This window comes from Acetobacterium sp., from assembly GCF_036508315.1.
In the GTDB taxonomy this organism is placed as follows: domain Bacteria; phylum Bacillota; class Clostridia; order Eubacteriales; family Eubacteriaceae; genus Acetobacterium.
The window spans coordinates 1-57,671 of record NZ_DATCHP010000062.1 but is presented as its reverse complement, the minus strand read 5'-3'; the positions used below and the strand labels follow the sequence as shown (position 1 = coordinate 57,671).

Genomic DNA, 57,671 nt, shown 5'->3' with positions numbered 1-57,671 from the left:
AGCCAGTGACTTTATTGTGATGGCGGCCAGGCTTTTAGAGATAAAATCGAGAATGCTATTACCCATAAGTGAAGAGGAAACAGAAGATGAGGAAAGTCTTCAGGCAAGACTTGTAAAGCAGCTGGTTGAGTATAAAATATTTAAGGAGATCAGTACTTATTTTGGTACAAGAGAACAACGTGAGCTTTGTGCTATTTACAGAGATCCGGAATATATTTTTCAAAATGAGGATAACGACCCGATTGTTCTTGATCCAATGGCATTAATGCAAAGCTTCCGAGGTTTATTATTGCTAAAAGAAGAGGAAGCAGAAGCACTGATACCGCCCCATCGGATCGTCAGAGATCTTTTTAATGTTGAAGAGAAAATTCTTGAGATTACCAGAGCGCTCATAGATTGCGGAGAAGCAGGTTTGAGCTTTTCTGAATTGCTTCACCCTGAAATTTCCAGGGAAGAGGTGGTGGTTACTCTTCTCGCCTTGCTTGAAATGGTTAAAACCAGTGGGCTCCGACTTGAACAAAATCGGGTTTTCATTGATTTTCAAATTAAAAGGGAGGGTGACATCCATGAAGTGCAATGATCTTACAGGTATTCTGGAAGGAATTCTCTTTGGTGCCGGTGAAGCGGTTGGGTTAAACGACCTATGCCGATGTCTGGATAAAACCCCATTAGAGATTCGTGCTGCTATGACAATCCTATCACAGGATTACCAGTCCGAAAAAAGGGGGATTCGGTTGACTCAAATCAAAGAGTCCTACCAACTTTCAACAAAACCCGAGTATTACGATTATATTAAGGAAATTACAAAGCATAAACAAAAAACTGGTTTATCCCGGGCAGGATTAGAAACCCTTGCCATTGTCGCTTATCAGCAGCCGGTAACCCGGATTGCCATTGATGAAATTCGTGGCGTCAGCTCAAGCAGTTCGATCCAACGTTTGCTGGATCGTGGGCTTATCTGTGATGGCGGTCGCCTTGAAGCTCCGGGACGACCGATACTGTATAAAACGACTCAGGAATTTTTAAAGTCTGTGGGTTTTACAAATCTTAAGGAAATGCCTGAATATGAGGCTTTTTCCCAGGGAATACAGGAAATGTTTGATTTGAAAACCGATCAGGAAAGCAAAGAAAAACAAGAGGTCTCACCGGTCGTGATGTTTTCAGGCATACTGGAGCAGGCAATTGGTGAAGAAAAGAAACAGGAAGAGGAGAGTCATTGAGAATACAAAAATATATGGCACAATGCGGTGTTGCTTCCCGGAGAAAATCCGAGGAATTGGTTATTGCCGGATTAGTAATGGTTAACGGCGTGGTAGTGACCACCCCGGGCTTTGCCATTGATCCGGAAAAAGATACCATTTCGGTTAATGGGAGGATACTCTCAGAACCGCCAGCTAAGATATACATTATGATCAACAAACCCAAAGGCGTTTTATCTACCTCTCAGGATACCCATGGGCGAGAGCTTGTCATTAATTTGATCCCTGTAAATGAGCGCCTTTACACGGTTGGCCGATTGGATATGGAAACCGAAGGTCTGTTACTTCTGACAAATGATGGCGAGCTTACTTTTCGGTTAACTCACCCGAAACATGAATTTAATAAAACATATGTTGGATTGGTCAGGGGATGTCCTACTGAATCCAGTCTGGAATATTTCCGTCAGGGTATGGATGTTGAAGATTATCACACGGCGACCGCGGCAGTGAAAATACTCGAGAATTATGATGAGGCGACCTTGCTTGAAATGATTATCCATGAAGGTAAAAAACGTCAAATAAGAAAAATGTGTGGTGTGCTGGGACATCCGATACAGGAATTGACCCGGGTAGCCGTAGGTAAATTAACATTGGGAGATTTAGAGCCCGGTGACTGGCGTTATTTGAGAGAAGATGAAATCGAATATTTAAAAGGAGATGAAAAGTCATGGTAAAAATAGGATTCCCAAAAGATTTCGGAAAAATTAAAAATCTTTTTCCGGAAAAGGAAAAAGAACAGGATTTATATATTGCCGCCGAAAACACTGAAACATCAGAGCTTTTTGGAGCGGTTCGTTTTTCATATAAAAAAGAACAAGTCGATATTTTTGAAATGATCATGGTTTATCAGGGTGAGGATTCCATGGCGATTTTTGATGGCATTATCAGAACCCTGCTTTTTAAAATGGCTGATGAAGAATGCACAACCCTGGTTGTTCGTAATGCACAAGGTGAGTGCAAAAAATATTTTGAAGATCACGGGTTTAAAATAGAATCAGGCAACCTGGTCCATCATAGTTTCCCTGGTGAATTTTTCAAGCCATGTTCAGGATGCAGTGGTAAGTAATCCCATAAGGGTTACTTCACTGGCCGGGGAATTCATAAAATCAGTGATAAAACCTGGAGATATTGTGGTCGATGCCACCGCCGGAACCGGTCAGGACACCTTGCTTCTGGCGGAATGTACGGGAGCCAGCGGGTGCGTTTATGCCTTTGACATTCAGGAAGAAGCCCTTAAAATTATACAGGACAAGCTTGTAATTAAAGGGGTAGAGTCCTTTGTAACATTAATCCACCAGGGTCATGAAACCATGAAAGAAGTTTTGGAATCTAAAGGTGTTATGAACAACACCGTTAAGGCCATTGTTTTCAATCTGGGGTATTTACCCGGTGGAGATCACCGTGTTGCAACATCCGGTACTACGACACTGATGGCTTTGGATGGCGCTTTAAAACTATTGGCCCCCCAGGGAATCATAACGGTTTGTCTTTATCCCGGTCATTCAGAAGGGCTACGGGAATCTGAGAAAGTTCTGAACTGGTGTGAGAGCTTAGAAAAACCCTTTGTGGCGCATCATTTTCAGACTTTAAATCGAAAATTACCGCCAACATTAGTCATTATCCAGAGAATGAGGTAAATATGGAAGAAAAAGCCAATGGGAAAAATGAAAATAGGGATATCTTTTCAGCCATAAAACAGCACTATCCTAAATTAAGTAAAAGTCATAAACTGATTGCGAATTATGTACTTAGTCATTATGAACGGGTTTCTGAAATGTCAGCCATTAAGGTGGCGAAAAGCGTTAAAGTAAGTGAAGCAACGGTGGTTCGTTTTTCTGTGACGTTAGGCTATGAAGGGTACCCTGAATTTCGTCGGGCTCTGAAGAATGAAATGAACAGCAAGCTTACCACCATCGAACGCATTAATATGACCCTCAGAAATGAGGAAAAAGAAAAAGCACTTCAGGAAACGGTTCACAATGTATTAAAAAGCGATGCAGCAAATATTAATGCAACCTTTGAAAATTTTGATTATGAGATTTTCAAATCTTCCATTGATTTAATTTTAGAGGCCAGAAAAGTTGTCATTATCGGGTTTCGGACAACCACCCTGTTAACCGAACATTTAGGTTATTATTTAAACCTAATTTTAGATAATGTTCGGGTGGTAAACTATGGGGTTTCAGATATTTATGAGCATTTGATTAAGGTTAATGAAAAAGACGTGGTCATTGCCATCAGCTTTCCACGCTATGCCCAAAAAACATATGAAGCTGTGGAATTCCTGAAAAACAAAGGGGTTAAAATTATTACCATTACCGATAATGAAAATGCCCCGATTAATGCATTTACCGAGTATCGCCTGATTGCTAAAAGTAATGTCTATTCTTTTGTGGATTCTCTGGTAGCACCACTTTCCCTGATTAATGCATTGGTAATTTCTGTGGGGCTTCGCAATATCGGGCAAACCAAGGAAACCTTTAACGAACTTGAAGAAATCTGGCGGGAACATTTTATTTACACAGGCGACGATTTGGAAAATGAATTCATGAAAGAACATAGGGAAAAAAATGAGTAAAATAGCAATAATTGGCGGCGGCCCATCAGGAATGATGGCGGCTGTGGCAGCAGGAAACAATGGACACACCATTGATTTATACGAAAGCAACGAAAAGCTTGGCAAAAAGCTTTATATTACCGGCAAAGGCCGGTGTAATCTAACCAATGCCTGCGATATCGGAGACTATTTTGAGAACATTGTTCACAATCACAGTTTTTTATACAGCGCATTATATTCATTCACCAATGAAAGCCTCATGGCGTTAATGGAAGAAAATGGTGTTCCCCTTAAGGTAGAACGGGGAGAGCGGGTTTTTCCTGTTACGGACAAATCAAACGATGTTATTAAGGGATTTAAAAGTGCTATCAACCAAAAAAAATGTCATTTTCTTTTAAATGAAAAGATCGTCGATCTGGTTGTTGAGGAGAATAGTTTAAAAGGAATTGTTTTAGAAAATGGCGAGTCACGGCTTTACGATGCAGTGATTTTAGCAACCGGAGGAAAAAGCTATCCCTCAACAGGATCAGACGGGAACTTTTTTGAGGTGCTGGAAGGCGTCGGACATCGCATAACTTATCCGACACCAGCCCTGGTGCCCATGAACACCAAAGAAGATTGGCCGCGACAGCTTCAGGGATTGGCACTGAAAAATGTGACATTAACCCTGGTTAAAAAGAATCCAAAAGGTGGTGTAAAGGTGAAATCCCTGATGGGGGAAATGTTATTTACCCATTTTGGTGTTTCAGGACCTTTGGCTTTATCCCTTAGTTCATATATTTCAGCGAGCCCTAAAACCTATTCTCTAATCCTTGATCTGAAACCCGGACTTACCATGGAACAAATGGAAAACAGAATTCAACGGGATTTTGAAAAATACAATAATAAAGACTTTATTAATGCCCTGGGAGATTTACTGCCTTCAAAAATGATTCCCATTATGGTTGAACTATCCGGGATTGATCCAATTCTTAAGGTTAATCAGATCACAAAAATCCAGAGGAAAAAACTGATTGAGTGTTTTAAACACCTTGAAATTAATATTGCCGGTCTCCGTGATTTTACCGAAGCCATTATTACTTCAGGCGGCGTGGATGTCAAGGAAGTGGACCCGGGAACCATGGAATCCAAAAAAATAAATAATCTTTATTTTGCCGGAGAAATGCTGGATGTGGATGCCCTCACCGGAGGCTTCAACATCCAAATTGCAGCCTCCACTGGCTGGCTGGCCGGCAACGCCATAGAATAAGGAGAAAAAGATGCAAATAGCCATTGATGGGCCTGCAGGTGCAGGAAAAAGTACCATTGCAAAAAAAATCGCCGAAGCCTTTGGAATTATCTATCTGGATACCGGGGCAATGTATCGGTGTATTGCCCATAGTATTTTAATGCAGGGGGATAATTTTAATGACATTGAGAAAATTATTAAGCTGACAGAAGAGGCTGTCATAAAGTTTCAGGGAGACCATGTTTTCTGTAATGGAGCAGACGTAACAGAAGCCATTCGTATGCCTCTAGTATCCCTTCATACTTCGGATGTGGCCTGTATTAAAGAGGTCCGGAAGCTGTTGGTTGAACAACAGCAAAAAATTGCACTTGACCAGTCGGTGATCATGGATGGCCGGGATATTGGCTCAGTGGTGTTGCCCCGGGCCGACTATAAATTTTTTCTGGATGCTGATATCACCGAACGTGCTCTACGAAGAAAGAAAGAACTGGATGCCAGAGGCATTGAAAAAAGTTTGGAAAGCATTAAACAGGAAATTGAAAAACGGGATGACAATGATCGAAATCGATGTGAGGGACCTTTAGTTCAGGTGGAGGATGCCATTTTAGTTGATACCACCGGAAAAAGCATTGAAGAAGTTTGTGATGTGATAAAAAATCATATTAGCGGGGTTTAGGTATGATCTATAAAATTTGTCGTGTAATTGTATTTATAATTAACTGTATTATGTTTAAATTTACAATTATAGGGGGAGAAAATATACCAAAGAAGGGAAGTGCACTTATTTGTCCAAACCATGTGAGTAATTATGATCCCTTGGCGGTTGCTTCCATGATCCCGAGGGAAGTTCATTTTATGGCAAAAGCCGAGCTTTTCAATAATCCTTTATTGGGTTGGTTTCTGAAAAAAGTCCATGCTTTTCCAGTGAACCGGAACGAGGTTAGCATTGATACCATTAAGACATCGCTTAAGATACTTAAGAATCAGGAACTTCTGGGTATCTTTCCGGAAGGAAAACGGGTGAAATCTGATGAACGGATCCAACCGGCCAGCGGTTTTGTTGTTTTTGCCATAAAAACAAAATCACCGATTATCCCAATAAGGATTCAAGGGGAATATAAATTCAGATCAAAGATAGAGATTATTATCGGAGAACCTATTTATCTCACTGAACACTACGGAAAAAAAATATCCGAAAAAGAATCAGAAGCCCTGAGCAAGCAAATAATGGACACGATCTATGATTTGAAACAAACGGCTGTGGTTTAAATGGAAGTTATCATAGCAGAAAAAGCGGGTTATTGCTTTGGTATTGAAAATGCCATGAAATTGGTGGCAGACACCCTAAAGGCAAGTCATGAAAAGATATTTACCCTAGGACCCATTAGCCACAATACCCAGGTAACCGAATCTCTTGAGGCCCAGGGTCTCACAATCCTGGCAGATGAGGATGTGGCAGAACTTGAAGGTGGATGCATTATTTTACGCTCCCATGGGGTCGGTAAAAAAATCATCGAGACCATTCAGAAAAAAGGGATTCCAATTATTAATGCGACTTGCCCCTTTGTCCGGGCGGTACAGAAAAAAGTGGAAAGTCATTATGAAGCCGGTTATCAGATTGTAATTATTGGAAATAAAGATCATCCTGAAGTGATTGGAGCCAATGGCTGGTGCAATGATACAGCATTAATAATAAATGATATAAATCAGTTGGAAAATATTGAAATTTATGATAGAATATGTATCGTGGCTCAAACCACTATCATTGAATCTAAATTCAATGAAATTTGTGATGCAATTAAGTCACAAGTTAATGAAGTCGTTATATTTAATACTATTTGCAGTGCTACAACTGAAAGACAAGCAGCAGCAGCAAAAACTGCAAAAGTGGTAGAATATATGATCGTAATTGGTGGATATCACAGTTCTAATACTCAGAAACTGGCTGATATCTGTAAGTCCTATTGCGAAAACACTTGTCACATAGAAACCATCCGGGATTTAGATCTCACTGAAGTAATGAAATATCGAAAGATTGGCATTACCGCAGGGGCATCAACACCGGACTGGATCGTCAAGGAGGTATTGGAAGGTATGGAAGAGCAAAACAAAATTGCTGAGGAAAACGTGGTCGAAGAAGTGGCGACTGATGTACAACCGACTGTTGAAGTAGAAGCAGCCGTTGAAGGTGCACCAACTGTTAAGGTAGAAGAAGTGGTTGCGCCGGTAGAAAAAGCCGTTGCAGTCGAAGAAATAGACGAAGATGATGATGCGAATTTCGATTTTGCAAAATCAATGGAAGAATCTCTTAAGACAATTCGTCGCGGAACCGAAATTGAGGGTGAAGTCATTCACATCGATGAGGATGAAGTTATCCTGAATATCGGATATAAAGCAGACGGTATTATCAAGAAAAATGATTTTACATGGAAAAGCGATGAGGTGTTATCCGAACTTGTTCAGTTAGGTGATAAGATTTGGTGTATTGTTACTGATTTAAATGAAGGTTCAGGAAATGTTAAACTTTCAAAAATCAAATATGATAACCGATTGGTTCAAAAACAGTTAAGTGACGCCTATGATAATAAAACAATCTTAGAAGGTACCATCAAAGATATCTCTGGAAATGGTTTAATCGTCGATATTGGGTTCACTGATATTTACATGCCGGCTTCACAATATCATGTACGTTATGTTAAAGACTTAAATACGCTTCTTGGAGAAAAAGTTAAGGGCATCATCATTGATTATAATCCAAAGAGACGCCGTGCTATTCTTTCTCAAAAAATCCTTCTTGAAAAAGATATGAAGGAAAGAAGAGAACACGTTAAAGAAATGAAGGAAAAACGATTTGAAGAATTAAACATTGATGATGTGGTTAAAGGGGTTGTTAAGACGATCACTAATTTTGGTATTTTCGTAGATCTGGAAGGCATTGATGGTTTTGTCCATCGTTCCGACTTAACCTGGGAAAAAATCAATGAACCAAAAGACATCGTTGAAAAAGGTCAGGAAATTGAAGCAAAAGTTATTGCTAAAAACGAAGAAGACAAGAAAATAAAATTAAGCGTTAAAGCTTTGTTGGATCGTCCATGGGATGATTTTGTTGCAAAAAATAAAGTGGATGATCTTGTTGAAGTTACCATTACCAATATCTTGGATTTTGGTGCTTTTGCACAGGTAATTCCTGGCGTTGAAGGTTTGATTCATGTTTCTGAAATCAGCTATAGCCGAGTAGAATCCGTTGCGGCAGTATTAAAAACCGGGGATGTTTTAACCGTTAAAATCATTGGTATCAACAGTGAAAAGGAAAAAATAAGCCTCAGTAAAAAAGCAACCGAAGAAGCTCCTGCACGACCAGCTCCTACTCAAAGAAGCAGCAGTTCAAGCAACAGTTCAAACAGCAGTTCAAGCAGCAGCTCAAACACTGGAAGCAGAGATCGATCAAGCAGCTATGGCGGTGGCGGTGGAAACCGACGACCACAAGCCAGTAACAGCAACAATAATCGAAATAAAACCGTTTATGAAGAAACAGCCAATGTTACACTTGGTGATTCTTTCGGAGATTTATTCAGCGGTCTTTCCTTCGACGAAGAAGACGAAAAATAAAACCTTTTGTAAAAAGGTTAAAGGACCCACACCTGGAATTAAATTTCCAAGTGTGGTTTTTTTTTATTAATTTTTTAAAATACTATTGATAAATAATAATAAAGTGCTATAATTACATTAAATCCAAGTGGAATACTCGGAAATAATTCGGGGGAGGTTTAATACTTGAGACTTTCCACAAAAGGGCGATACGGTGTCCTTGCTATGGTTGAGTTAGCTCTTCATTATGGACAGGGACCGGTTTCAATTAAAGAAATTTCAGAAAAACAAAAATTTTCGGATTCGTACATGGAACAACTTTTTTCAACATTAAAGAATTCAGGACTGGTAAGGAGCTTAAGAGGTGCCCATGGGGGGTATGTATTAGCTAGAGATCCATCTGACATTACAGTCGGAGATATTATCAGAGCCCTGGAAGGACCCATTGAATTAGCCGAATGTATTAACGAAAACGACAACTATGATTGTGTAAAGTCCCTGGAGTGTCTTACGAAAGGGCTTTGGGAAGATATGAGAGATAGCATTAATGATGTCATTGATCATCGGTCTTTACAGGATTTATTAGATAAGTAAGTCAAAAGAAAGGGATAAATATGAAAAGAATATATTTAGATCACGCAGCAACAACACCCATCGATCCAGTTGTTTTGGAAGCGATGCTTCCCAGCTTAACAGGAAATTATGGAAATCCATCTTCAATCTACGCTGAAGGGCGAGCAGCAAAAAAAAGCATTGAAGCAGCACGCTTACAGATTGCCAAGGCTATCAATGCGGATTTGCGGGAAATTTATTTTACAGCCAGTGGATCAGAAGCCGATAACTGGGCAATTAAAGGCATTGCTATGAAAAACCAGGCCAAAGGCAAACACATTATCAGCACAACCATTGAACATCACGCAGTGTTGCATACCTGTCAATATTTAGAAAAACAGGGTTTTGAAGTTACCTATTTACCAGTGGATGAGTATGGGCTCATTTCACTTGACGATCTTAAAAAAGCGATTCGCAAGGATACCATTCTGGTATCGATTATGTTTGCAAACAATGAAATTGGAACCATTGAACCCATTAAAGCCATAGGAGAAATCGTAAAAGAAAAAGGGATTATTTTCCATACGGATGCCGTTCAGGCTCTGGGGAATATACCGGTTGATGTGAAGGATTTAAACGTTGATCTGCTGTCTCTTTCAGCACATAAAATTTATGGACCAAAGGGGATAGGGGTTCTTTATATAAGAAAAGGCGTTCCCATTGACAACCTTATTCATGGTGGCGCACAGGAACGTAAAAAACGTGCAGGAACAGAAAATACAGCTGAAATTGTTGCATTTGGAAAAGCAGCTGAGTTTGCTACCCAGCATCTTGAAGAAAATGCAGTCCACATGAAGACATTAAGGGAAGTCTTAATTAAAGGGATCATGGAAAAAATTCCTCAGGTTCGACTGAATGGACATCCGGAAATTCGACTTCCGGGAAATGCGAACTTCTGTTTTGATTATATCGAAGGTGAATCCATTTTATTAAGCCTTGATATTATTGGCGTTGCCGGTTCAAGCGGATCAGCTTGTACTTCAGGCTCACTGGAACCATCACATGTACTTCTCGCCATTGGATTACCCGCAGGCGTCGCACATGGTTCACTTCGATTATCCATTGGTAAAAGTACAACCCTGGAAGAGATTAATTATGTTGTAGACAATCTTGCTGAGATTATTGAACGATTAAGAAAAATGTCACCCATCACTGCTGAATGCCCTATTGATGACGCGGTTTTCGATAAACCAGAGCATCATCATCATTAAAAATTAAAGGAGAAACTAAAAAAATGGAATATACAGATATTGTAATGGAAAACTTTACTTGCCCTAAACATGTGGGTGAAATGGAAGATGCTAATGGCGTTGGTCAGGTAGGAAACCCTTCTTGTGGGGACATCATGAAAATTTTCTTAAAAATTGATGAGAACGATATTATTACAGATGCTTCTTTTAAAACCTTTGGTTGCGGTGCCGCCATCGCCAGCAGCAGCGTGGCAACTGATATGATTATTGGAAAAAGCATTGAAGAAGCAAATAATCTGAAAAACGAGGAAGTGGTGGATGCTTTGGGTGGTCTTCCCACTCAGAAGATTCATTGTTCGGTTTTAGCAGCTGAAGCCATTCAGGCAGCTATTCTGGATTACAAAAAAAACAAAAAAAAATAAGACGGATATAAAACGGTGCTTCTATGAAAGTAGAAACAACGTTTTATTTTTTTTACCAGTTTTTTACACGGTAAGGAAAGGCCATTGCCATTCGGGTTCTTTTAGTGTAATATGAAATACAGAATAGAAAAGAAATAAAAAAGGAGTAGTGAATGAAAGCTAACTATTTGCTGAACGTTGAGGTGATCTCAAAAGAAAGCGGGAGACGTTACGGACTTGTCAAAAGCCTGGTGGTAGTGGATCATGTATTGAAATACCTGGTAATCAACCCGGGTAGTTTATTTGCAAAGGCCCAATTCTTTGCGCCGGAGAGTATTGTTGACGTTGATTATAAACAGCTAATCATAATGGACAGCAGTAAAATAATTAAAATCAAGGCAAAAGAGGTTAAAAAATACCTCACAGAAGCGTTTTCATTAATGGATTATCCGGTTGTGGATATTAATGGAAATAAATTCGGACGGATTGTTAATGCAACCATCGATGATAAAACTTATGAAATCTCAGATTATGAAATATCAAGGAGCTTTTTTGATGACCTTGACTATGGATTTGGAGTTGCGGAATCTTCGGAACTTATTTATAAGGATCGGATTCTATCTTATCAAAAAGAAATGTTTGATCCGGATTTTAAATCCCAGGGCGCAGGTATTGCAGGAAAACTATTAGGGGTGAAATAAATGCAAGTATTGCCGGATAAAAAAAGGCATTTAATTATTAATGCTATTGTGATATTGATTATCGGAATTTTGTTTTTAACTATTTGGCCGACACTCATTGGAATGTTTATGCCATTCCTTATGGCCATTATTCTTGCTTATCTGCTTAATCCTCTGGTAGGTTTTTTTGAACGTCGGGGATTTAACCGCGGAATATCCGTACTCATTGTCTTTGTGATTGTGCTGGCGGTAGTGGTCAGTGTTTTTATGAGCTTTGTACCTAGTCTCATTAGCAGTATTTCAGGGATGATCAGCAGTATCCCGAATTTTGTCAGTCAGATGCAACAATACAGCACAGATATAACTAATTATGTGACGCAAATCAGTAATTCTCAGATTTCTAAGTATTTTAATATCGAACAGGCATTAGGCAGTGTTGTTCAGGGATTTGGAGTAGCCCTCCAGGGAATCAGCAATGCCATTATTCAAAATAGTGGCCAATTGATGAACATCATTATTATTCCATTGGTTACCATTTTTTTATTAGTAGACAAGGAATTTTTCATCAGCGGCATCATGTATCTGGTACCCTTGAGATTTAGAAATGATACCTTGAAAATGTGCTGCGATATTGATCTTGTTATTGGCGGTTTCATTAAGGGACAGGGCCTCACTTCTCTGATAGCAGGTATTGCAACTGGCATCGGGGCTTTTGCCCTGGGAATTCCCTACGGCAGTATTATTGGTGTGGTCGCCGGGATCACAACAATGATCCCGTATTTTGGCCCAGTAGTGGGGATGATTGTGATTATCTCTATCGTTTTGTTTACCATTCCTGGCATGATTATTCCAATGATTATTGTCATTACAGTGGTTCAGACGATCTGTGGTAATTTTATCGCTCCAAAACTCATGTCTGGAAATGTTGGGCTGCATCCGGTGTTTATTATCTTCTCAATTTTCTTTTTCGGCGCCTTATTTGGTGGATTAGGGATGATTATGGCGGTTCCTTTATTAGGTACCATTAAGGTTATTGGTGGAAATATTATTTCCGGGTTTGCTTCAAATGAAGTGACTGAATTAAAAAAAGATTGACAGTTTAATCAGAAATCAATATAATCAACCTTGTAGTTAAATATTAAAAAGCTTTGAGAACGATGGCTCTAAAAAAAATTATTCCAGAGAGAAAGACATTGATGGAAGTCTTTTATAATAAATTTAGGGTTGCTCCGTTTGAGCTGCTGTTAAGAAAACCTGGAATCTATTTTCAGAAAGTAATAACAGCCGGGAAACCGTTATTATTAAAGTGAGTAATGGGATTGCCATTGCTAATTTGGGTGGTACCGCGGATTATAACCGTCCCTTGCATTGATTGCAGGGGACTTTTTTTTATTAAAATCATATTTCGATCAATATGATTCTAAAGGATAATGAATGGTGCCGGCAACAGGATAAAATAGTTATCCTCAAAACCATGGTCGCTGCAGTATCTATGCAACCGCCAATTACCAGAGAATCTGGAAAACAATAGAAAGAGGAAAAAAATGAAATCATTAGGATTAAATGAAATAAGAGAAAAATATTTGGAATTTTTTGAATCAAAAGGCCATATGCGTTTAAACAGCTTTCCGCTGGTACCTATTAACGATAAAAGCTTGTTGCTTATCAATTCAGGAATGGCACCCTTAAAACCCTATTTTACCGGGGATGAAATTCCACCTCAAAAACGGGTCACTACCTGTCAAAAATGCATTCGAACCCCGGATATTGAGAATGTTGGAAAAACGGCACGTCATGGTACCTTTTTTGAAATGCTTGGAAATTTTTCGTTCGGGGATTATTTCAAAAAGCAAGCCATTCCCTGGGCATGGGAATTTTGTACTGAAGTCATGGAAATACCGGAAGATAAGATCTGGATCTCCATCTATTTAGATGATGATGAAGCCTTTGATATCTGGCATCAGGATGTTGGAATTCCAATTGAGCGGATTGTGCGTTTAGGGAAGGAGGATAATTTCTGGGAGCATGGCCTGGGACCCTGTGGTCCTTGTTCAGAATTGTATTTTGACCGTGGTGAAGAATATGCCTGTGACAGCCCAACCTGTAGTGTGGGATGTGATTGTGATCGCTATGTGGAATTTTGGAACCTGGTATTCACCCAGTTTAATAAAGATGAAGCAGGGAATTATAATCTGCTGCCAAAGCCCAACATTGATACCGGAATGGGCTTAGAACGTTTGGCTGTTGTCATGCAGGGTGTAGATACTATTTTTGAAATTGATACCGTAGCCCATGTCCTGAATTATATCTGCAAAAAAGCCGGGGTAACCTATGGGAAAGACCCTGAAAATGATGTCTCCATTCGTGTTATAACCGACCATATAAGAAGTGTGACTTTTATGATGGCTGACGGTGTTATGCCTGGGAATGAAGGTCGTGGCTATGTTTTAAGACGACTCCTTCGCCGGGCAGTACGTCATGGTAAATTATTGGGAATCAAAGACCTGTTTTTATTTGACGTCGCCAAGGAAGCCATTCGTGTTTCGGAAAGTGCTTATCCTGAGCTTAAAGAAAAACAGGACTTCATCCAAAAACTCATCCGTATAGAAGAAGAAAATTTCAAAGAAACCATTGATCTGGGCATGGTTATTTTAAATAAAGAAATTGAAAAAATATTGGCAATGAAAGAAAAAATTTTTCCCGGCAGTGTCGCATTTAAACTCTATGACACCTATGGATTCCCATTTGATCTCACCAAAGAGATTATTGAAGAACGGGGACTAACCATTGAAATAGCCGAGTTCGAAAAAGAAATGCAGGCTCAACGAAACCGTGCCCGTCAGGATCGTCGGGACAGTGATTTGGCAGTCTGGGTGGATGATCCTTTTAACCCATTGGGAGCAGACGCAGTCAATAACTTTGTCGGTTATGATAATTTAGCAGTAGAAGGGACCATTCTTGGGCTTTATGTTAATGATGAATTAATGGAAGTAGCAATGCCGGGGGATGAAGTTTTAGTACTTTTGGATCAAACCTCTTTTTATGCTGAAAGCGGTGGTCAAACCGGAGACCATGGTACTATCCTAAAAGAGAATGGCCGCATTGAAATTAATGATTGTAAAAAAGGAAGTCTCGGACGTCACATTCATTCCGGCATGGTAAAATCAGGAACTTTTACAGTCGGAGAAACGGTTGTTACAGAAGTGGATAAGAAGCGAAGAGAAGCAGTACAACGAAACCACACCTCAACGCATTTGCTTCACCGGGCTTTAAAACAGGTTTTAGGAGATCATGTTGAGCAGGCAGGTTCTTTTGTATCGCCAGATCGTTTGCGGTTTGATTTTAACCACTTTCAGGGAATGACCCGAACTGAAAAACGCCAGGTGGAAGAGATTGTCAATGCTGCTGTTTTGGAAGCTTATGACGTTTCAATTTTCGAAACTAACATTGATAATGCCAAAGCCCTGGGGGCAACCGCTCTTTTTGGGGAAAAATATGGTGAAATTGTTCGGATTGTAAAGGTTGGAGATTTCAGCACCGAGCTTTGCGGAGGTTGTCATATTACAAACTCTGCGAATGTGGGGTTATTTAAGATCCTCAGCGAAGGTGGTGTAGCTGCCGGGGTAAGGCGTATTGAAGCCGCTACGGGATTTAATGCTTTAAAGGTGGTTGAAAAAATGGATGACACCCTTATTGATGTATCCAACCTGATGAAGACAAACCCGGAACAGCTCCTGGAGAAGGTCAATGAATTGGCGGAAATCGGGAAACAAAAAGAACGGATCATCGCTGAATTAAAACAGAAATCCGCAGGAAATATGGTAGCGGATATTCAAAGTAAGATGATCATCGTCAATGAAGTGCAAGTGACCATTTCTGAGGTTGAAAACATGCAAATGGATGAACTAAGGAACATCAGTGACCTGCTCAAAGACCAAATGGGTTCAGGGGTGGTTCTATTGGGAAGTGTGCATGATGAGAAAGTTAATTTTATCGCAACTGCAACAAAGGATATTGTGAAACGTGGTTTCCATGCAGGGAAACTTGTTAAGGAAGTGGCGACAGTTGCTGGCGGTGGTGGTGGTGGACGGCCGGATATGGCGCAAGCTGGAGGAAAACACCCGGAAAAATTGGGAGAATCTCTTAAAAGGGGTGAAGCTTGTATTCGGGAACAGTTGCATTAAAAGTTTAAGAAAATTAAAAAATATTTCATTTGACTTGTCTTTTCGTTGGCTTTAGGTTAAAATGATAACAGTTGATTGTGAAGGAGGTCAGATGACAATGGGAGAAAATACGGTGATTGATCCAGGAACTATTATGTTTGAGGTCGACAATGAAAAGTCTCAAAAAATCGATGATGTAATGCGCAATGTTAATAAGGCTTTAGTTGAAAAGGGGTATAACTCTATCAATCAGATTGTAGGTTATGTCATGTCAGGAGATCCGACCTATATCACAAGTCACAGAGAAGCGCGTAATGCCATCCAGAAGATCGAACGAGATGAGCTTTTAGAAGAGCTTGTACGACGTTATTTGAACAGTATTTAGTAGACGTACATAGGACTGTCTCAAAAGAGGCAGTCCTATTTTAATTATAGAGATTAGGTGAAGACATGAGAATGAATGCTTTGGGGAATACCGGAATTGTGGTTTCTCGGATGTGTTTTGGGAGCTTGACCATCGGACCTCTCCAGAAAAATAAGACGCTGACAGAAAGTCGCGAAATCATAGCGGCAGCCCTTGACCAAGGTGTTGATTTTTTTGATACCGCAGATTTATACAATAACTATGATCATCTAAGAAATGCCATTGACATTAAAAGAGATGTGATTATCAGTACCAAGTCCTACGACTACACTGCCGATGGTGTTAAAAAAAGACTTCATCGGGCCTTAAAAGAACTGGGACGTGATTATGTTGATATCTATTTACTCCATGAACAGGAAAGCCGAAAAACCATTGAAGGCCATTGGGAAGCCATTGAAGCCCTCATCGGTCTCAAGGATGCCGGTAAGGTAAGAGCCATTGGCATTTCAACTCACCGGGTCGAAGGGGTTCGCGATGCGGCAACTTTTTCGGAGCTGGATGTCATACATCCTCTGATTAATCTAACGGGTATTGGCATCCAGGACGGCAGTGCAGAAGAAATGGAAGTCGCTATTCACGAAGCAAAGCTGGCGGGAAAAGGCCTTTATGGAATGAAACCCTTAGGCGGCGGAAACCTTTTATCTCAAAAGCAGGACTGCTTTGACTACATTCTGGGTCTTAATGATTTGGATGCCATTGCCATTGGGGTCCAATCTGTGGATGAAGTTTTATACAATGTGAAAAAATTTAACGGAGAAACGATTCCAGAAGCCTTGGAATCAGCGGTTTCAGGTGCTTCAAAGTCGCTGCAGATCAGCGATTGGTGTGTCGGCTGCGGAGAATGTGTCAGGCATTGCAAACAAAAAGCCCTGTCCCTCAGGGAAGGTAAAGCGGTATTAAATAAGAAAAAATGTGTGCTTTGCTGTTATTGCGGAGCCTATTGTAAAGAATTCTGTATTAAGGTAATATAAAAGATTTTAAGGTAATATAAAAAATATTAAGATAGATAGGAAATAAATGGAAAGAATATTAGGAATCGATGTCGGGGACAAGCGCATCGGGATTGCAGTAACGGATCCTCTGCAAATCACGGCCCAGGGGGTCATGACTTACAGACGAAAGACTCGAGATGATGATTTGGAAGCCTTCCGTGAAATCATTGAAAAATATGAACTGAAAAAAATTGTGGCCGGTTTGCCTTTGAACATGGATGGCACCGAGTCGGCACAAACCCGAAAAACCCAAAATTTTTGTCAATTCATAAAGAAACGATTAAATGTGGAAATTATTTATATTGATGAACGATTAACGTCCTCATGGTCTGAAAAGATTCTTATTGAGGGAAATGTTTCACGTAAGAAAAGAAAAGAATATATTGATACACTGGCGGCACAAATGATCCTTCAATCCTATATGGATCGGGCTGATAAGTAGAAAGTTTCCAATAGTAGTGGATTTTTTAAGTATCACAGGGTATAATATAAAAATTATGAGCGAAAATATTTAACGAGAAGAGGAATCAAAATGGATGATAAGATTAATGTAATTGATGACAATGACGTTGAACAGGAATTTGAAGTCGAAGAAAACTTTGTCATTGGAGAAAAGATTATGATCGTTGCTGATGATGGCGTTGAAAAAGAATTTGAGGTTGTTGACTGCTTTCTCATTCAGGAAAAAACCTATGTACTATTATCAGAAAATGAAGAAAGTGATGATGTTTTCCCATTTGTTGTAACAGAAGATGAAGAAGGAGAATATAAAGTCCTTATGGCTGTTGAAGATGAAGCAGAGTTTGCGTTAATCGAAGCCGCCTATGATGAAGAATACGATGAAGAAGATGAAGAAGGTGAAACTGAGTAGATTCCCTTTAGTCAGTGGAGTTTTTCTCAGTCGACCGAACCGTTTTATTGCAAGAGTTATGATTGACCAGGAAGAGACAATCGCTCATGTGCCCAATACCGGACGCATGAGCGAACTTCTCATTCCCGGAGTTCGGGCAATACTTTCGTGGAATCCCAGCCCTCAGCGAAAAACAGACGATACCCTTATTCTTGTTGAAAAGGATGGACGATGGGTATGTGTACACGCAGTTTTGGCAAATCAAGTTGGCACCGAATATTTATTCGCACAATCGGATGTTTCAGAGCTTAAACAAGAGGTTACCGATGGCAACAGTCGCTTTGACCTTGCCTGTTATCGTGGCGGGAAATTCTTTTTTTACGAAGTAAAATGGGTTAACCTTTTGGTGGGAAACATTGCCCTGTTTCCAGACGCACCAACAGAGCGTGGGAGCAAGCATCTTGCTGAACTTATAAAAGCTCAAACAGAGGGTTATGGAGCAGGTGTTATTTTTGTGGTGCAACGTAATGATGCCACATCGTTTAAAGCGAACGCCGCCATGGACCCTGAATTTGCAGGTTTATTGGATCAATGTCATAGTCTGGGAATAGAGATCCGTGCTCTTTCCTGTGATATTGATGGAGTAAACATAGAAATTATCGGAGAATTGCCAGTGAACGTATTATCAGAAGAAATTTTGGGGAAGGTGCAGAAACCATGAACAACGAAACTCAAATTGTGGAAGCACTAAGGAAAAGAGGGAATAAAGTGACACCTCAACGCCTTGTTACCATAGAAGTTCTTTTGACCATGGGACAGCAGCATTTTAGTGTTGAAGATTTGTTCCAGGGCGTTAAACTACGCAACCCCGAAGTAGGAATGTCGACCATTTATCGAACGGTACAAATATTGGAAGAAATGAGACTCATTACCAAACGTAATTTTGATGATGGTTTTGCCAGGTACGAATTGTGCGAGTTGGATGAAAAACACTGGCATCATCATTTGATTTGTTTAAAATGCGGAAAGGTCATCGAAATGCAAGACGAATACCTCGAAGCGTTAGAAAAAGAAATAGAAGAAAAAAAAGGATTTATTATAATAAATCATGAACTTAAAGTATACGGATACTGTTCGGATTGTTATAAAATTATGGAAGGAGAAAAATTTGACTGAAAATAACAATTTAATAATTGGAACGCCTGGACGACTTGAAAGTCGTCAGAGAACCAAAAAAAAGCCGCAACCACAAAGAAACAAAGATAAGCTGAGGTTGATTCCATTGGGGGGCTTAGGAGAAATCGGAAAGAATATAAACGTTTTTGAATATAAAGACGACATTATTATTCTTGACTGTGGCCTGAAATTCCCGGATGACGAGATGTTTGGCATTGACATTGTATTACCGGATTTTAACTATATCTTAGAAAATAAAGATAAAGTAAAAGGGATTGTCATCACCCATGGTCACGAGGATCATATCGGAGGACTTGTTTATCTCTTGAAAAAGTTAAACGTTCCAGTTTACGCAACCAAATTCACCATGGGGCTTATTGATAGAAAGCTCAAGGAACATGGACTGTTAACTAAAACAGAAAGAATCATTGTAAAACCAAAAGAACGTGTTGACATTGGCGAATTTAATGTGGAGTTTATCCGTGTTAACCATAGTATCGCCGATGCAGTAGGTTTTTGTATTAAATGTGCGGCAGCAACCGTTGTCCACACAGGCGATTTTAAAATTGACTACAATCCTATTGGTGGTGAAATAATCGACTTGCAGCGATTCGCCAAAATAGGAACCCAGGGAGTAGACCTGCTCATGTCTGACAGTACAAACGTCGAGGGTCCAGGATTTACAGCATCAGAAAGCACTGTGGGACCATCTCTTTTTAATCTCTTCAGAGGGGCTAAAGGAAGAATCATTGTCACCACCTTTGCATCTAATGTTCACAGACTTCAGCAAGTGATTGATGCAGCAGTGGAATATAACCGTAAGGTTATTATTTGTGGCCGTAGTATGGAAAATGTCAGTGAAGTGGCAATGGATCTTGGATATATGAATGTTCCGGCCAATTTATTAGTAAAATTAAAAGATATTAAAAATTACAGAGATAAAGAATTAGTGATTATTACCACAGGCAGCCAGGGAGAACCCATGGCAGCCCTGGGACGAATGGCATTAGGCGAGCATCGTCATCTGACCATTAAAAAAGAAGACCTTGTCATTATTTCAGCATCAGCCGTTCCGGGAAATGAAAAAACGGTATCTGAAGTCATTAATAAGTTAGTGGCTCTTGGATCCGAAGTGGTTTATGGGCGCTATGCAGAAATTCATGTCTCAGGCCATGCCCGACAAGAGGAATTAAAACTGATGATTACCCTGGTCAGGCCTAAAAACTTCATGCCGATTCATGGTGAAAGCCGGATGCTCATGCAGCATGTGGAGCTCGCTCAATCCATAGGAATGGCCAAGGATAAAACCTTCATTGTTGAAAACGGCACGATCCTGGAAATTGATAAAAGAGGCATACAGATTACCGGAAAAACCCAGGCTGAACCTGTTTTAGTCGATGGACTGGGAGTCGGTGATATTGGCAATATTGTACTCAATGACCGTAAGCGGTTGTCAGAGGATGGTCTCTTTATCGTGGTTTGTACCATGCATAAGGGAAAAGCCATTTCAGGCCCGGATATTATTTCACGTGGATTTGTCTATGTAAGAGAATCCGAAGCCCTGATCAGTAACGCCAGAGATGTTGTGAAAAAAGCATTAATATCCTGTGAAGAAAAGGGCATTGTTGACTGGAACTCCATTAAAAACGTGATCAGAGAAAGTCTCTTTAAATATCTTTATGAACAAACGAAACGGAAGCCCATGATACTTCCAATTCTTATGGAAGTATAAATATAAATTTATAGGTAGTTGCTAAATTATCGTGAGCATCGCTGCCTGTTTACATGAAACAATTTTTCCACTATACGTCGGACAGTTCGTTGAACTGTTCGCCTATACGTTACAAAATTGTTTATGAAAACTGACATCAATGCAATTTACGGTTGTGTTTATGAATTACCTAATAAATATAAATTTAGAATAGGAGAATTACAATGAATGTATATGATGAAGCAAACAGTTTAGCAAAAGCACTTAAGGAATCCAATGAGTATAAGAACTTTTTAGCAGCCAAAGAAAAGCTGGAAAAGGATCCCGCTAAATTTGACATGGCCAAAGATTATATGAAAAAACAAATGGAAGCTCAATCCATGCAAATGATGGGTCAGGAACTCACTGAAGAACAAATTAATACCTATAATACTCTGGCAAATACCATCATGGGAATACCGGAAATTGCCGAATTTTTCCAGACCCAAATGTATTTCTCAGTCATATTCCAGGATATTACTGACATTATTGCAAAAGCAGTCGATCTTGATATGGGTCTTTTCGATCCAAAAGAAGAAGCCTGTGAAGATGATGAATGTTTAGAGTGTGGAGAATAAGCAGCCATCGTAAATAGAAGAATGTTAAAAAGAATATAGATGGCCACTTTCAACAGCGGTCCTATATTCTTTTTTTAAAATTCTCTAAAAATATAAAAAAGGAAGGCTGAACATGAGAAAGCCAAAGCAACCACGGCAAAAGAAAAAGAGTAAGTTAGTAAAAATTATTGCAATAATCGTTCTTTTAATTATTATTCTTGGAGCCACAGCCGTTTTCAGCTTTAAATATTTTATAAGTGATCGGTTATTACCTGTTGGCGAGGGAGATTCTATTGTTATTGAAATAGCAGATGGTTCGGTGATCAATGATATCGCAAATCAGTTGGTAAAAGAAAACTTGATCCAGGATGCTTTAGCCTTTGAATTTCTGGCAAAAAAACAAGGTAATGCAGAACTGATCCAAACCGGATATTATGAATTCAACCCCGGAGAATCAGCCCAGGAAATCTTAGACCGTCTGATAAAAGGTGACATTTATGATACTTCAGTTACTATTCCCGAGGGCCGAAGCATCAAAGAATTCGCAAAAATTTTAGAAGAGCATAAGGTTTGCAGCGCAGAAGATTTTATTGCGGAAACAAAAAAAGTTGCCGGTTATCAGAAAAGATATCCGATATTAAGCAGCATTCCTTTGGAAGCAAAAGACGGTGTTTCCCGAACCCTGGAAGGTTATCTGTTTCCTGATACCTATAAGTTTCAACCGCATACCGAACCATCTGTTGTGGTTACCGCTATGTTGGATCGCTTTGTTTCGGTATATAACCAGGAATACCTTAATCGGACAACTGAGATGGGAAAAACCGTGGATCAGATTGTGATTCTCGGATCTGTTATTGAATTGGAAACAAAATTTGACGAAGATAAGGCCAATACAGCCAGTGTATTCTATAATCGTCTGGCAGCAGATCAGCCGCTTCAATCTGATATTACAGTAGACTATGCCCGGGGCGAAAAGAAAGCTATTCTTACCACCGAGGAAACCCAGTTTCCCTCACCTTATAACACCTATATTAATAAGGGGCTGCCCTTTGGCCCTATTTGTTCCTTTGGTGAACCAGCCTTAAAAGCCGCCCTTTATCCGGCAGATACAAAATACCTGTATTTTGTGGCAGACATAAAGACCGGGAAAATTTATTTCAATGAAACCTATGAAGGACATTTAGCAGATGTGGAAAAATATCTCGGACCATCAAATTAAAAAATAAATTAAAAAAGAAATGCAGGTCCTGACGTGAACGAAATTGTACAAGATTATATTGAAGACTATATACGGGGTCTTATTCCGGACGGGGATCTCTCATTAGCAGCATTTAGAAAACGGGCAATTGCCGATGAGATTCCCATTATCCATGCTGAGGTTCAAAACTATATTGAAATTCTCATTAAATCCCGAAATATTCAGTCCATTTTGGAAGTCGGAACAGCAGTGGGTTATTCAGCCTCAGTCTTTGTTATGGCCATGGGTTCCCGGGGTCAGATCGATACCATTGAACGAAGCTTGAAAATGGTATCCCAGGCTGATGAAAATATTGGAGAATTGGGAATTAGCCACCAGGTTAACCTTATTTTGGGAGATGCTCTGGAAAAGGTGGAAACCTTAGATAAAACCTATGATATGATTTTTCTTGATGGCGGGAAAGCCCATTACATCCACCTTTTAGAGGCTTGCCTCCGGTGCTTGAAGCCCGGTGGGGTATTGGTTTCGGATAATGTGCTTTTTAAAGGAATGGTTGCTTCAAACGAATTGGTGATCAGACGTAAAATCACTATTGTGAAACGGATGCGAAAATATCTTGAGGTCATTTCGAATCATCCCCAGTTATTAACAACGGTTTTGCCCCTGGGGGATGGCCTGGCAGTAAGCTGGATGAAGGATTGATTACAGTAAAAGGGCTTGAGAAAAAGCCCTTTTAATATGCATAAAAATAGAACGGAGAATCACCATGAAAAAACCCGAACTCCTGGCACCAGCAGGAAATCTGGAAAAACTGAAATATGCCCTTCATTACGGCGCTGACGCGGTATATTGCGCAGGAAAAAAATTCGGCCTGCGGGCAAAGGCTGATAATTTTGATCGCCCAGCCCTTAAAGAAGCGGTTGAGTATGTTCATGCCCATGGAAAAAAAATCTATGTTGCTCTGAATATTTTCGCTCATAATAAGGATCTCGAGGGCTTATCAGAGTATGTACTGGAACTTGCAGCCTTGTCAGTTGACGGTGTTATTGTGGCTGACCCGGGCATATTTTCAGTGGTCCGGGAGGTTGCACCTGAAATGAAGATTTCAATCAGTACCCAGGCTAATAACACCAATTGGCGAAGTGTGGCTTTCTGGCATGCCCAGGGTGCAAAACGAATTGTTTTAGCCAGAGAATTAGGGCTGGAGGATATCAGAGAAATTCGGGAAAAAGTGGCCCGGGAAATGGAAATTGAAGTCTTTGTCCATGGTGCCATGTGTATTGCCTATTCCGGACGTTGTCTTTTAAGTCATTATATGACGGGACGTAATTCCAACCAGGGGGATTGTGCTCAGCCCTGCCGCTGGAAATATCATCTGGTTGAAGAAACACGGCCGGACGAAGCTTTTAGTATTGAAGATGACGCCACCGGTTCCTTTATTTTTAATTCAAAGGATTTATGTCTGGTGAATGAAATTCCCGCTCTCATGGCAGCCGGTGTTGACAGTTTTAAAATTGAAGGCCGAATGAAAAGTCTTTATTATGTGGCCACCGTGGTATCGGCCTATCGCAGCGCCATTGACTATGCCTACGATCATCCCGAAGCCACGGTTATGGATGACTATTACTATGAGGAACTCACCAAGGTAAGCCACCGTAACTATACCACTGGATTCTACCATGGAAAAACAAGTTCTGAGGACCAAAACTATGGCACCAGCAGTTACACACGGAATTATGACTTTGTCGGCATAGTGCTGGACTACGATGAAAAAACAGGGTTGGCTGTGATTGAACAGAGAAACAAGATTACCCTGGGAGATGAAATTGAAGTAATGATTCCGAAAAAAGGTTTTATTACTCAAAAAGTGACTTTCATGACCGATGCTCTGGGTTCGACTTTAGAATCAACGCCTCATCCGCAAATGATTTATCATATAAAGATGGATAACCCGGTAAAGCACATGGATATTTTAAGAAAACGAGAAGTTTAGGATAGTTATTATAAAAGCCGGGTCACCCTTAAAGGTCACCTGGCTTTTATGGTTCAAAACGAATTTTGGCAGTGATTTCACGACAGATTAGGCTCTGAACCGGTCAGCTACATTTTTAGAAAAACGAATGGCATCATCGATGTCTGTTTGATTGGGGTGACCCATACCAAAGAATAAGAAACTGCCCTGACAAATAAATTCTTTATCCAGTATTTCAATGTTTTTCTGTGAAAGTATTTTACGAATTTCTGTTTGCCCGGTTTTCTTTGATACACATGAAGTGATTAAAACCGCCTTTTTTACTTGTCTGTTATTTAAAGTATTAATAAAATCAATCATTCCCGGCAAACTTTTTCCGCCGTAAATTCCACCGACGATGAAAAGTAAATCAACTTCTTCAAGCTTGGGCTGATCACTGACGTTACTTGACTTGATACCCAGTTCCCCGGCAACAGCACTTGCGATTTTTTTTGAATGGCCGGTTTTGGTGGCATAGATTAATTGAATGTCCATAAAATGTTAGTCCTTTCTTAAGATAATAGTTAAGGTTACTTAGTTCTTTATAGGTTTTAATGTACTTGTTATTTTAAAGTTTGTCAAGTTGATATTGTTTTGGTTATAATTAAATATAAAATAAATAAAACCATAAGGAGGCGTTTTTATGCCGACTCCCCATAATGAAGCAAAAAACGGAGATATTGCAAAAACTGTTCTGATGCCAGGAGATCCTCTCCGGGCAAAATATATTGCAGAAACATTTTTTGAGAATCCGGTTCAGTTTAATACCGTGCGAAATATGCTTGGCTACACAGGTATTTATAAAGGTAAGAAGATAAGTGTCATGGGATCCGGTATGGGTATGCCATCCATGGGCATTTATTCCTATGAACTTTTCAGTTTTTATGAAGTGGACGCCATTATTCGCATTGGCAGTGCCGGCGCTTATATTAAGGATTTAAAAACTTACGATTTGGTGTTGGCTGAGAGTGCCTGGAGCGAGTCCAGCTATGCACTTGTCCAAAGCGGATGTCCGGAAGATGTTTTAACTTCTGATAAGCAGCTTAATGGATCCATAGAAGCTGTGGCAGAAAAGTTGGGTTATCCCATCGTAAAAGGCCGGGTTCATTGCTCGGACGTTTTTTATCGTGAGTCACAGGAGGATCGATGTGAAACCATCCGGAAAAACCATGGTTGTATCTGTGTTGAAATGGAAAGCTTCGCTTTGTTTCATAATGCCAATATTTTAAACAAAAAAGCAGCGTGTTTACTGACCATCAGTAATAATCTGGTGACAAAAGAGGAAACAAGTGCCAGAGACAGAGAGCAATCCTTCAGACGAATGATGGAGATTGGTTTAGCAGCAGCCATCCAGTCAATTTGAAAGGCTGGCCCGGGTTAGTGTTGTGATTCAACAACCAGCAGAGTATAATAATATAAAAAGTGAATTTAATAAAAAAAAAGGAGGATACAATGCGAATTTATATTGCAGCATCATGGAAGCATCAGCACGCGGTTGAAATGCTCACAGATCTTTTGGAACTACGGGGGCATACGATTTTATCCTGGATTCGAGAGGGCAGACCTGAGGAAGCCTTTTTATCCCAAAAGGAGCTCACCCATTTCATTCAATCCCCGGAAGGGGAACGGGTTTTTGATTTTTGTATTGATTCAGTCACCAGTGCCGATCTGATTATTTATATCGGACCCTCAGGATGCGATGCCTGGGCCGAAATCGGGGCAGCTTATGGGTCGAAAATCCCTATTTTAGGACTGCTTGCAAAAGCGGAACAAGTTGGTCTCATGCGTCATATGATCGAAAACTGGTACAGTTCAATTTCAGAGCTTCTTGTGGCTGTGGATGAGATAGAAAAGCAGGCATAAGAAGATTAAGCTCCGGCATTTGCCGGAGCTTTTTTCATCTATACAATGCGATCTGTCTGTGGGATAATGGAAAAAAACACATAAGCATTATGAAAGTACTGTGAGCTTGCTGTCTGTTTACATGAAACAATTTTTCCACTATACGTCGTACAGTCTAACGACTGTTCGCCTATACGTTATAAAATTGTTTATGAAAACTGACAGCAAAGCAATTTACGGCTGTATTTATGAATATACAATTATCAAACAAACAAGGTGAAGGAGAGCGAATTTCATGAAAATAATGCATACTGCTGACTGGCATCTCGGAAAAAATATTGAGGGCCACAGTCGGATGGATGAGCAGGAAACTTTTCTCAATGACTTCATTGAAATTGTGGAAAGAGAAAACATCGATCTTGTGATCATTGCCGGGGATGTTTACGATACTTATAATCCTCCGTCCCGGGCAGAGAAAATGTTTTATGATGCCCTTAAACGTTTGTCAAATAATGGGGAAAGACTCATTCTGGTCATTGCCGGAAATCATGATAACCCGCAACGGTTGGAAGCACCCGGCCCCCTTGCCAGAGACCATGGGATTCTGATGGCCGGGGTTCCGAAAACCATTATTGAACCAGGAACTTATGGAAAACATGAGGTCGTGAATTCCGGAGAAGGTTATGTTGAAATTGAAATCAATGGCGAGCGGGCCGTGGTTCTACTATTACCCTATCCCAGTGAAAAACGGCTGAATGAAGTGCTGTACAATGAAGTCACTGACGATGAAGGCAATCAGAAATCCTACAGTGATCGTATTTTTTCTTATTTCAATCAGCTGGAATCGCAATTCAGGGAAGATACCATTAATCTGGTCACCTCCCATATTTTTGCCATGGGCAGCGAAGAAGGCGGGTCGGAGCGCAGTATCCAACTGGGGGGAACTTATATTGTTGAAGGCAAATGTTTCCCGGATAAGGCCCATTATATTGCCTTGGGACATATCCATAAGCCCCAGATTATTCCGGGAACCAATGGTCGGGGACGTTATGCCGGGTCTCCCATTCACTTTAATCGCCGGGAAATTGCCTACGGGAAAAAATGCATGGTCATTGAAATTGTGGTTGAAAATGGAAAGACCATCAAAAACGACATCCGGGAAATTGATTTGAAAATATATAAACCGATTGAGGTCTGGCAATGTGAAAGTGTTGAAGCGGCAACCTTAAAATGTCAGGACAATGCCGAAAGATCCTGCTGGGTTTATCTGGAAATCGAAACCGATCACTATATCCGTGAGGATGAAATAAAAAAAATGAAGGAAGTCAAGGCTGATATTTTAGAGGTTATTCCAAAGCTGACCATATTAAAAACCGAAGAAAGTCTGGAACGATTAACCGAGCAATCCTTTGGAGATGTTTTTAAAGAATTTTATCGCAAAGAACGCGGAATCGAAGCCGATGACGAGGTTTTAGAGCTGCTGCTATCCCTGGTTCTTCAGGAGGAAAAATTATGAAACCGATGCTCCTTAAAATAAAAGGAATTAACAGCTTTATCGAAGAGCAAACCATTGATTTTGATGAGCTGACCCAGGGCGGCCTGTTTGGAATTTTCGGGCCTACCGGCAGCGGCAAGTCAACGATTCTCGATGGCATTACGCTGGCACTTTATGGGAAGCTTTCGCGAAACAGTACGAATTATATTAATCTGAATGAGCAAAAAGGCAGTGTTGTTTTTGAATTTATTATCTCCGGAGCCGAACATAAAAATTATCAGGTAAGTCGGGAATTTGTCCGCAATAAAAATGGCGGAATTAACCAGGGGAAATGTCAGCTATTGGATTGTTCCACAGGATTGCCCCATGTTTTAGCCGATCGATCCACCGAAGTGAGTCATTGCTGTGAGGATATTATTGGTCTCAGCTTAACAGACTTTACCCGAACCGTGGTGCTGCCCCAGGGAAAATTCAGCGACTTTCTCAAATTGGAAGGAAAACCGCGGAGAGAAATGCTGGAGAGACTCTTTAATTTATCCAAATACGGTGAGGATCTGACTAACCGGGTAAAATCTGAAAGAATAAAGATCACCGAAGGTCTTCATCGATTAGAAGGACGACTCAATGGTTATGAAGAAGTTTCGGATAAGGCTTTAGAAGCAAAGAAATCAGAGTATACAGCGATCCAAAAGAATTTAAGCGTTCAGCAAAAGGTGCTTAAAACCATTACCGAAGAATTATCGGAAGCCCAAAAACTTTGGGAAGTGCAACAGGAATTATGCAGAGCACTTGAAGAGGATCGGGATTTAAAAAATAAGGCACCGCAGATCAAAGCCAAAGAAAACCAACTGGATCAGGGGAAAAAAGCACAGAATGTTATGCCTGCCATTAATAACCGGGAAAGCTTAACCCGGGAAATCACTGATCTTGAAGAAAAATTGGAAATTGATAACGAAAGCCGGCAAAAGCTTTTAGTCGAAAAAGAAGGCTTGGAAAAAGACTGGGAACAGGCTGAAGATGAAAAAAATAATCATCACCCTAAAATAAGAGAACAGCTTTCTAAAATCATCGATGCCATTGGCATGAAAGAAGAAGAAATAACCCTGGAGAAAGAGATCAAAGACCTGATATCAGTTTACAATCAGTGTGATGAAAAGCATCAATTGTTTGAAAAACAAAAGCAAGCAGTCGCTTTGGAAGTTGACAGAAAGAAAGCCACGATCATTGAAGACGAGATGCAGGAAAAAAATCTTTGGGTAGCCGTTGATTACCGGGAGAAAGTAAATCAGGGGACCGGATTTGTCGAAAAAATGAAAGGGCTGGAAAGCGACATTAAACTCAATGTTGAGCGCCTTGATAAAAACAGTCTGGAAATCAGGAAACTTATTCAGGATACCAGTCTTCTGAATGAGAAAAAAGAAAGCTTCGAAGCAAACATCAAAGATTATTCAGAGAAGCTTTTTATCCATAGTAACAACCAGCTCGGCACCCGTGAAGAGATTCAAAAGCTGAAGGATGAAACCAATAGGGTTTCTAATCTTTGGGAAAAACAAAAATCTTTCAAAGAAAGAATCAACAAACAAAACCTGCGGATGGCTGAGTTGGAAGAGAAAATCGAACAAAAGAACAGAGTCAGGAATGACTTATTACAGGAATATGAAGACCTTGAAAAAAAGATTAATATCCTTCAAAATAAAAATCTGGGAGCAAAGCTCAGAGAACAGCTTATTGCCGGGGAGGCCTGTCCAGTCTGTGGCTCAAAAGATCATCCCATTGAAAAACAGCCCCGGGTATCAGAGCAAACCGAGGCATTAAAAGATCTGGAAAAAGACCTGCTGTTCAGGGAAAATAAGTTAACCAAGCTAATCGCAGAAATATCTGAATTAACCGGCAGTTTAAAAGCGGAAACCGATAATCAGCTGGCCCAGAAAACTGAACTGGAAAATCTCGGAGAAGACATAAAAGACGGAACCCCGGAATTCCTGGCAAACCAGCAAACATTACTGAGTCAAGCCATTGAAGACTGGGAAGAGCAAAAAAAAGAATGGGAGGAAAGTAAAAACAAAGGTGATCGTGACTTATTCAGTATGATCGGAGATATGAGAGAAAAAAATGCCGAATTGAAATTCCTGGAAAACCAGACAAGAGAAGTTGATGAACAAAATCATCATAAAAAAGAAGCATTAGAAATTGTGACCAATGCGGTAGAAAAACTTTCCAATGAAACGAAAATTAGGGATTTTGTCCATGAGAATATTAGAATTATTAAAATGGATACCCGTCGAAATGAACTGGGCTTGAGTCTTGAAAAATACCGAAAAGCTTTAGACGAGGATCAAAAGAAATGGAATGCAGTTAGCGAAAAAATCATCGAACTACAGGGTCAAATGGGAGAAGCAAAGACTTCCGGCAATGAAAAGAAAAAACAGCTAATCGAAAAGCAAAAGGCCATTGCGGCAAAGGTTGGTCAGGAAAACGATCTATCAGCGCTAAGGTCCCTCCAAAAAAAATGCGAAGAGAATCTTAACCGCATCAATGAAAATTGGATCAACTGCAAGCAAAAACGGGGTAACATCCATAATGCCTTTGAAAGAGTCCAGGAGCTGGTTATTAAACAAGAGGCCATTCTTAAAACCTTGAAGGGCCAGTATCAGAACGCTGAGGAAGCCCTGAGAAGCCAATTAAAAGCGCTGGGGTTTAATGATTGTCAGGAAGCAAAAACGGCCAGCTTAACCTTAGAAATAATGGAAGACCTGCAATTATTTATTAAACGATATTATGAAGCGCTGTCAAAGAACAAAGGAATTTTAGAGGACTTGAATAAAAAAGTAAATTTCCGTGAGTTAAGTGTTGAAAAATTCACAGAAATTAAGACCTTCTTTGAAGGTTATACCGAGAATGTTGACCGACTTAAAAAACAGGAAAATCAGCGGGATGCAGAGGTGCAAATCCTGGAAATCCGGTTAGCCGAACTGCGAGAATTCTTAATCGAAAAAGAAAAAGTTGATCATCATTTAGCCCTTATTACTGATCTTGAAAAACTTTTTTCCGGGAAGAAATTTGTCGAATTTGTAGCTGTGGAACGCCTGAAATATATTTCCATTGAAGCGTCTAAACGCCTTATGGAAATCAGTAACGGCAATTATGGTTTGGAAGCCGACGCCGACGGACGCTTTATCATCAGAGACTATAAAAATGGTGGGGCCTCAAGAGATCCCTCTACTCTATCAGGGGGAGAGACTTTTCTGGCATCTCTGTCCCTGGCCCTGGCTCTGTCCGCAGAAATACAATTAAAAGGTCGCGCCCCTTTAGAATTTTTCTTTCTGGATGAGGGCTTTGGATCTCTTCACGAAGATGCCCTGGAGGACGTTATGAACTCCATTGAAATGCTCCATCATGATAAGTTAAAAGTGGGGATTATCAGTCATGTGGAATCCATTAAAAATCGGATGCCGGTAAAGCTTCTTATTACTCCGGCAGAAGCCGGCGCAGGCGGCAGTCGGGTAAGAATTGAAAAATAAGGAAGCGGGTGAGATAGAAATGGAGAAGTCATTAGAACGAGTTTGGTATTATGATACGGAAATCGGTCGAGTGGGCATTGCGGAAAATGGCAATGCCATTACAGAAATCACCCTATTAAAAACGTGCCTGGGGCCGGGTATTACCCGCCTGTTAGACCCTGAAATAAAAGAGGAAACACCCTTATCACCCGTAGGGGCGGGTATTACCCGCCCGATAAAAGAGGAAACGCAACTATTAAAAACAGCAGCAGAACAATTAAAGGAGTATCTGGCTGGCAACCGGCAAACCTTTGATCTTCCCCTTGATCCCCGGGGTACGGAATTTCAAAAATCCGTATGGAATGCATTACTTGATATTCCCTTTGGTGAAATCCGCAGCTATAAACAAGTAGCTGAAGCCATTGGCAATCCTAAGGCCTGTCGCGCAGTGGGAATGGCTAATAATAAAAACCCCATTCTTATTGTGATTCCCTGCCATCGGGTCATTGGCTCTAATGGCAGCCTGGTGGGCTATGGTGGGGGAATTGATTTAAAAGAAAACCTTTTAAAGCTTGAAGGATTCGAAGTAAAAAAGAAGGATTAGTCAATGACAGAAAAATTTTCAATAAAATATGCTAAAAGAAAAACCCTGAGTTTAACCATTACAAAGAATGCTCTTATTGAGGTTCGAGCCCCTTTGGGAACATCAAAGAAAATCATCAACGATTTTGTTGAAAAAAATAAGTCCTGGATTGAAGAACATTATACGACGGTTAAAACTCAGGTTGATTGCCGAGATGGTTTTCAATTAAATTTCGGGGATCACCTTTTGTTTTTCGGAAAAACCTATCCCTTAGTTGCCATTGATGAGAAGAATACAGGATTTAATGGTGAATGTTTTTATGCCCATCGTTTTCTAAGTCCGGAAGGGCTTAAAAATGAAGTGGTAAAAACCTATCGTGACCTTGCCCAACAGGTTCTGGCCCAACAAGTTCAAAATATCAGCCAACATATGAAGTTAAAGCCTTTGGCTGTGAAAATTAACGGCGCAAAATCACGGTGGGGTTCCTGTTCCAGCAAGGGGAATCTTAACTTTTCATGGTATTTGGTGATGGCTGATGAAGATACGGTTAATTACGTGGTGGTTCATGAACTGGCTCATCTTTTAGAAATGAACCACTCCCCAAAATTTTGGAAGATTATTGAGCAAATCCTACCCAATTATAAACAGGAAAAGAATAAACTGAAAGTACTCCAGAAAACCCTAATGACACAAAACTGGGAGTAACTAAAACCACATGCATGAAGCATGTGGTTTTTTGTTGGAAAAAACTTGACTTTTCAATGATGTTAGTGCATAGTGTATATAAGTGATATATACACTATGCACTAACATCGGGAGGTGATCCATTGAACATCAGTATCAGCAATAGCAGTGGCAAGCCCATTTATGAACAGATTGCCATGCAAATAAAGAACATGATTATCCGGGGAGAATTATCTCCAGGGGATTTGCTGCCGAGCATGCGATTCCTGGCAAAGGAGTTGCGAATCAGTGTGATTACAACCAAACGCGCCTATTCCGAATTAGAACGGGATGGTTTTATAGAAACAGTCACCGGAAAAGGCAGTTTTGTAGCCAATAAAAATATGGCCTTTATTCGGGAAGAGCAATTAAGACTGGCTGAAGAATACCTTCAAAAAGCAGTGGACATTTCAAAGAGCAGTGACATAACCTGTGAAGAACTCACGGAAATAATAGCGGTTTTATATAAAGGAGAATAAAAAATGACCAATGCATTAGAAATTCAGAATTTAAACAAAAACTATGGGGATTTTCAATTAAAAAATGTAAGCTTTGCCGTCCCAAAGGGAAGTATCGTCGGATTTATCGGTGAGAACGGCGCAGGAAAAACTACGACCCTTAAAGCGATTCTTAATTTAGTTAGCCGAGACAGCGGCGCCATTGAAATGATGGGAATGGACACCATCAAAGAAGAAAAAAAGATCAAAGAAAACATAGGGGTTGTACTTGATGGGTGTAATTTTCACGATAACTTAAACACTGGAGATATCTCAAAAATGATGGGATGTATTTATAAAAATTGGAATCCTGTAATTTACAACAAATATCTTGGGAAATTCAAACTTCCTGAAAATAAAAAGTTTAAAGAATTTTCCCGGGGAATGAAAATGAAACTGCAAATTGGCGTTGCTCTTTCCCATGAACCGACATTCTTAATTTTAGATGAGGCTACCAGCGGATTAGACCCCATTGTCAGAGAGGAAATCCTGGATGTTTTTATGGATTTTATCCAGGATGAGGAGCATTCAATATTAATTTCTTCTCATATCACCAGTGACCTGGATAAAATTGCGGATTACATTGTTTTTATTCATCAGGGAGAAATACTTCTGAAGGAAGAAAAAGAAACACTGTTAGATGGTATGGGGGTATTGAAATGTGGAATCGAAGAGTTTAATAAGCTGGATAAGGATGAGTACATTCGCTATCGGAAAAATCAGTTTGGCTATGAAATTCTGGTAAAAGATAAGAGGGGAATAAAGAAGAAATATCCTGAGGCAATTGTGGATGGAGCCTCTATTGAAGAAATCATGTTGTTTTACATTAAGGGGGAAAAATAATGAAAGGGCTCATTTTAAAAGATCTGTTGAATTTAAAGGGGACATTTAAAACCCTGGGAGTCATGATGCTTCTGTTTACCGTTATTTTTATACCGGCAGGTAATGACTTTGTTTTTGGCATCATTATTATTATGTTAGCCATGATGGTGATTACCACCATTAGTTATGATGATCTGGCCAAATGGGATACCTATGCACTGACTATGCCGGTGACCCGAAAAGAAATGGTACTGAGTAAATATCTGGTTTTGGGAATTCTGACTATTTCAGGAGCGATACTATCCCTGATTGTTGGCATCATTGGAACAATGATCGTGGGAAGAAGTTTTTCCATGGAGATTTTAGCAATCATTGGAGTCGTTTTGCTTATCGCTCTTGTTTTCGGAAGCGTTATGCTCCCATTGATTTATAAATTCGGAGCTGAAAAAGCCCGGCTGATGTTAATGCTTTGTTTTTTGATACCCATGGGTATTATCTTTCTTTTGGAAAAAACGAATATCCCGATACCGATCGACGCCAATCCATGGATGTATCTTTCATTATTGATCGGTTTCACTCTGGTTGGTCTGATCCTCTCCTATGGGCTTTCACTGAAAATTTACGAGAAGAAGGAGTTTTAGAAAAAAAGGTTGGTTGATATTGAAAAAGGTCTGAACATTTACGATCAGACCTCAAACTGTAGACAAAGTAGAAATGTAAGTTCTGGGGATAATGGTAATATCAGTTGTCTGCATCATGGCGAACAGGCGTAGCCTGTACGATCATGCAGCAGACAACGATTTATCATTGTCCTCAGGACGATTTTGCAAAACAAACCCAGTACTCAGGCATTTAGTCTTCCAGACGTTCCAATAAAGTCTTTTCGAAGGCATTGATTCCTACACGATCAATGACTGCAGAAATACGCTCGCCATCAGTACCTAAGTCCATATAGGTTTCCAGAATTTTTTCAACAAGCTCAGGGATTCCCTCAACAGCATAAAGATCCGTCAGTCGGTCACCAAAACGGTAACTGCGACCCATACGGCCACCGACATAAACAGCAACTCCACGGGCTTCCTCGGTCATGGCTTCAAAATCACAAACCTGGGCACATTTCCCGCAATTAACACAGAGTTTTTCATTCCATACCAGTTTTTTATGAACCAGGGTAAGTGATTTAGCTCGGCAAACTTTGGTGCACTTGCCGCAATTTGTACAGTTATCTTCATCATATTGTACGTAGGATTGGCCTACGAAGCCGATATCGTTGGTATTGGCTTTAGCACAGTTGTTCGGGCATCCCACAAAGGTCAGTTTCGCTTTTCCATGAAGTTCCTGTCCGAAGAATTGATCATGACAAATGCCACCAAGTTTTTGAGTGTCGTAAAGCCCATGAAGGCAAACGGTTCCCTTACAGGTTACAATCGGTCGGACCTTTTTCCCGGTGCCGCCATAGTTAAGCCCAGCCGCTGTAATAGCAGATTTAACAGGTTCAATATCATCATATTTGATCCAGGGAATTTCAAGATTAAGTCGGGTGGTTTCACCTAAATAGCCTCGACCATATTTTTCAGCAATTTCTGCCAGGGTCTGGATTTCTTTTGATGTAAAGTTGCCGGTTCGGCTTAAAATACGAATGGAGAAATAACCCTCCTGTTTTTGGGCTAAAATTCCCTGAGATTTTAGTGTTGCAATTTCTTTTTGAGTGATCATGATATACCTGCTTTCTATTTTTGATGCTCTTTTATTTATTCGTCGCATAACAGTTTATCCCTTATATCTAAAAACTATATTAAATTTATTGGTTCTTAAGGAAGCTTATGTTAAAATAATAAGAATTTGTATTAAGGAAAGGGACACATGATGCTTAAACTCGAACAGGTCTCAAAGACCTATGGAAATAAGAAGGCCAAAGCGGTTGATAACGTTAGCCTTGAAGTCCATCCCGGGGAAATATTTGGGTTTGTAGGACCCAATGGTGCAGGCAAAACCACAACTATTAAAATGATGGTCAGTCTGTTAAAACCGGATACCGGAAGAATTTTCATAAATGGCATTGATAATCAGAAAAATATTCTTGAAGCAAAAAAACAATTCAGTTATGTGCCTGATAATCCCGAACTTTTTGAAAAAATCAAGGGCATTGAATACCTCAAATTTCTGGCGGATGTTTATGAGGTGCCCCTGACAGAGCGACAAAAGCAGATCGAAAAATATTTGGATCTCTTTGAGATCAAGGACGCCATCAATGATCCCATTGGCTCCTTTTCTCATGGAATGAAGCAAAAACTGGCTCTGGTAGGAGCCTTAATTCATAATCCTGAAGTATTTATTTTAGACGAGCCCATGGTGGGTTTGGACCCTAAGGCATCCTTTGAGCTGAAAAAAATCATGCGCGACCATTGCGATCAGGGGAAATCCGTCTTTTTTTCTACCCATGTACTGGATGTTGCAGAGAAATTATGTGATCGGATAGCCATTATTAAAAATGGAAAAATCATCGAAGTGGGAACCATGAATGAAATCCGGACAAAGACAGGCAGTCAGGAATCCCTGGAAAATATTTTCCTGGAGTTAACAGAATAATGAGAGAGATTATTAATCTTACAAAACTGTTTTTAAATGATTCTCTGGGATTTTCGTTGCTTTTCTATAATAAAACCCATAATAAAAAAGAATTTTCCAAGCAGCTTTTTACCATGATCATTGTGTCCGTTGCCTTGATTCCGGCCTTTTTTATGTATATCTCTTTTATGACCGCTTTATACACAGGGCTTCGACTGATCAATCAAGTGTCGGTTTTTTTAACCATTGGTTATATTTTCACCTCGGTAATAATTATTATTTTTGGCATTATGTACATTCTTTCGGAATTCTATTTCTCAAAGAATATGGAAGAACTCATACCCTTGCCCATTGCTCCCAGAAAAATCATTATTTCAAAATTTGCCAGTATTCTGGTACTTGAGTATGTTTTTGCAGCATTAATGTTTATACCGGTCCTCATGATATATGGCATTGGCCAGGGAATGGGGTTGGGATATGTGTTTTTGGCCTTTGTGGTCTTTCTCACCCTTCCTTTACTGCCGCTTTCATTGGAAACGGCCTTAATTATGACCGTTATGCGGTCATCTTCCATTAAAGGGCGCCAGGATGTTGTTCAAATCATCTTTATTATTATTGGTATTTCACTGATTATCGGCATTCAATTCTGGTTTGGAGCCCAAATGGGAAGTACTGGCGAGGTTGATTTACAAACCCTGATGAATAGTTTATTGAACAACAATGAAAAATTATTAAACATGATCGGATATTTTGCGCCTGCCAGTCTACTTGTTGCCTGGGGGCTTAATGAAACGAACCTGATGTCTGTATTTTGGGTGTTTTGTTTGACGTTAATCACTGCTTTTTCCTTTGGCCTTATGGTTTTTATTGGAGAACGGTTTTTTATTGCAAGTCTGATTACTGGGAAAACCTCAAGAAAAGGGAAAAAACTGACCAGGGCTGAGCGACAAAAATCCCTGGGCCCAAAAAGCCATGGAGCCATGGCAATTTTTGCCATGGATATGCGTTTGCTCCTGCGAACCCCTATCTTTCTTTTAAATAACGTAAGCGTGGTGATTATTGTCCCATTGTGCATACTCATCATTTTATCTTTTTCCCCCTTAACCCCACAAGATTTTGATGCGGTAAAGAGCTTTTATGACCAAATGCCCATGGTCGTAAATTTTATGCTCATGGGATTCTTTGTTTTTTTTGGAGCAACCTCGGCAACCACGGCAACCACTTTCTCCCGGGAAGGAAGAGCTTCCTGGCTGACCCGGATCGTTCCGGTATCCCCCAGAGACCAGATTATCGGACGGACAGCCTCAGCCCTGGTTGTGCAGAGTCTAGGTATTCTTTTTACTCTCATAGGGGTGTATTATTATCTGCCATTGACAGGGATGACTATTTTATTAACGGTTATTCTGGGAGTGTTGGGAACCGTACCGATTCTTTTATTTGGATTGTTAATTGATATGAATCGTCCATTATTGGAATGGGATAACCCCCAAAAGGCAGTAAAAAATAATATGAATGTCGTCATTACTCTTTTTGGAGGAATGGCCTATGTGGGATTACTCCTTCTTATTTCAGCAGCCCTGGGGTATTTTGTGAACCAATGGCTGGCCTATGGACTCTTTGCCATGATCAGCGGGATTTTAACCGCTGTATTTTATAAAATCATCAATAAAAATCTTGAAGAGCGATTGTTAGCCTTCTAAGTGGTATTAATAGAAAAACAAGTAAAATCATATAAGCTATTCACTGAAGCATCTTGGAAGTCTTAACATGTGGGCTGGGTTTGACGCTTACAAAGATAAGAAGGATGTGAATTTTGGATAAAGAGAGAAAGATTATTGTTGTTGAAGGAATTGTTCAAGGCGTCGGCTTCCGGCCATTTGTCTACAATTCAGCAAATGCTTTTGGGTTAAAAGGATGGGTGAATAACAATTCCCAGGGAGTTACCATCGATGTTGAGGGAGCACTCAAAGATTTAAATGAATTTGTGAAGTGTCTTGAAAATAATTCCCCGCCACTTGCTAAAATTGCAAAAATAACCATAAAAAACGAGGAACTGTTTAATTATTCCGGTTTTGAAATCAAAGAAAGTGAAAAGAGTTTGGGTAAAACCACTTTTATATCACCGGATATAGCGACTTGCAGTGAATGCGCGCAAGACATATTAAATATTAACAATCGCAGACACGATTATGCTTTTACGAATTGTACCAATTGCGGTCCCAGGTTTTCGATTATCCAGGAATTGCCTTACGACAGAGATAAAACGACCATGAGTGAATTCAAAATGTGCAAGAAGTGTCATAAAGAATATTCGGATCCCGCAAACAGGCGGTTTCATGCCCAGCCAAATGCCTGTGATGAGTGTGGACCCGAACTTTGGATAGAGGATAATAAAGGCAGCATATTAGAAATTGAGGATCCCATAGGCTTTGCTCAGAATAGGCTCAGGGAAGGAAAAATATTTGCCATAAAAGGTCTGGGAGGTTTTCACCTGGCCTGTGATGGTCTGAATGAAACGGCAGTACAACAGTTAAGAGAGCGAAAAAAAAGACCCTGTAAGCCGCTTGCGATTATGACAAAGGATATAGAAACGGTAAAGAACTACTGCGAAGTCAATCCATTAGAAGAAAAAATGCTGACCGGAATAAAAAAACCGATTGTTATTTTGAATCAAAATAAAAGCGGTGACCTGCCTCGAAATATTGCACCAAAACAAAATACATTGGGGGTCATGCTGCCGTATACACCGATTTATATTTTATTGTTTTCGGAAATACTTGAAGTGCTTATTATGACCAGTGCCAATGTAAATGGTTTGCCCATAGAGTATCAGGATGATTCGGCAAGAAAAAGTCTGGCCGGTATTGTGGATTATTTTCTGATGTATAATCGTGATATACATGTACCGGTTGATGATTCGGTATTAAAGGTTGTCAGAAATGAACAAACCATGATTCGCCGGGCCCGGGGTTTTGTACCTGAAGCTTTTAAGGCAGATCATATGCGAAATATCTTAGCCTGCGGTTCCAATATGAAGAATACTTTTTGTATCAGTAAAGAAGGATCATTGTTTTTAAGTCAATTCAACGGTGACCTGGAAAATCTGGAAACCTATGAGCACTATAGAGAAAATGTAGAGCATTTCAAAAAAATATTTTCGTTTGCGCCCCAATTTATAGCCCACGATCTGCACCCCGGTTATATGTCAACCAGGTATGCTTTAGAATATGATTTGCCGAGAATAGGTGTGCAACATCATCATGCCCACATTGTCAGCAATATGTTTGAAAATAATTTAGAACAAAAAGTGATTGGCGTTTGCTTTGATGGTACGGGATATGGATCTGATGGAAAAATATGGGGCGGAGAATTTCTGATTTGTGATCGCCTTGACTATAAAAGAGTGGCTCATCTTGATTATATAAAAATGCCCGGAGGCGAAAAAGCCATTAAAGAACCATGGAGAATGGCAGTATCCTATCTTTATAAGGCATTAAGCGCACAAAGTAGTCAAAAAGAGGTTGGGGATAGGATCTTTGAATTATATGGTAAGCAGGCCATTAATTTGATTAATATCTTAAATTCAAACATAAACTGTCCGGAGACCTCAAGTATGGGCAGACTTTTTGATGCGATGGCAAGTATTATTGGAGTGACGGATGTCGTTACCTATGAAGGTCAGGCTTCCATTGAACTTGAAGCGCTGTCAGAAATAGAAATTGAAGAAGCATATGATTATAAAGTAATGAAACAGGATAATTATATCATAGAGCCCGATGATATAATTATCGAGGCGTTAAATGACAAAATAAAAGGCATATCCGGTAAAATGATTGCCTCAAAATTTCAAAATACCATTGTTAATTTTACAGTCAATCTTTGCCTGCGCATCAGAGAAGACTCCGGGTTAAAGGAAGTTGCCCTGAGTGGCGGTGTTTTTCAAAATTCATTTTTATTGGGGAAAATATGTCGCAATCTCAAGCAGAATGATTTTGTAGTCCATACCCATAAAAACTTGCCTTCTAATGATGGCGGAGTTGCCATTGGGCAGATTGTCATAGCCAGTGCAGTCATTGAAAATGATTGAAGCAATATAAAATGAATTCTGTGAATTTAATACGGTTTTTATAAATCATAGCCCTCATCTTGTTTACAAGGTGGGGGCTATTTGACTTTTCTTTAGATAAAAGTCACTAGAGTTTTAAATGTTTTGTTGCTTGCTAATTGTAAAAAAAATGCAACAAAATATCATTTAATGTAAATTTAAATTAAGGAGAGAAGCCTTTTATAGAATTATTGATATATATTTAACACAATCTTTACATAAAAAAAATATTAACTTAACATTTCGTCTATAAAATTACAGGCAATGGGAAACATTCAATAGTTTTCAAACGTTACAAGGAGGAAATTTGTGAAAATAAGTAGAAGAGATTTTTTAAAGTGGTCGGTTGCGACTGGGGTTGCTTTGAACTTAGAATTTGATCTTGACAATGTAAATTCAGTTCTGGCAGCAGAAACAGATCCGCCCATCATTTGGATTCAAGGGGCCGGCTGTTCCGGATGTACAATCTCCACTTTGAATGTAACGACTCCAACCACCATTGATGATGTGCTGCTAAACAAAGTAAGCATGAAATATAACAACACAATTATGGCTGCTTCCGGTGATCTTACAATGCAAACTTTGGATCAATGTGCCACTCAGTATGCCAGTCAATTTATATTGGTGATAGAAGGTGCGATACCTACCGGTGCAAGCGGAAACTATTGTATCATTGGAGAGGTCGCTGGCGTTCCAATGACAATGCAACAGGCTGTTTTAAAATATGGGCCCATGGCAAAATATGTCGTAGCGGCAGGCACCTGCGCTTCCTTTGGCGGCGTTTCGGCTGCAGGTACAAATAATACAGCATGTAAAAGTGCTAAAACACTATTAACCGGGAAAACAACAAACCCTGTGGTAAATTTACCAGGATGTCCAGTTCATCCTACTGTTTTGATTCAAACACTTTTGGATTTAATATTAACGGGTATGCCGGCATTAGATAATAACAGTAGGTCTACAAAATACTTTGGAGCAACGGTACATAATACGTGTCCACGAAAAGGAACTGGAAATGCAGGCCAAATAGGATCAACAGCCGGATGCTTCCTATCATTGGGATGCAAGGGAACAAGCACTGATAATGTTTGCACATCATTGAAATGGAATAATGGACAATCATGGTGCATGAATGTTAACTATCCCTGCATCGGCTGTTCAAATCCTACCTTCCCAACCAATCCATTATTATAAGCTTAGCTCACCATTAATTCATTTATGAAAGGAATAATAAACTATGAGCACTTTAGTATTAGATCCAATAACAAGACTTGAAGGACATTTAAAAGTTTCAGTAACGTTAGATGCAGGTAATAATGTCACTGCGGCACAGGCAACAGGTAATTTATATCGTGATTTTGAAAATATGTTAGTCGGAAGAGTTCCCGGTGATGCGGCCTTTTTAACACAGCGAATCTGCGGGGTGTGTCCGGTTTCGCATGCCATCGCTTCTTCAAAAGCCACCGAACAGGCGCAAGGTTTTACGCCACCACTGCAGGCATTATTATTAAGAAATCTGATCCAGGGAGCTAATTTTATTGCCAGTAATGTATTGCATTTTTATCAGCTGGCACTGCTGGACTTTATCCAGGGACCACAAATGAGCCCATGGGCTCCCGGTTATGCACTGGATTTTAGATTAAATGCCACGGACAGCCAAACATTAATGGATCATTATGTCACAGCATTATCCATAAGAAGACAGGCTCATGAAATGGGAGCAATTTTCGGCGGAAAGCTTCCTCATGTTGGGAATGTCGTTCCAGGCGGTGTGACAGCAAATCCGACTTCAACCCATATCACCAGCTTCAGAAATTATTTAAATACAATAACGGCATTTGTTCAAAATACCTATCGAGCAGATGTAAACAAATTAGCTGCCGCTTATAGCGATTATTATCAAATCGGTAAAGGCTATGGCAATTTAATATCCTATGGCGTGTTTGATACAAATACTGCCGGAGCTCAGTTATTCCCTGCCGGTACTGTCACTAACGGTGTGGTTGGAGGGTTTGCAAACACCAATATAAAAGAATATGTCGGACATTCCTGGTATACATCACCATCTGGAGTCAACCCTTCAAGTGAGGCAACAACGCCAAGCTTCGGGAAATCAGGCGCTTATACCTGGCTTAAGGCGCCAAGATACAATGATGTGCCCTATGAAGCCGGAAGTCTGGCAAGAACCTGGATAAGCGGAGATTATCAAGTTGGCGTTTCCGTTATGGATCGGCATATGGCCAGATGCATTGAAACCGGCAAGATAGCTGAAAATATGCAAACCTGGCTTAACCAGCTTCAGGTTGGGGTATCCGGTTATACAGATATAGGAACCCCGGCTACCGGAACAGGCATCGGTTTAACAGAAGCACCAAGAGGGGCTCTCGGACATTGGGTTTCTGTTGCCACTTCAAAAATATCCAGATATCAAATCGTCACCCCAACCTGTTGGAATGCTTCACCAATGGACGATGCAGGAAATGTGGGACCCATTGAAAAGGCTTTAATCGGAACGCATGTAACAGACACTGCACAACCCGTTGAGCTTTTAAGAATTGTACACTCCTTCGACCCATGTACAGGATGCTCGGTACATGTCATGTCACCAGAAGGCATTGAAATATCTAATTTTGTTGTCCAACCGCTATAATTTTAAGGTTAAAGGAAACCGAATTCTTGGAACAATTATAGTTGTTTCGAGATGACAGGGTTGAAATATTTGACGCTTCTTTTCATAAAAAAGTTTCCAGTGTTTTTTTTATTTCTTCTTTTATGACCATTATTCAATTCATCTTTAGATTTGATAATGGTCTGCAAATCTTAACTTGACAATTATTTACAAAAAGGTTATTCTTGATTTGTAAATAATTTGTAACAAAAATAACATTAATGTAACGGAATGCAAATTTGAGTAAAATTTGTATTGATAAAAGAAAAAAACAGACGTTTTTTTCAAAAATTAAAGGAGAATATCTATGAAAATAAGCAGAAGAGATTTCTTGAAGTGGTCTGTTGCGGCAGGAGTTGCTTTGAATGTGAATTTTGATCTTGCAGATGTAAATTCAGTTCTGGCAGCAGAAACAGATCCACCAATCATTTGGATTCAAGGTGCAGGCTGCTCCGGGTGTACAATCTCCACATTAAATGTAACTAATCCAGCCACCATTGATGACGTTCTATTAAATAAAGTCAGTATGAAATATAACAATACAATTATGGCATCATCAGGCTCTGGTGCAGTTCAGGCTTTAGAAGAAAGCGCAACCCAGTATAACGGTCAATTTATACTGGTTGTAGAGGGTGCTGTACCGACTGGTGCAAGCGGAAACTACTGTGTCATCGGAGAGCTGAATGGCGTTCCTTTAACAGTCCAACAGGCTGTTTTAAAATATGGTCCCATGGCAAAATATGTCGTAGCGGCAGGAACGTGTGCTTCCTTTGGAGGCGTATCAGCGGCCGGTACCAATGAAACAGGTTGTTCAGGCGTTAACACACTATTGACCGGTAAAACAATTAACCCGGTTGTCAATTTGTCAGGTTGTCCGGTTCATCCTACGGTTATGATTCAATCGCTGCTGGATCTCATTTTAGTTGGTAAGCCGGCAGTGGATTCGAACAACAGACCGACTAAATATTTTAGTGAAACAATCCATTCAACCTGCCCCAGAAGAGAAGAAGATGATGCAAGTCAAATAGGAGCAACATCAGGATGTTTTGAAGCCTTGGGTTGTATGGGTAAATCCTGCCAGAATGTATGTGAATCCATGAAATGGAATAATGGACAAGCATGGTGTATCGGTGTTAATTACCCTTGCATAGGATGTTCAGATCCTACCTTCCCGGCGAATCCATTATTAATCGGTTCTGATTAATTGAATAAGAAGGGATTATAAAATATGAGTACAATAGTATTAGATCCAATAACAAGACTGGAAGGCCATTTGAAAATTTCCGTCACTTTAGATGCAAGTAACACCGTGACTGCCGCAGAGGCAACCGGTAATCTATATCGGGGTTTCGAAAACATGTTAGTGGGAAGAAATCCTGGGGATGCGGCTTTTTTAACGCAGAGAATCTGCGGCGTTTGCCCAGTTTCTCATGCCATCGCTTCATCAAAGGCCACAGAGCAGGCAGGAAATTTTACTCCAAATCTTCAGGGACTGCTTTTAAGAGATCTTATCCAGGGAGCTAACTTTATAGCCAGTAATATACTGCACTTTTATCAGCTTGCCTTGCTGGATTATGTTCAAGGTCCGGCAATGCATCCATGGACTCCCGGTTATTCCCAGGATTTCAGATTCAGTGCTGCTGACAGCCAAACATTGATGGCTAATTATGTTACCGCTTTATCCATAAGAAGACAAGCTCAGGAAATGGGAGCAATTTTCGGAGGAAAACTTCCTCATGTTGGTAATGTCGTACCAGGCGGTGTGACAGCAAGTCCTTCGTCTGCGGACATCGCTAATTTCAGTGATTATTTAGGGACAATTAAGGCCTTTATCCAAAGTGAATATAATGCGGATGTCAATAAATTAGCAACAGCTTATAGCGATTATTATCAAATCGGTAAAGGTTATGGGAACCTGATATCCTATGGTGTCTTTGATACGAATATTACCGGAACTCAATTATTCCCTGCGGGAACCGTCACAAACGGTGCAGTTGGAAGCTTTGATGCAGCTAATATAAAAGAATACGTGGGACATTCCTGGTATTCATCACCTTCAGGAGCTAACCCTTCATCTGAAACAACAACCCCAAGCTATGGAAAATCAGGTGCCTATACCTGGCTTAAGGCACCACGATACAATGATGTGGCCTATGAAGCCGGAAGTCTGGCAAGAACCTGGGTAAGCGGCGATTATAGAAATGGGATTTCTGTTATGGACAGACACCTGGCAAGATATACAGAGACAAGTAAGATCGCCACTAATATGGCAACCTGGCTCAGTCAGCTTCAGGTTGGAGTATCCGGATATACGAATATGGGCACGGTAACATCAAGTGGCAATACTGGTTCAGATAGTGAAAAAGATAGCGAAAACAAAACCGGGAGCGAAAGTGAAAACAGCAGCGATGATAAAAGCGTATCCGAAACAGATGCAACAACAGCCGCAACAGTTGTAGCGGCAGCCGCGACAGCAGTACAGGCAACGACATCAGCAACAGGGGTAGCCGCTCCTGCGACCCCAGTGGATGCAACAACAGCCGCAACAGCCATTGCAACCAATGCCACTGCGGTAGTAGCAGGAACAGGTATTGGATTAACGGAAGCACCGCGAGGCGCCCTGGGCCATTGGGTGACGATTGCAGCTTCAAAAATATCACAATACCAGATAGTAACGCCAACCTGTTGGAATGCATCACCCATGGATGATGCTGGAAATGTTGGACCCATTGAGATGGCACTGATTGGAGTAAATGTCGCAAATAGTGCCGAACCAGTGGAGCTATTAAGAATCGTCCACTCCTTTGACCCATGTACAGGCTGTTCAGTGCATGTCATGTCCCCAGAAGGCATTGAAATGTCAAACTTTATTGTACAGCCGCTTTGATACCAGAGTTAAAGGACACTGTTATTATCGGAATCGGTAATATTTTACTTCAGGATGATGGTGTCGGAGTCCATGTAATCAAACAATTGGAAAATGAAATGCTGCCATCGACGATTGAATTAGTCGATGGCGGTACATCCACACTGGATATGCTGGGTTTCTTTCTGGATTATAAAAAGGTAATTGTTGTGGATTGTCTCAGGGCAGGTTTAAAACCGGGCACCATCTACAAAATAAAACCCGAAGATATCAGTCATTACGAAAAAGAAAATCTTTCCATTCATGACGTTCAAATACTGGATGTTGTAAGAATGGCAAAGATGCTGGATAAAACCCCTTTAGTAGTAATATTCGGCATAGAACCGGAAAAAATATCCTTAGAGCTGGAAATGACAAAAACAATAATATCAAAAATACCGGAAATCGTTTCGCATATAAAGAAAGAATTGAAGCTTAACTAGGAGATCAAGATGCATGAAGTTTCGATCATTCAAAATGTTGTAAAAATAGTAACCGAAAAAGCAATTGAAAACAAATTCACTAAGGTATCCAAAGTATCATTAAAAATAGGTGAATTATCCGGGGTTATGCCGGAATCTCTCAACTTTGCATTCAAAAGTTGCATAATGGAGTCAATGCTTGAAGGCGCAACCTTAGAAATAGAAAAAGTAAAGGCCATAGCGGAGTGCCTTGACTGTAAAAAAGAATTCCCAATTGACCATTTTAATAAACTCTGTCCAATTTGCAATCAATTTTGTTCGAGTATTGTTAGTGGCTATGAGCTTTATATAAATACCATAGAAGGAGATTAAAGGATGAGTGAAATAAAGGTCGTTACAAACATTCTTCAAACAAATGATGAGATCACTGCTAAAAATAAAAAATTACTGAATGATAAGGGTATCTATGTCATAAACCTTATGAGTTCACCGGGTTCAGGTAAGACATCATTGCTTGAACGCATTATCGCGAAACTTAAAAACGATATTAATATTGCGGTGATTGAAGGGGATATTTATACCACAAAAGATGCCCAGAGAATTGAAGCCCAGGGTGTTCCAGTGGTTCAAATCAACACCGGAGGAGCCTGTCACCTTGATGCCGAAATGATCAGAGGGGCATTAAACGGATTAACCCTTGATAAAATTGATTTGCTTGTTATCGAAAATGTCGGTAATCTCGTTTGCCCGGCAGAATTTGAAATCGGTGAAGATATAAAAATCGCTGTTTTGAGCACCACAGAAGGCAATGACAAACCCCTGAAATATCCACTGATGTTTGAAAAATGCGGTGCAGTTATCTTAAACAAACTGGATATAATAGAATTTACTGATTTTGACAAAGCTGAGTTTTATTATGATATTAAATCTTTAAATGCCAATGCGGATACCTTTGAAACATCCTGTGTTAAAAATCAGGGAATCGATGAAATATGTTCGTGGTTAATGAGTAAAATAAGAAATAAAAAAAGTGAAATGAAATAAAGGAGGAATTGTATTATGCCAAGATTAGGATTTCCGGAGTTAGCAATAATATTAGTTATTGCGCTGATCATATTTGGACCAGGAAAGTTACCTGGATTAGGTAAGTCTGTAGGTGAAACGATTAAAGAATTTAGAAAGGGCACATCCGAGCCAGTGAGTGTTAACAAAACAGAAATCAGTGAAACTGTCCAAACTGAAACCAAAGCAGATGTTAAAGGACAGGCAATAAACGCTGAAGGTAAATCGAAAGAAAATAAAACATGAAGGACAATAAAAAATTTAAAGCGTTTAAAGAGTTGGATTAAATAAAAGGAGGGGTTTTATTATGCCAAGTTTAGGATTTCCGGAGTTAGCAATAATATTAGTTATTGCGCTGATCATATTTGGACCAGGAAAGTTACCATCATTAGGTAAGTCAGTTGGTGAAACCATTAAAGAATTTAAAAAAGCCTCAACTCAGCTAATGAATGATAATAAAACAGAACCAGAGGCAGAGGTTAAAGCCCAGGAAACCAATGCAGAAGTTAAAACTGAAGATGGTAAAAGTTAAGAAATAAAATAATCGTTAGGGAGTAAAGCTATGATTAAAAGCGAAGGTATTGTCAAGGCGGTCCACTGGCTTGAGAGATTCAGAAAAATTATTCTTTGGATAGTTTTAGTTATTATTGCAGCATCCTCGCTTGTATATATTCAAGCTGATTTGTTAATTAGTATACTTGCACAGCCACTCAATGGCGTGCAATTGCATTTCATGACGCCGGCTGAAGGACTCATGGCAAAGCTAAAGGTTTCTGTTTTAGGAGGGCTTATCGTAGCCTCACCAATCATAATTTTTCTAATCATACAGGCAACGGGATCGGTACTGACAAAAAAAATCAAGAGACTTCTGATATTTCTTATTTTACCTTTGTCTTTTGTCCTCTTCGCTTTTGGAATGGTTTTTGGATATACCCTGGTTTTACCGACAACTATAAAATTTCTTATGGATACCAGTAATGGTTTTATGATACCGACCTTGTCTGCAAATCAATACTTTTCCTTTATAGGGGGATTGCTTTTTTGTATCGGTGCAGTATTTGAACTGCCATTAATTTTAATTGCTTTATCAAGAATCGGGATTATTAATTCAAAAATGCTGAAAAAGGCACGAAAGATGACTATTTTGTTAGCGGTTATCGGAGCAGCTTTAATCACACCATCCCCGGATGCGTTTACGTTAGCCATTGTAACGCTGCCAATTTTAATTCTTTATGAAGTAAGTATCTGGTCGATATTCTTGTTTGAAAAAAAAGATAAACGAAAGAAAAGCAAAGAATTCTCAGAATAACCAGAGAGTGAATTTTGTGAGGTAAAGATATGGCAGCAAATGAAATGTCTGTAGTCGACCATTTAAATGAGTTAAGAAAAAGAATCATAATATCGGTGATCAGTATTTCTGCTGTTACCTTTCTTATCTATTATCAGGTTAATTATTTAATTAATATACTGATAAAACCCATAGCAGAGTTTAATTTAAGTCTCGTATACTTTAGATTAACAGAAGGTTTTGTCACAAGACTTCAAATATCTCTTGTTGCAGCCCTTATTATTACCAGCCCCATTATACTCTATGAAATATTGGCGTTTGTGGGAGCTGGTTTAACTTCCATAGAAAAAAAGTATTTATATAAGAATGGATTTGTTCTTTCCGGCTTATTTATACTTGGCATCGTTTTTGGATACACCATGATCTTGCCACATTCACTTAATTTTTTAATCTCTTATGGAAACACTTACTTAAAACCAGTGCTGAATGGCAGCACCTATTTTAATTTCATAGGTGTTTTTTGCCTTTTCACAGGCATTACGTTTCTGATCCCCTATGGTTTAGTGTTATTAGGGAAACATTCGCTCATAAGTTCCAGGGTATTAAGAAAAAAACAAATACCAGTAATGCTGGGAGTGCTTGCATTAGAAGGCGTATTATTACCCTCAGTGGATTTTTTTACATTTGCTATGGCGGCGGCTCCTGTTTTGTTAATGTATGAAATAAGTATCTGGATTATATTTTTAAGCGAAAGAAGAAAAAGGAGGAGAGAGAATGTGTCTGGCAATACCCGGAAAGGTTTTAAGTTTAGACGGAAATAATGGGTCGGTAGAAATTGGAAATATGACAAGGGATGTGTTTATGCATCTCGTACCAGAGGCGGTTGTGAATGACTATGTACTTGTACATGCAGGCTGTGCAATACAGATGATCGATGAAGCAGAAGCAAAAATAACCTTGGATATTTTAAAGGAGCTTGCCCAAAATGAAATTTGTTGATGAATTCAGAAACAATGAATACACTAAAATACTGGTTGAGAAGCTAAATAATATTTCCAGCGAAAAGATGAATATTATGGAGGTTTGCGGGTCCCATACCATGGCTATATTCAGATATGGTATCAGGGATGTACTGCCTTCAAACATCAATCTTATATCAGGTCCGGGTTGTCCGGTGTGCGTCACACCTCAGAGTTATATTGATACAGCCCTGACACTTTCTGAAAAAGGGAATGTCATTATTGCAACTTTTGGAGATATGATGAAAGTCCCTGGGAAAAAGGGTTCACTCACTAAAAAAAAAGCAGAAGGTGCAGATGTAAGAATTGTATACTCGCCCATGGATTGTCTTTTGATGGCAAACCAAAACCCTTCTAAAAAGATCGTATTTTTGTCCGTAGGATTTGAAACAACGGCTCCTATGGCTGCGGTTACTGTTATGGAAGCTAAAAAAAATAATATCAGTAATTTGTTTTTCCTGACCGCCCACAAAATCGTCCCACCGGTTATGGAGGCGTTAGTTAAGGAAAAAGATTTAATAATAGACGGGTTTTTATTACCGGGGCATGTCTGTGCAATTATTGGGTCAAAACCCTTTGAATTTTTGAGCAGGGATTATCATATCCCGGGAGTCGTCACAGGGTTTGAGCCCATTGATATGCTTCAGGGGTTGAATACACTGGTAAGCTCAGTGAGTAAAAAAAATAACAGGATTGAGAATGACTATAAACGAATCGTTAAAACAGAGGGAAATCCCTCTGCCTTGGAATATTTAAAAAAAGCGTTTAATCGTGTGGATAGCAGTTGGAGAGGCCTGGGCAGAATCCCCAACAGCGGACTGGAATTTAAGGGCGAATACGAAGACTTTGATGCGCTTAAGCATTTCAAAATAGATTATGAAGAATATGATGGCAGTCCCGGGTGCAAATGCGGAGAAATACTCAAGGGGAAAATCAAGCCACCGGATTGTCCGCTTTTTAAAAAAATCTGTAATCCGGAAAACCCGGTTGGTTCCTGCATGGTTTCATCAGAAGGTACCTGTGCGGCTTATTATCGATACCACAAAGACACGAAATAACTGGAGGTCTATTCAAATGGACGACATGATCACTTTAAGTCACGGCAGCGGCGGTGTACAAACGAACCGATTGATAAATGACGTATTTTTTAAATATTTTAATAACGATATTTTAAATCAGATGAATGATGCAGCTCAAGTTGAGCTGGATTTCAAAAAACTTGCGTTTACCACGGATTCATTTGTGGTGAATCCACTGTTTTTTAATGGCGGCAATATTGGTAAATTAGCAGTCTGCGGGACGGTCAATGATCTGGCCGTCAGCGGAGCCAAACCACTTTACCTAACAAGTGCTTTTATTATCGAAGAAGGTTTTTCTATTAAAGAACTGGAAGAAATTGTGAAATCAATGGCAGAGGAAGCCCATAAAGCCGGGGTGAAAATTGTCGCCGGAGACACAAAAGTTGTTGAGAAAGGCAGTGCTGACGGTATTTTTATTAACACTTCAGGGATCGGGAAGATTTATGAGAATGTTGATATTAATTGTGCCAATGCAAAAGTGGGAGACATCATCATCATCAATGGGTCATTAGGCGATCATGGCATGACAATCATGTGTGAAAGAAACAAACTTGGTTTAGAAGGGAATTTAAAAAGTGACTGTGCCTGTTTGAATTCCTTAGTCGACACAATGCTTGAAGCATATGAGGGAATTCATGTTATTCGGGATGCTACACGAGGCGGAGTTGCTGCAGTGCTTAATGAAATCAGCGAATTCAGTCAGGTAACGGTCGCTCTTGAAGAAAATATGTTACCTTTAAAAGAAGAAGTAAAAGGCGCCACTGAAATGCTGGGGCTGGATCCACTTTATATTGCCAATGAAGGAAAGCTTTGCGCCTTTGTACCGGAAGCTTATGCGCAAGAAGTGCTTAATGCAATGAGAGAACATCCACTGGGTTATGATGCTGTCATTATTGGAAAAGTTACCGAAGAATCAGGACAAAAGGTTTATGTCAATACTGTAGTCGGTGGAAAAAGGCTGGTTGATATGCCATCCGGAATTCAGCTTCCAAGAATATGTTAAATTTTGAAGAATAATGTTATGGATGTCACGAAGAGTGATAAATTGAAGGTTGCGTGAAGGATAAAAAGCATATCTATTGAACCATGAAAGCTATTTCTTAAATTAAGAAAGCTTTCGTGGTTATTTATTGTTTTTTGGGAGATTGGCCAAGGAAAATACGAATTGAATTTGAAAAATCACTAGCAGGCTCCAATAATGTAAAAAGAAAAATAAAACATATCGATTTTTACCATCATCAGTCTGGCTTTAACCTTTATATTTTATAAAACCATTAATAAAAATATGGAGGTACGATTGTTGGCGTTTTTGGTGGGTATAAATATAAAAACGGGTAAAAATTAAAAAGCAAAGTTGAACAATGACTAAAAGGAGTGATTCTATGCCATATAACAAGTTGTATAAAAAAGCGAATTATTTAATGAACGAAAAAAGCCCCTATTTATTGCAGCACGCATATAATCCTGTGGATTGGTATCCCTGGACGGAAGAAGCCTTTGATAAAGCAAAAGCCCTTAATAAACCTATATTCCTTTCTATTGGGTATAGCACCTGCCACTGGTGCCACGTTATGGAAAGAGAATCTTTTGAAGATGCAGAGGTTGCAGCGGTTTTGAACAGGGATTTCATCAGCATTAAAGTTGATCGGGAAGAACGACCGGATATTGACCAAATCTATATGACCTTTTCACATGTAAGCACGGGACAGGGGGGCTGGCCTCTCACTGTATTTTTAACACCGGAAAAGAAACCATTCTATGTTGGGACATATTTTCCTAAAAATTATAAATATGGTCGGCCGGGGCTTTTAGAAGTTTTAAAGGGAATCACAAACAAATGGAATCAAAGTCAGTCAGAAGTTGAAAATTCAGCCGAAAAAATAACCCTTATGCTGAATTCTCTGGATAGAACAGAAGAAGAAACTATCTTTGATCGAGACGTTTTTAGAGATGCCTATGATTACTTTAATCAAAGCTTTGACGTAGAATATGGAGGTTTTGGTATGGAACCGAAGTTCCCCACCCCGCATAATCTGTTTTATTTATTGCGGTATTCTGAAGCAAATAAAGAATCCCATGCCCTTGAGATGGTGGAAAAAACCCTGACGCAAATGTATAAAGGGGGGATTTTTGATCACATTGGTTTTGGGTTTTCAAGATATGCCACGGATCAGGCCTGGCTAGTTCCTCATTTTGAAAAAATGTTATACGATAATGCGCTATTGATTATGGCTTATGCCGAAACCTATCAAGCTACTGGAAATGCACTTTATAAAGATATTGCAGAAAAAATCATTACCTATGTAACCCGGGATTTAATGTCACCGGAAGGTGGATTTTATTGCGCCGAAGATGCGGATTCGGAAGGGGTCGAAGGAAAATTTTATGTTTGGACAATGGATGAAGTTGAAAAAATTCTTGGACATGATCGGTCTGAATTTTTCCTTCACTATTATCCGATGACAAAAGAAGGTAATTTTGAAGGAACGAACATTCTGAATCTGATTACAACCTCAATTGAAATCATTCAAGAAAACCAGGATATCAAGGATCAACTTGAAGTGATGGCTAAGGAACTCTTTAATGAAAGAGAAAAACGGATTCATCCCCACAAAGACGATAAGATTTTAACGGGATGGAATGGTCTTATGATCGCCGCTTTGGCAAAGGCAGGCAGAATCTTTAATAGCCCTGCCATTATTAAACAGGCAGAACAGGCCATTGAATTTATCGAGAAAAATCTGACCGGAAACGATGGTCGTCTCTTTGCCAGATACCGACAGGGTGATGTTAAACATTTGGCCTATCTTGACGACTATGCCTTTATGATCTGGGGCTATATTGAGTGCTACGAAGCCACTTTTAAGATCGAATACCTGGAAAAAGCCCTTAAACGTCTGGATGATATGGTGGATCTCTTTGGTGATGAAAAAGGTGAATCCGGCTTTTATTTATACGGTAAAGACGCAGAACAGTTAATTGCAAAACCAAAAGACATATTTGACAACGCCATACCCGCCGGTAACTCAATAGCAGCTTATTGTCTGGTTAGATTAGGGAAAATGACCGGGAGAAAAGACCTGGCAGATAAAGCAGAGGCCATGTTTACTTATTTTGCAGGTAAGCTTAACCAGTCTCCAATGGCATTCACTATGATGCTCAGCGCCAAGCTGTTTGCAGAGGAACCCACAAAAGAAATTGTTCTGGCCGGGAAAAGAGAAGAAGCCACTATTAAAGCCATGATTGAAAGTCTGAATAAAAAATATATGCCTTTTTCAGTAGTGTTATTAAATGAGGAAGATGGAAAATTAGAACAGATTAATGATTTCGCAAAAAATCAGAGAACATCAGAAGGCAAAGCAACCGCATATATTTGCGAAAACTATCATTGTGAACAGCCAGTCACCGAAATAGAAGCCTTTAATCAATTGATTTGAGAATTTAATGACAACTGTCCTTAATAAATGATAATATGTTATTAAAATTTAATGAAAAGGTTGGTGTGAATCATGAATTATGTAAAAAAAGATAAAAAAGAACTCGCTCAATCCTTAACGCCTGAACAATATGCAGTGACTCAGGAAAGTGCCACAGAGCAACCGTTTAAAAATGAGTATTACAATGAGTTTAAGGAAGGAATCTATGTGGATATCACCACCGGAGAACCTCTTTTTATATCTACAGATAAATTTGAGTCCGGATGTGGCTGGCCCAGTTTTTCAAAACCCATAGATCGCAGGGCAGTGAAGGAATCAGATGACAATACCCTGAGAATGCAACGAACTGAAGTCCGAAGCGCCATTGGCGATTCCCATTTAGGACATGTATTTGGAGATGGGCTAAAGGAAAAAGGGGGTTTGCGATATTGTATCAACAGTGCCGCTCTGCGATTTGTTCCCAAAGAAAAAATGGAAGAACAAGGATACAGTGAGTATGTGGATATGTTATAATGTATTAGACTTAATTGTTTAGAGAAGATACTGATGGGTGTAAATATATTAGAATCAATTCTAAAGGAGAAACATTATGGATGCAATTTACAAAGTTCAAACCGATAAGAGTTTTAAACAGGCGATTGAAGATCTGAAAACAAGTTTGGGTAATTACAAATTCGGGGTGTTATGGCAGTTGGACTTTAAGGAAAAACTCAGGGAAAAAGGACTGGATTTTGATAAAAATTTCGAAATATTAGAAGTTTGCAATCCAAGCCAGGCAAAAATAGTGTTAAACCAAAATATAGAAGCAGGATACTTTTTACCCTGTAAAATAGTGGTGTATGAAGAAGATGACTCAGTATTTATTGGTATGCCAAGGCCGACAGAGTTAATTGGAATGATCAGAGATGATAAATTAGCAGGTACTGCACTGGAAGTCGAAAATCAACTAAAATCTGCAATAAACGATGCCAGATAAAAAAACAATGAAAGAGGTACCCTATAGAAGGTACCTCTTTTAAATAAAAAGGAGGAAAATAATGAGCAAGATAAAGGTGAAAGATGGTACAAAGATTTATTACAAAGACTGGGGAACCGGACAACCAGTTGTTTTCAGTCACGGTTGGCCCCTTAATTCAGATAGCTGGGAAGCTCAGATGATGTTCCTGGCCTCAAAAGGTTATCGCTGCATTGCCCATGACCGTCGAGGTCATGGACGGTCATGTCAGTCATGGACTGGCAACGATATGGACACCTATGCCGATGACCTTTCCGAACTCATGGAAGCACTTGACCTTAAAGACGCTGTCCTCATCGGCTTCTCTGCCGGCGGCGGTGAAATTGCCCGATATATTGGCCGCTATGGCACCAAACGAGTAGCTAAGGCTGGGCTGATCTCATCCGTTCCGCCACTGATGCTCAAAACAGCGGCTAATCCCGGTGGCTTGCCCATTGAGGTGTTCGACGGGATACGGCTCGGATCCATTACCGACCGCTCCCAGCTCTATTTAGATTTAGCTAGCGGACCGTTCTTTGGTGGCAACAGACCCGGTGCCAAAGTTTCCCAGGGGATAATCAATTCATTCTGGCATCAGGGAATGCATGCCGGTCATAAGAATGCCTTTGACTGTATCAAAGCATTTTCCGAAACGGATTTTACCGAAGACCTGAAAAAGTTCGACGTACCAACCCTGATTATCCATGGCGATGACGACCAGATTGTGCCAGTCGGCGCAGCTGCGCTTCTCTCATCGAAACTGGTTAAGAACGCCACCTTAAAGATTTATAAAGGCGGACCTCATGGGATTACAGATACCCACAAAGACCAGCTCAATGCCGACCTTTTAGAATTTCTTAAGGCCTGAAGTCTTACAAATAAATAAGTTTACAAATTTAGTTAATTTAATTTAGGAGATGAATTTATGAATAATTTAGAATTTGCAATAAATATGGAACATGATGGTGAAAAATTTTACAAAAAGCAAGCAGAAAAAAACAAAGACAACAGCTTAAATACTGTATTTCTTTTGTTGGAAGAAGACGAAGCACATCATGCTCGGATTTTGCAAAATAAGTTCAATGAATTAACAGATAGTAACACGCTTTCTCAAGTCAATAATGTGTTCAAAGAAAGCAAGGGTTTTATAAGTGAATTCGAAAAAATTCCCAATCAGTTGGATGCGTATAAATTTGCTTTAGAAATAGAAAGAAAAAGTATTGACCTTTATAAAAGCTTTTTATCCGAATCAACGGATGACCAATCGAAGGAATTATTTGAATTCCTCATCAAACAGGAAAAAGATCATTATACAATATTCGAAGAATTGATATTACTGGTTGAACGACCTGAAGAATGGGTTGAAAACGCTGAATTTGGAATAAGAGAAGAATATTAATGCAGAAAGACAAATAACTGAAAAATGTCGCTTTAAAAAGTCCTTCAATTTGAAATAATTGAAGGACTTTTTTTAAGTATTATTGACTGTGGCTTTCAGCTTGGAATCATTAAGAAGAAGCCAGTTATGTTTTTAGAAACGTTTGAACTTTTCTTTTTCAATTCCTGTTTTTGAAAATACGAGAGAAGCATTTATTTCAGCACCCAATAAAAAGATGATACTGCTCAAATATATCCAGGTCAGCAAGGCAAAAATACCACCAAGGCTTCCATATACCGCTGTGTAATTGCCCAGGTTATTGGCATAAAAAGAAAAGGCAAAAGAAACGATGACCCAACTGATTGAAGCAATGATTGCACCAGGTAGAACCTCCTTAAAACGCATTCGGCGATTTGGGGCATTATAATAAAGGAAAATAAAAACAAGGATGATCGCGATTAAGGCAATGATTAATCTGAAATAGCTCCAAATCTTTAAGAATATATTCGAGAATCCTAAAAAATGAAAAAATTGTGTTCCCAGAATTCCGCCGAAAACGATTAGAATCATGGAAAATATAATAGTAAAAGTAAGCACCAGAGTAATAGCCAATGAAACAGCTTTTAACTTCAGAAAGGGCCGGGTTTC

The 57,671-nt window shown here is 39.7% G+C and carries 61 protein-coding genes and 1 other annotated feature (1 of these 62 running past the window's edge); of the genes, 58 read left to right on the top strand and 3 right to left on the bottom strand.

Translation table 11 applies throughout. The annotated features are described in order from the left end of the window. The 27 genes from VIK44_RS08155 to VIK44_RS08025 all read left to right on the top strand — a co-directional run. Nucleotides 1–580: the 3' portion of a segregation and condensation protein A gene (locus tag VIK44_RS08155; RefSeq protein WP_331553369.1), read on the top strand. It extends 161 nt beyond the left edge of the window; only the last 580 of its 741 coding nucleotides appear in the window; its start codon lies off the left edge, out of view; it ends in the stop codon at nt 578–580. Further along, on the top strand, nt 567–1,220 hold the full coding sequence (scpB, locus tag VIK44_RS08150; RefSeq protein WP_331553368.1) for an SMC-Scp complex subunit ScpB: 654 nt from the start codon (nt 567–569) through the stop codon (nt 1,218–1,220). Before VIK44_RS08155 ends, scpB begins: the two co-directional genes overlap by 14 nt. After that, nucleotides 1,217–1,933: a pseudouridine synthase gene (locus VIK44_RS08145; RefSeq protein WP_331553367.1), complete on the top strand. Its 717-nt coding sequence runs from the start codon at nt 1,217–1,219 to the stop codon at nt 1,931–1,933. Before scpB ends, VIK44_RS08145 begins: the two co-directional genes overlap by 4 nt. Further along, on the top strand, nt 1,927–2,325 hold the full coding sequence (locus tag VIK44_RS08140) for a hypothetical protein (RefSeq protein WP_331553366.1): 399 nt from the start codon (nt 1,927–1,929) through the stop codon (nt 2,323–2,325). The genes VIK44_RS08145 and VIK44_RS08140 overlap by 7 nt, the downstream gene beginning before the upstream one ends. Then, entirely contained in the window at nt 2,315–2,896 is a 582-nt protein-coding gene (locus VIK44_RS08135) for a tRNA (mnm(5)s(2)U34)-methyltransferase (RefSeq protein ID WP_331553365.1), read from the top strand. Before VIK44_RS08140 ends, VIK44_RS08135 begins: the two co-directional genes overlap by 11 nt. A 2-nt stretch (nt 2,897–2,898) precedes the next feature. Next, on the top strand, nt 2,899–3,837 hold the full coding sequence (locus VIK44_RS08130) for a MurR/RpiR family transcriptional regulator (protein ID WP_331553364.1): 939 nt from the start codon (nt 2,899–2,901) through the stop codon (nt 3,835–3,837). Further along, nucleotides 3,830–5,065 (top strand): NAD(P)/FAD-dependent oxidoreductase, encoded by a 1,236-nt coding sequence (locus VIK44_RS08125; protein ID WP_331553363.1) that lies wholly within the window; start codon nt 3,830–3,832, stop codon nt 5,063–5,065. Before VIK44_RS08130 ends, VIK44_RS08125 begins: the two co-directional genes overlap by 8 nt. 10 nt (nt 5,066–5,075) lie before the next feature. Further along, the gene (gene cmk / locus VIK44_RS08120) at nt 5,076–5,720 is read left to right on the top strand and encodes a (d)CMP kinase (RefSeq protein WP_331553362.1); all 645 of its coding nucleotides are present in this window, start codon (nt 5,076–5,078) and stop codon (nt 5,718–5,720) included. A 2-nt stretch (nt 5,721–5,722) separates the two neighbouring features. Then, nucleotides 5,723–6,313, top strand: coding sequence for a lysophospholipid acyltransferase family protein (locus VIK44_RS08115; RefSeq protein ID WP_331553361.1), 591 nt, complete (start codon nt 5,723–5,725; stop codon nt 6,311–6,313). Then, a complete protein-coding gene (locus VIK44_RS08110) occupies nt 6,314–8,653 on the top strand; it encodes a bifunctional 4-hydroxy-3-methylbut-2-enyl diphosphate reductase/30S ribosomal protein S1 (RefSeq protein WP_331553360.1) in 2,340 nt (779 codons plus the stop codon). 165 nt (nt 8,654–8,818) lie between these two features. Further along, on the top strand, nt 8,819–9,226 hold the full coding sequence (locus tag VIK44_RS08105; protein WP_331553359.1) for an Rrf2 family transcriptional regulator: 408 nt from the start codon (nt 8,819–8,821) through the stop codon (nt 9,224–9,226). Nucleotides 9,227–9,246: 20 nt separating this feature from the next. Further along, the gene (gene nifS, locus VIK44_RS08100; RefSeq protein WP_331553358.1) at nt 9,247–10,455 is read left to right on the top strand and encodes a cysteine desulfurase NifS; all 1,209 of its coding nucleotides are present in this window, start codon (nt 9,247–9,249) and stop codon (nt 10,453–10,455) included. Between the two features lie 23 nt (nt 10,456–10,478). After that, nucleotides 10,479–10,856: an iron-sulfur cluster assembly scaffold protein gene (locus tag VIK44_RS08095; RefSeq protein ID WP_331553356.1), complete on the top strand. Its 378-nt coding sequence runs from the start codon at nt 10,479–10,481 to the stop codon at nt 10,854–10,856. Between the two features lie 152 nt (nt 10,857–11,008). Then, nucleotides 11,009–11,536, top strand: coding sequence for a hypothetical protein (locus VIK44_RS08090; RefSeq protein ID WP_331553354.1), 528 nt, complete (start codon nt 11,009–11,011; stop codon nt 11,534–11,536). Then, on the top strand, nt 11,537–12,610 hold the full coding sequence (locus VIK44_RS08085; protein ID WP_331553353.1) for an AI-2E family transporter: 1,074 nt from the start codon (nt 11,537–11,539) through the stop codon (nt 12,608–12,610). Nucleotides 12,611–12,654: 44 nt separating this feature from the next. Continuing rightward, nucleotides 12,655–12,882 (top strand) — a binding site (T-box leader). Between the two features lie 177 nt (nt 12,883–13,059). Further along, nucleotides 13,060–15,699, top strand: a complete 2,640-nt coding sequence (alaS, locus tag VIK44_RS08080) for an alanine--tRNA ligase (protein ID WP_331553351.1) — start codon at nt 13,060–13,062, stop codon at nt 15,697–15,699. Nucleotides 15,700–15,796: 97 nt separating this feature from the next. Next, nucleotides 15,797–16,063 carry an IreB family regulatory phosphoprotein gene (locus VIK44_RS08075; RefSeq protein WP_414637067.1) on the top strand — a complete coding sequence of 89 codons (267 nt, stop codon included), beginning with the start codon at nt 15,797–15,799 and terminating at the stop codon, nt 16,061–16,063. 65 nt (nt 16,064–16,128) lie between these two features. Continuing rightward, a complete protein-coding gene (locus VIK44_RS08070) occupies nt 16,129–17,073 on the top strand; it encodes an aldo/keto reductase (RefSeq protein ID WP_331553350.1) in 945 nt (314 codons plus the stop codon). A gap of 46 nt (nt 17,074–17,119) precedes the next feature. Then, nucleotides 17,120–17,536: a Holliday junction resolvase RuvX gene (ruvX, locus tag VIK44_RS08065; protein WP_331553349.1), complete on the top strand. Its 417-nt coding sequence runs from the start codon at nt 17,120–17,122 to the stop codon at nt 17,534–17,536. Nucleotides 17,537–17,626: 90 nt separating this feature from the next. Further along, on the top strand, nt 17,627–17,965 hold the full coding sequence (locus tag VIK44_RS08060) for a DUF1292 domain-containing protein (protein ID WP_331553348.1): 339 nt from the start codon (nt 17,627–17,629) through the stop codon (nt 17,963–17,965). Continuing rightward, complete coding sequence (gene sfsA / locus VIK44_RS08055) at nt 17,934–18,665, top strand: DNA/RNA nuclease SfsA (protein WP_331553347.1); 732 nt, start codon at nt 17,934–17,936, stop codon at nt 18,663–18,665. Before VIK44_RS08060 ends, sfsA begins: the two co-directional genes overlap by 32 nt. Beyond that, nucleotides 18,662–19,120 (top strand): Fur family transcriptional regulator, encoded by a 459-nt coding sequence (locus VIK44_RS08050; RefSeq protein WP_331553346.1) that lies wholly within the window; start codon nt 18,662–18,664, stop codon nt 19,118–19,120. Before sfsA ends, VIK44_RS08050 begins: the two co-directional genes overlap by 4 nt. Further along, entirely contained in the window at nt 19,113–20,852 is a 1,740-nt protein-coding gene (locus VIK44_RS08045; protein ID WP_331553345.1) for a ribonuclease J, read from the top strand. Before VIK44_RS08050 ends, VIK44_RS08045 begins: the two co-directional genes overlap by 8 nt. Nucleotides 20,853–21,055: 203 nt before the next feature. Beyond that, nucleotides 21,056–21,448 (top strand): YlbF family regulator, encoded by a 393-nt coding sequence (locus VIK44_RS08040; RefSeq protein ID WP_331553344.1) that lies wholly within the window; start codon nt 21,056–21,058, stop codon nt 21,446–21,448. Nucleotides 21,449–21,560: 112 nt separating this feature from the next. Next, entirely contained in the window at nt 21,561–22,646 is a 1,086-nt protein-coding gene (gene mltG, locus VIK44_RS08035; RefSeq protein ID WP_331553343.1) for an endolytic transglycosylase MltG, read from the top strand. A 33-nt stretch (nt 22,647–22,679) separates the two neighbouring features. Next, the gene (locus tag VIK44_RS08030; protein ID WP_331553342.1) at nt 22,680–23,327 is read left to right on the top strand and encodes an O-methyltransferase; all 648 of its coding nucleotides are present in this window, start codon (nt 22,680–22,682) and stop codon (nt 23,325–23,327) included. 64 nt (nt 23,328–23,391) lie between these two features. Continuing rightward, nucleotides 23,392–24,618: a U32 family peptidase gene (locus VIK44_RS08025; RefSeq protein WP_331553341.1), complete on the top strand. Its 1,227-nt coding sequence runs from the start codon at nt 23,392–23,394 to the stop codon at nt 24,616–24,618. An 87-nt stretch (nt 24,619–24,705) separates the two neighbouring features. On the opposite strand, the gene VIK44_RS08020 is transcribed toward VIK44_RS08025, so the two are convergent. Continuing rightward, nucleotides 24,706–25,131: a flavodoxin domain-containing protein gene (locus tag VIK44_RS08020; protein ID WP_331553340.1), complete on the bottom strand. Its 426-nt coding sequence runs from the start codon at nt 25,129–25,131 to the stop codon at nt 24,706–24,708. Nucleotides 25,132–25,279: 148 nt separating this feature from the next. Here VIK44_RS08020 and deoD point away from each other — a divergent pair, with 148 nt between their 5' ends. From deoD to VIK44_RS07975, 9 genes are all read left to right on the top strand, one after another. Beyond that, nucleotides 25,280–25,999, top strand: coding sequence for a purine-nucleoside phosphorylase (gene deoD / locus VIK44_RS08015; protein ID WP_331553339.1), 720 nt, complete (start codon nt 25,280–25,282; stop codon nt 25,997–25,999). An 89-nt stretch (nt 26,000–26,088) separates the two neighbouring features. Continuing rightward, nucleotides 26,089–26,499, top strand: coding sequence for a hypothetical protein (locus VIK44_RS08010; protein WP_331553337.1), 411 nt, complete (start codon nt 26,089–26,091; stop codon nt 26,497–26,499). Between the two features lie 274 nt (nt 26,500–26,773). After that, nucleotides 26,774–27,994, top strand: coding sequence for an exonuclease SbcCD subunit D (locus VIK44_RS08005; protein WP_331553336.1), 1,221 nt, complete (start codon nt 26,774–26,776; stop codon nt 27,992–27,994). Then, nucleotides 27,991–31,494 (top strand): SMC family ATPase, encoded by a 3,504-nt coding sequence (locus tag VIK44_RS08000; protein ID WP_331553334.1) that lies wholly within the window; start codon nt 27,991–27,993, stop codon nt 31,492–31,494. Before VIK44_RS08005 ends, VIK44_RS08000 begins: the two co-directional genes overlap by 4 nt. A 19-nt stretch (nt 31,495–31,513) precedes the next feature. Then, entirely contained in the window at nt 31,514–32,077 is a 564-nt protein-coding gene (locus VIK44_RS07995; RefSeq protein WP_331553332.1) for a methylated-DNA--[protein]-cysteine S-methyltransferase, read from the top strand. A 3-nt stretch (nt 32,078–32,080) separates the two neighbouring features. Beyond that, on the top strand, nt 32,081–32,761 hold the full coding sequence (locus VIK44_RS07990) for a SprT family zinc-dependent metalloprotease (protein ID WP_331553331.1): 681 nt from the start codon (nt 32,081–32,083) through the stop codon (nt 32,759–32,761). Nucleotides 32,762–32,883: 122 nt separating this feature from the next. Then, entirely contained in the window at nt 32,884–33,258 is a 375-nt protein-coding gene (locus VIK44_RS07985) for a GntR family transcriptional regulator (protein ID WP_331553330.1), read from the top strand. Nucleotides 33,259–33,261: 3 nt separating this feature from the next. Then, entirely contained in the window at nt 33,262–34,119 is an 858-nt protein-coding gene (locus VIK44_RS07980; RefSeq protein ID WP_331553329.1) for an ABC transporter ATP-binding protein, read from the top strand. Next, nucleotides 34,119–34,739, top strand: a complete 621-nt coding sequence (locus tag VIK44_RS07975) for an ABC-2 transporter permease (RefSeq protein ID WP_331553328.1) — start codon at nt 34,119–34,121, stop codon at nt 34,737–34,739. Before VIK44_RS07980 ends, VIK44_RS07975 begins: the two co-directional genes overlap by 1 nt. Before the next feature lie 211 nt (nt 34,740–34,950). Here VIK44_RS07975 and VIK44_RS07970 read toward each other — a convergent pair whose 3' ends face one another. Continuing rightward, complete coding sequence (locus VIK44_RS07970) at nt 34,951–35,814, bottom strand: 4Fe-4S binding protein (protein WP_331553327.1); 864 nt, start codon at nt 35,812–35,814, stop codon at nt 34,951–34,953. A gap of 150 nt (nt 35,815–35,964) precedes the next feature. Here VIK44_RS07970 and VIK44_RS07965 point away from each other — a divergent pair, with 150 nt between their 5' ends. From VIK44_RS07965 to VIK44_RS07860, 22 genes are all read left to right on the top strand, one after another. Continuing rightward, nucleotides 35,965–36,687 (top strand): ABC transporter ATP-binding protein, encoded by a 723-nt coding sequence (locus VIK44_RS07965; protein WP_331553385.1) that lies wholly within the window; start codon nt 35,965–35,967, stop codon nt 36,685–36,687. Next, entirely contained in the window at nt 36,687–38,366 is a 1,680-nt protein-coding gene (locus tag VIK44_RS07960; protein WP_331553326.1) for a putative ABC transporter permease subunit, read from the top strand. The genes VIK44_RS07965 and VIK44_RS07960 overlap by 1 nt, the downstream gene beginning before the upstream one ends. Nucleotides 38,367–38,479: 113 nt before the next feature. Next, a complete protein-coding gene (gene hypF, locus VIK44_RS07955) occupies nt 38,480–40,753 on the top strand; it encodes a carbamoyltransferase HypF (RefSeq protein ID WP_331553325.1) in 2,274 nt (757 codons plus the stop codon). Between the two features lie 327 nt (nt 40,754–41,080). After that, nucleotides 41,081–41,965 (top strand): hydrogenase small subunit, encoded by an 885-nt coding sequence (locus VIK44_RS07950; RefSeq protein ID WP_331553324.1) that lies wholly within the window; start codon nt 41,081–41,083, stop codon nt 41,963–41,965. Nucleotides 41,966–42,008: 43 nt separating this feature from the next. Further along, nucleotides 42,009–43,421 (top strand): nickel-dependent hydrogenase large subunit, encoded by a 1,413-nt coding sequence (locus VIK44_RS07945; protein WP_331553322.1) that lies wholly within the window; start codon nt 42,009–42,011, stop codon nt 43,419–43,421. 325 nt (nt 43,422–43,746) lie between these two features. Continuing rightward, nucleotides 43,747–44,643 (top strand): hydrogenase small subunit, encoded by an 897-nt coding sequence (locus VIK44_RS07940; RefSeq protein ID WP_331553321.1) that lies wholly within the window; start codon nt 43,747–43,749, stop codon nt 44,641–44,643. Nucleotides 44,644–44,667: 24 nt separating this feature from the next. Then, nucleotides 44,668–46,326, top strand: coding sequence for a nickel-dependent hydrogenase large subunit (locus VIK44_RS07935; protein WP_331553320.1), 1,659 nt, complete (start codon nt 44,668–44,670; stop codon nt 46,324–46,326). After that, nucleotides 46,323–46,787: a hydrogenase maturation protease gene (locus tag VIK44_RS07930; protein WP_331553319.1), complete on the top strand. Its 465-nt coding sequence runs from the start codon at nt 46,323–46,325 to the stop codon at nt 46,785–46,787. The genes VIK44_RS07935 and VIK44_RS07930 overlap by 4 nt, the downstream gene beginning before the upstream one ends. A 9-nt stretch (nt 46,788–46,796) precedes the next feature. Next, complete coding sequence (gene hypA, locus VIK44_RS07925) at nt 46,797–47,138, top strand: hydrogenase maturation nickel metallochaperone HypA (RefSeq protein WP_331553318.1); 342 nt, start codon at nt 46,797–46,799, stop codon at nt 47,136–47,138. Between the two features lie 3 nt (nt 47,139–47,141). Continuing rightward, a complete protein-coding gene (gene hypB / locus VIK44_RS07920) occupies nt 47,142–47,810 on the top strand; it encodes a hydrogenase nickel incorporation protein HypB (RefSeq protein WP_331553317.1) in 669 nt (222 codons plus the stop codon). Nucleotides 47,811–47,825: 15 nt separating this feature from the next. Continuing rightward, nucleotides 47,826–48,074, top strand: a complete 249-nt coding sequence (tatA, locus tag VIK44_RS07915) for a twin-arginine translocase TatA/TatE family subunit (protein ID WP_331553316.1) — start codon at nt 47,826–47,828, stop codon at nt 48,072–48,074. Between the two features lie 61 nt (nt 48,075–48,135). Continuing rightward, nucleotides 48,136–48,360 (top strand): twin-arginine translocase TatA/TatE family subunit, encoded by a 225-nt coding sequence (gene tatA / locus VIK44_RS07910; protein WP_331553315.1) that lies wholly within the window; start codon nt 48,136–48,138, stop codon nt 48,358–48,360. 30 nt (nt 48,361–48,390) lie between these two features. Next, complete coding sequence (gene tatC / locus VIK44_RS07905; protein ID WP_331553314.1) at nt 48,391–49,137, top strand: twin-arginine translocase subunit TatC; 747 nt, start codon at nt 48,391–48,393, stop codon at nt 49,135–49,137. 29 nt (nt 49,138–49,166) lie between these two features. Continuing rightward, complete coding sequence (tatC, locus tag VIK44_RS07900; RefSeq protein ID WP_331553313.1) at nt 49,167–49,937, top strand: twin-arginine translocase subunit TatC; 771 nt, start codon at nt 49,167–49,169, stop codon at nt 49,935–49,937. Next, a complete protein-coding gene (locus VIK44_RS07895; RefSeq protein WP_331553312.1) occupies nt 49,891–50,115 on the top strand; it encodes a HypC/HybG/HupF family hydrogenase formation chaperone in 225 nt (74 codons plus the stop codon). Before tatC (VIK44_RS07900) ends, VIK44_RS07895 begins: the two co-directional genes overlap by 47 nt. After that, on the top strand, nt 50,102–51,193 hold the full coding sequence (gene hypD / locus VIK44_RS07890; RefSeq protein ID WP_331553310.1) for a hydrogenase formation protein HypD: 1,092 nt from the start codon (nt 50,102–50,104) through the stop codon (nt 51,191–51,193). Before VIK44_RS07895 ends, hypD begins: the two co-directional genes overlap by 14 nt. Before the next feature lie 16 nt (nt 51,194–51,209). Further along, nucleotides 51,210–52,217, top strand: a complete 1,008-nt coding sequence (gene hypE, locus VIK44_RS07885; RefSeq protein ID WP_331553309.1) for a hydrogenase expression/formation protein HypE — start codon at nt 51,210–51,212, stop codon at nt 52,215–52,217. Nucleotides 52,218–52,596: 379 nt separating this feature from the next. Then, complete coding sequence (locus VIK44_RS07880; protein WP_331553308.1) at nt 52,597–54,651, top strand: thioredoxin domain-containing protein; 2,055 nt, start codon at nt 52,597–52,599, stop codon at nt 54,649–54,651. A 72-nt stretch (nt 54,652–54,723) separates the two neighbouring features. Beyond that, nucleotides 54,724–55,164: a peptide-methionine (R)-S-oxide reductase MsrB gene (gene msrB / locus VIK44_RS07875; protein ID WP_331553307.1), complete on the top strand. Its 441-nt coding sequence runs from the start codon at nt 54,724–54,726 to the stop codon at nt 55,162–55,164. A gap of 76 nt (nt 55,165–55,240) precedes the next feature. Beyond that, on the top strand, nt 55,241–55,627 hold the full coding sequence (locus VIK44_RS07870; protein WP_331553306.1) for a DUF302 domain-containing protein: 387 nt from the start codon (nt 55,241–55,243) through the stop codon (nt 55,625–55,627). 61 nt (nt 55,628–55,688) lie between these two features. Next, a complete protein-coding gene (locus VIK44_RS07865; RefSeq protein WP_331553304.1) occupies nt 55,689–56,513 on the top strand; it encodes an alpha/beta hydrolase in 825 nt (274 codons plus the stop codon). A gap of 57 nt (nt 56,514–56,570) precedes the next feature. Continuing rightward, entirely contained in the window at nt 56,571–57,044 is a 474-nt protein-coding gene (locus VIK44_RS07860; RefSeq protein ID WP_331553303.1) for a ferritin family protein, read from the top strand. A 132-nt stretch (nt 57,045–57,176) separates the two neighbouring features. On the opposite strand, the gene VIK44_RS07855 is transcribed toward VIK44_RS07860, so the two are convergent. Further along, on the bottom strand, nt 57,177–57,671 hold a 495-nt coding region (locus VIK44_RS07855; protein ID WP_331553302.1), incomplete at its 5' end, for a YihY/virulence factor BrkB family protein.

Bases quoted from the DNA above. Each gene is read 5' to 3' on its own strand.
- scpB (WP_331553368.1), top strand. From the start codon at position 567: ATGAAGTGCAATGATCTTACAGGTATTCTGGAAGGAATTCTCTTTGGT.
- VIK44_RS08140 (WP_331553366.1), top strand. From the start codon at position 1,927: ATGGTAAAAATAGGATTCCCAAAAGATTTCGGAAAAATTAAAAATCTT.
- VIK44_RS08130 (WP_331553364.1), top strand. From the start codon at position 2,899: ATGGAAGAAAAAGCCAATGGGAAAAATGAAAATAGGGATATCTTTTCA.
- VIK44_RS08125 (WP_331553363.1), top strand. From the start codon at position 3,830: ATGAGTAAAATAGCAATAATTGGCGGCGGCCCATCAGGAATGATGGCG.
- cmk (WP_331553362.1), top strand. From the start codon at position 5,076: ATGCAAATAGCCATTGATGGGCCTGCAGGTGCAGGAAAAAGTACCATT.
- VIK44_RS08115 (WP_331553361.1), top strand. From the start codon at position 5,723: ATGATCTATAAAATTTGTCGTGTAATTGTATTTATAATTAACTGTATT.
- VIK44_RS08110 (WP_331553360.1), top strand. From the start codon at position 6,314: ATGGAAGTTATCATAGCAGAAAAAGCGGGTTATTGCTTTGGTATTGAA.
- nifS (WP_331553358.1), top strand. From the start codon at position 9,247: ATGAAAAGAATATATTTAGATCACGCAGCAACAACACCCATCGATCCA.
- VIK44_RS08095 (WP_331553356.1), top strand. From the start codon at position 10,479: ATGGAATATACAGATATTGTAATGGAAAACTTTACTTGCCCTAAACAT.
- VIK44_RS08090 (WP_331553354.1), top strand. From the start codon at position 11,009: ATGAAAGCTAACTATTTGCTGAACGTTGAGGTGATCTCAAAAGAAAGC.
- VIK44_RS08085 (WP_331553353.1), top strand. From the start codon at position 11,537: ATGCAAGTATTGCCGGATAAAAAAAGGCATTTAATTATTAATGCTATT.
- alaS (WP_331553351.1), top strand. From the start codon at position 13,060: ATGAAATCATTAGGATTAAATGAAATAAGAGAAAAATATTTGGAATTT.
- VIK44_RS08075 (WP_414637067.1), top strand. From the start codon at position 15,797: ATGGGAGAAAATACGGTGATTGATCCAGGAACTATTATGTTTGAGGTC.
- VIK44_RS08070 (WP_331553350.1), top strand. From the start codon at position 16,129: ATGAGAATGAATGCTTTGGGGAATACCGGAATTGTGGTTTCTCGGATG.
- ruvX (WP_331553349.1), top strand. From the start codon at position 17,120: ATGGAAAGAATATTAGGAATCGATGTCGGGGACAAGCGCATCGGGATT.
- VIK44_RS08060 (WP_331553348.1), top strand. From the start codon at position 17,627: ATGGATGATAAGATTAATGTAATTGATGACAATGACGTTGAACAGGAA.
- sfsA (WP_331553347.1), top strand. From the start codon at position 17,934: ATGAAGAAGATGAAGAAGGTGAAACTGAGTAGATTCCCTTTAGTCAGT.
- VIK44_RS08050 (WP_331553346.1), top strand. From the start codon at position 18,662: ATGAACAACGAAACTCAAATTGTGGAAGCACTAAGGAAAAGAGGGAAT.
- VIK44_RS08040 (WP_331553344.1), top strand. From the start codon at position 21,056: ATGAATGTATATGATGAAGCAAACAGTTTAGCAAAAGCACTTAAGGAA.
- mltG (WP_331553343.1), top strand. From the start codon at position 21,561: ATGAGAAAGCCAAAGCAACCACGGCAAAAGAAAAAGAGTAAGTTAGTA.
- VIK44_RS08025 (WP_331553341.1), top strand. From the start codon at position 23,392: ATGAAAAAACCCGAACTCCTGGCACCAGCAGGAAATCTGGAAAAACTG.
- VIK44_RS08020 (WP_331553340.1), bottom strand. From the start codon at position 25,131: ATGGACATTCAATTAATCTATGCCACCAAAACCGGCCATTCAAAAAAA.
- deoD (WP_331553339.1), top strand. From the start codon at position 25,280: ATGCCGACTCCCCATAATGAAGCAAAAAACGGAGATATTGCAAAAACT.
- VIK44_RS08010 (WP_331553337.1), top strand. From the start codon at position 26,089: ATGCGAATTTATATTGCAGCATCATGGAAGCATCAGCACGCGGTTGAA.
- VIK44_RS08005 (WP_331553336.1), top strand. From the start codon at position 26,774: ATGAAAATAATGCATACTGCTGACTGGCATCTCGGAAAAAATATTGAG.
- VIK44_RS08000 (WP_331553334.1), top strand. From the start codon at position 27,991: ATGAAACCGATGCTCCTTAAAATAAAAGGAATTAACAGCTTTATCGAA.
- VIK44_RS07995 (WP_331553332.1), top strand. From the start codon at position 31,514: ATGGAGAAGTCATTAGAACGAGTTTGGTATTATGATACGGAAATCGGT.
- VIK44_RS07990 (WP_331553331.1), top strand. From the start codon at position 32,081: ATGACAGAAAAATTTTCAATAAAATATGCTAAAAGAAAAACCCTGAGT.
- VIK44_RS07980 (WP_331553329.1), top strand. From the start codon at position 33,262: ATGACCAATGCATTAGAAATTCAGAATTTAAACAAAAACTATGGGGAT.
- VIK44_RS07975 (WP_331553328.1), top strand. From the start codon at position 34,119: ATGAAAGGGCTCATTTTAAAAGATCTGTTGAATTTAAAGGGGACATTT.
- VIK44_RS07970 (WP_331553327.1), bottom strand. From the start codon at position 35,814: ATGATCACTCAAAAAGAAATTGCAACACTAAAATCTCAGGGAATTTTA.
- VIK44_RS07965 (WP_331553385.1), top strand. From the start codon at position 35,965: ATGCTTAAACTCGAACAGGTCTCAAAGACCTATGGAAATAAGAAGGCC.
- VIK44_RS07960 (WP_331553326.1), top strand. From the start codon at position 36,687: ATGAGAGAGATTATTAATCTTACAAAACTGTTTTTAAATGATTCTCTG.
- VIK44_RS07945 (WP_331553322.1), top strand. From the start codon at position 42,009: ATGAGCACTTTAGTATTAGATCCAATAACAAGACTTGAAGGACATTTA.
- VIK44_RS07940 (WP_331553321.1), top strand. From the start codon at position 43,747: ATGAAAATAAGCAGAAGAGATTTCTTGAAGTGGTCTGTTGCGGCAGGA.
- VIK44_RS07935 (WP_331553320.1), top strand. From the start codon at position 44,668: ATGAGTACAATAGTATTAGATCCAATAACAAGACTGGAAGGCCATTTG.
- hypA (WP_331553318.1), top strand. From the start codon at position 46,797: ATGCATGAAGTTTCGATCATTCAAAATGTTGTAAAAATAGTAACCGAA.
- hypB (WP_331553317.1), top strand. From the start codon at position 47,142: ATGAGTGAAATAAAGGTCGTTACAAACATTCTTCAAACAAATGATGAG.
- tatA (WP_331553316.1), top strand. From the start codon at position 47,826: ATGCCAAGATTAGGATTTCCGGAGTTAGCAATAATATTAGTTATTGCG.
- tatA (WP_331553315.1), top strand. From the start codon at position 48,136: ATGCCAAGTTTAGGATTTCCGGAGTTAGCAATAATATTAGTTATTGCG.
- tatC (WP_331553314.1), top strand. From the start codon at position 48,391: ATGATTAAAAGCGAAGGTATTGTCAAGGCGGTCCACTGGCTTGAGAGA.
- tatC (WP_331553313.1), top strand. From the start codon at position 49,167: ATGGCAGCAAATGAAATGTCTGTAGTCGACCATTTAAATGAGTTAAGA.
- VIK44_RS07895 (WP_331553312.1), top strand. From the start codon at position 49,891: ATGTGTCTGGCAATACCCGGAAAGGTTTTAAGTTTAGACGGAAATAAT.
- hypD (WP_331553310.1), top strand. From the start codon at position 50,102: ATGAAATTTGTTGATGAATTCAGAAACAATGAATACACTAAAATACTG.
- hypE (WP_331553309.1), top strand. From the start codon at position 51,210: ATGGACGACATGATCACTTTAAGTCACGGCAGCGGCGGTGTACAAACG.
- VIK44_RS07880 (WP_331553308.1), top strand. From the start codon at position 52,597: ATGCCATATAACAAGTTGTATAAAAAAGCGAATTATTTAATGAACGAA.
- msrB (WP_331553307.1), top strand. From the start codon at position 54,724: ATGAATTATGTAAAAAAAGATAAAAAAGAACTCGCTCAATCCTTAACG.
- VIK44_RS07870 (WP_331553306.1), top strand. From the start codon at position 55,241: ATGGATGCAATTTACAAAGTTCAAACCGATAAGAGTTTTAAACAGGCG.
- VIK44_RS07865 (WP_331553304.1), top strand. From the start codon at position 55,689: ATGAGCAAGATAAAGGTGAAAGATGGTACAAAGATTTATTACAAAGAC.
- VIK44_RS07860 (WP_331553303.1), top strand. From the start codon at position 56,571: ATGAATAATTTAGAATTTGCAATAAATATGGAACATGATGGTGAAAAA.